The sequence below is a fragment of the Serpentinimonas sp. SSL01 genome (assembly GCF_056323735.1).
Genome location: NZ_CM150487.1, coordinates 893,647 through 947,161, shown reverse-complemented (window position 1 = coordinate 947,161; position 53,515 = coordinate 893,647). Strand labels below are relative to the sequence as shown.

Below are 53,515 nucleotides of genomic sequence, written 5' to 3'. Positions count from 1 at the left end.
CTTTCATCATCCACCGCCCAAAATCCACTGGTTCAGGTTGTATCCGCTCGCTGATGCTCGTCGGTTATGCCCGCGTGTCTACCCTCGACCAAGACACCGCCTTGCAGCTCGACGCCCTCAACCTAGCAGGCGTTAAGCGAATCTTTCAAGACAAGGGCAGCGGCGTCGGTGCCCGTCCACAGCTTCATGTCGCTCTGAAGTCCTTGCAGCCAGGTGACACCCTTGTAGTCTGGAAGCTCGACCGCATGGCCCGCAGCCTTCCCGATCTGCTTTCCATCATTCAAAAGCTCAAACAGTCCGGTGCCATGATCAAAAGCCTGACCGAGCCCATAGACACCTCCACCCCTATAGGCGAATTCACTCTACATGTCCTTGGCGCAGTGGCTCAGCTCGAGCGCTCCATGATCAGAGAACGAACCATTGCCGGACAGATTGCAGCCATTAAGCGCGGCGTCATCATCGGAGGCCGCCCCAAAAAAATGAGCGACCAACAGGCCGCCCATGCTCGAAAAATGCGGGAATCCGGTGCTACGTGGTACGCCATAGCCGACCATTTCTCTGTGTCTCACACCACAGCCCGCCGCGCAGTCGTGGGCGACAATCGGGAGCGTATGATCGTCCTTCGGCACTACCTTTAACCCCAATCCAAACCCAAGGCCAAGGTGGATATCGCCCAGTACGGCGATGGGCGGCTGGAACTGCTCTACCGCGGCCAGCCGTTGGCCTACCAAGGCTACTTGGTGCACGAGCACCTGCGCCACAAGAAGGTGGCCGACGACAAGGAGGTCAACCAGCGTGTGGATGCGTTGAGCGCAGAGGATCGCAGAGCGCTTAAGGTCAGGGCGCAAGTCGAGATGCAAGACGCCATGCGCCAGCAGGGCATCTTGCAGCCCGACACCCACATCAGCCCGCCCCCGCTGGGGCAGGCCCGCTACGGGCTACGCCCTGCGCCAGCCTGCCCCAGCGGCTGAGCCTTGAGCACGCTCGGCCCGCAGGAAGGGGACATTTCTACTTTGTGCAAATAGGGGACATTTCTATTTTGGTTTGACAAGATTCGTTTTCTGGGGCGCTTGCACGGGCGCGCTCTGATGCGCTATAGCAAACGCGCCGGCAGCACGCCGCGCAGCGCATTGCACACCACGATGGCCTCGGCGCGTTGCAGGTCGGCCCGCGTCAGGCGGGCCTCGCTGGCGGCCCAAGCGGGGTCGGCGAGCAGCAAGCTGCGCTGGATGCCGGGCAAGGCGCCGCCAGATACGGGCGGGGTGAACCAGCGGCCGCCCAAGCGCAAAAAAACGTTGCTGCGCCCGCCTTCGATCAGCTCGTCGGCGGTGTTGAAAAACAGGCTGTCGAAGGCGCCCTCGCGCTCGGCGGCGCGGATGCCGGCGTCGTAGTGGCTGCGGCGCGTGGTCTTGTGCGCGGCCAGCGGGTTGTGCAGCGGCAGCGGCTCGGGGTGCAGCCGCAGTGTCACGACACCGGGCGGCAATGTCGCCAAAGGAGCGTGCGCAAGGCTGAGCCGTCCGCTGTGCGACAGCGCCAGCCGCACCCGCGCCGGCCCATCGGTGGGCAACTCGGCCGTGCGCTGGCGCAAAAGCGCCTGGGCCGCTTCGGGGTCGAAGGCGAAACCCAGCGCCCGCGCGCTGGCCGCCAAGCGCGCCAGATGCAGCGCCAGATGCTGCAAGCCACGACCGGGAAGGTGCAGCAGGGTCTCGAACAAATCAAAGCCGGGGTCTAATCCGGTAAGGAAGCTGGCTTTGAGGCGGCATTCGGCCAGTTCGTCGGCGGCCACGCTGTCGTGCACGATGCCCGCCCCCACCCCTAGGCTGAGCGGCCGCAGGCCTTGGTGCGGCGGCCCGAGCGTGAGTGTGCGGATGGCCACCGAGAGGCAGAAGTCGCCCACGCGCTGGCCCGGTGGCGCGGCGTCGAGCCAGCCGATGGCGCCGCAGTAGGGGCCACGCGGCGTGCTCTCTAAGGCGCGGATGAGCTGCAGGGTGCGGTGCTTGGGCGCGCCGGTCACCGATCCGCAGGGGAAGGTGGCGCGCAGCAGTTCGGGCCAGCCGACCTCGGGCCGCAGCCGGGCCTGCACGGTGGAAGTCATCTGGTGCACGGTGGCGTAGGATTCGATCTCGAACAGGGCCGGCACCTGCACGCTGCCGGTGAGTGCGACGCGCCCGATGTCGTTGCGCAGCAAGTCCACGATCATCACGTTTTCGGCTTGGCTCTTGCGGTCGGTTTGCAACTGGCGAGCGCTGGCCTGGTCAGCCTCGCGGTCGCCTACGCCATCGCTTTCTGTGTCGCTGCCTAGTGCAAGGCGGCGCGCGGCCGTGCCCTTCATGGGCCGCGCGCTCAAGACCCCGTGCTGCTGGCGCAAAAACAGCTCGGGCGAACAGGAAAACAGCCAGCGGTCGTCGGGCAAGCGCAGCAGCGCACCAAAGGGCACCGGTTGGCGCGCGCGCAAGCCCGCATACAGCGCCACCGGTTCGCCCCAGGCCTGGCCCTGCAGGCGGTAGGTGTAATTCACTTGGTAGGTCTCGCCGGCGCGGATGGCGGCGTGGATGCGCTCGATGGCGGCAGCAAAACCCGCTTCATCGACGCTCTCTTGCAGCGCCAGCGTGCCGCCACCGGCGCCAGAGCCGGGCCAGCTCTGCAGCCAGGCCCCGACTTGCTCGCGCGCGAGCCGCTGCAGGTGGCTGAACATGAGCAAGCGCAGCGCCGCGCCCGGATAGTCCCCCGAGGGCTGGCCGAGCACCAAGGCCTCGCCCCATTCGTAATCGGCCAGCAGCAGCGCGTGCAAACCGGCGCGCTGGTCTTGCGCCACGGCAGCCCACAGGGCGTCCAGCGCGGCGCGGTCGGTCGCGTCGGTGCAGACGTGCTCGCGCACGAAGCCGGTGTAGAGCCGGCTGCTGGGTTGCGCGGCGCTGGCCTCGCAGTCGTCGAGCAAGGCAAAGACCGACTGCGGGCCGGCGCCGGGGGCTGGAAGCGCTTGCTGGGCTTCCGGGGCCGCCGGGGCTGCGCTCATGCGCCGACCACCTCGGCGATCGCCCGCCCCAAGTCGGCGGTGTGGGCGCGGCCGCCGAGGTCGGGGGTGCGTGGCGCGTCGCCGCCCGAAGCCAGCACGGTTTCGATGGCTTGCAGCAGCGCGTCGTGCGCCTTGCGGTGGCCCAGAAAATCGAGCATCATGGCCCCGCACCAGATCTGGCCGATCGGGTTGGCGATGCCGCGCCCGGCGATGTCGGGGGCCGAGCCGTGCACCGGCTCGAACAGCGAGGGGTGGCGGCGCTCGGGATTCAGGTTGGCGCTGGGCGCCACGCCGATGGTGCCGGTGCAGGCCGGCCCGAGGTCGCTCAGGATGTCGCCAAACAGGTTGCTCGCCACCACCACGTCGAAGCAGTCGGGGCGCTGCACAAAGTGGGCGCACAGGATGTCGATGTGGAACTGATCCACGTGCACGCCGGGGTACTGGCGCGCCATGGCCGCCACGCGCTCGTCCCAGTAGGGCATGGTGATGGCGATGCCGTTGCTCTTGGTGGCGCTGGTCAGGTGCTGCTTGGGGCGGCTCTGCGCCAGCTCGAAGGCAAAGCGCAACACCCGATCGACGCCGTGGCGGCTCATCACGGTTTCCTGCAGCACGATTTCGCGCTCGCTGCCCTCGTACATGCGCCCACCCACGCTCGAGTATTCGCCCTCGGTGTTTTCGCGCACGATCCACATATCGATCTCGCCCGGGGCGTAAGGGCTGCCGTCGCGGCGGCGCAGGGGCGCGCTGATGCCGGGCAGCAGGCGCGCCGGGCGCAGGTTCACGTACTGATCGAACTCGCGCCGAAACCGCAGCAGAGAGCCCCAGAGCGAGATGTGGTCGGGGATTTTCTCGGGCCAGCCGACGGCGCCGAAGTAGATCGCGTCGTGGCCGCCGATCTGCTCTTTCCAGTCGTCTGGCAGCATCTGGCCGTGGCGCTCGCAGTAGGGCCAGCAGGCGAAATCGAAATGGTCGAACTGCAAGCCGATGCCGAAGCGGCTGGCGGCCGCCTCGAGCGCGCGCAGCCCTTCGGGCATGACTTCCTTGCCGATGCCGTCGCCAGCGATGACGGCGATGCGGTGCGTTTTCATGGGTGTTCGGCTCCTAGGGTGGGTTGGGCAAGTATCAGGCTTTGGCGATCAGGCTTTTGCAGTTGCGGGGCTGCGCACCACCAGGCTGACGCCGAGCGCGGTCAGGGCCATGCCGGCCACGGTCAGGGCGGTGATGGGCTCGTCGAACAGCAGCCAGGCCAGCACGGCGGTGCACGGCGGCACCAGGTACATCAGGCTGGCCACCGAAGCCGCTGCGCCGCGCTGGATCAGCAGATAGAGCAGCGAGCTGGCCCCCAGCGTGAGCGCCAGCACCGACCACGCCAGGGCCCCGGCCAGCTCGGCGTTCCAGTTCATGCCGCCGGGCTCGAGCAGCGCCAGCGGCAGCGTGACGGCAAAGGCTGCCAGCAACTGCACCGTGCTGGCGCTGCGCACATCGCAGGGCTGCACATAGCGTTTTTGGTACAGGGTGCCGGCGGTGATGCTCAGCAGTGCGCATACGGCCAAGCCGACGTTGAACCAGGTGGCGCCGATCTGGCCCGTGGCCGCGCCCACGGCCGCCTGCGCCTCTGGGGGCACGAACTGGTGCCACAACACCAACACCAGCCCGGCCAAGCCCAGCAGCAGCCCGAGCCACTGGCGCCGCGTCACGGCCAAACCGGTCGAAGCGGCAAAGGCCGACAACCAGACGGCGGTGAGCACCGGCTGCAGCCCCACCAGCAGCGCCACCAGCCCCGCGCCCATGCCGGCCTTCACCGCCGCCCACACGCCGCCCAAGTAGCCAGCGTGCATCAGCAGCCCCAGCACCGCCAAGTGCCCCCACTGCGAACGGTTGCGCGGCCACGCCACCCGCGCCCACCAGACCCAGAGCAAAAACAGGGCGATCGACAAGGCATAGCGCCAAGCCAGAAAAGTCATCGGCGGGGCGTGCGGCATGCCGTAGCGCGCCACGATGAAGCCGGTGCTCCAGATCAGCACAAACACCCACGGCATGGCGCGCAACCAGGCGTCGTGGGGGGTTTGGGGCGTGCGGCTGAACATGGGTGAACGCTGCAGCGAGTAGGCAGAGCGTTGTTAGCGCGTGAGGGGTGTGTAGTGAGCGTGCTTTTTAGCGCGACTTGGCGCGGATTTCGGGCAGCGCTTTGATCAGGTAGTAAACCATCGACCAGACCGTGAGGATGGCCGAAATCCACAGCAACACCGTGCCCCAAAGCCGGGTGTCGATCAGGCCAAAGAGCGTGGCGTCGTAGAGCAAAAACGGGATCGCCACCATCTGCACCGCGGTTTTGAGCTTGCCCACCGCATGCACCGCCACGCTGCGGGTGGCGCCGATGATCGCCATCCACTCGCGCAGCGCTGAAATGGCGATCTCGCGGCCGATGATGATCAGCGCCGCAAACACGTCGGCGCGGTCGAGTTGCACCAGCACCAGCAGGCAGGCGCAGATCAGAATTTTGTCGGCCACTGGGTCCAGAAAGGCACCAAAAGCCGAGGTCTGATTGAGCCGGCGCGCCAGGAAGCCGTCGGCCCAGTCGGTGAGCGCAAACAGCACAAACAGCACCGTACCGACCAGATTTTGCGTGCTCTGCTCCAGTCCGGGCCAGTAAAACACCGCCACGATCACGGGGATGGAGACGATGCGCGCCCAAGTGAGCGAAGTAGGCAGGTTAAAAAACATGGGCCTGATTATGCGAGGGTTTGCCCGGATTCTGCCGCGCCGTTCAGCGCAAAGCCTTGTAGATTTGTTGCGCCAGCTCGGTCGAAATGCCCTCGACGCCGGCCAGATCGGCCACGCTGGCCGCAGCCACGCCACGCAAACCGCCAAAACGCTGCAGCAAGCGCGCGCGCCGCTTGGGGCCGACGCCGGGAATGTCCTCGAGCTGGCTGCCGCCGGTGCGGGTGCGGCTGCGTTGGGCGCGCATGCCGGTGATGGCAAAGCGGTGCGCTTCGTCGCGGATTTGCGCCACCAGCATGAGCGCAGCCGAATCAGCCCCGAGGGCGATTTTGTCGCGGCCGTCGGCAAACACCAGTTCCTCGAGCCCGACCTTGCGCCCGGCGCCCTTTTCCACGCCGACGATGCGGCCCACATCGGCCCCGAGCTGCTCGAACACCTGGCGCGCCACGGCCACCTGCCCGGCACCACCGTCGATCAGCACCACATCGGGCCAGCGTGGGCCAGCGCTGGTTTCGGGTTCTTGGGCTGCAGCCAGCTTGCCGTACCGGCGCAGCAGCACCTGGCGCATGGCGGCGTAGTCGTCGCCGGGCGTGATGCCCGCGATCGCATAGCGCCGGTACTGGGCGCTCTGCATCTTGTGGCCCTCGAACACCACGCACGCGGCCATGGTGGCCTCGCCGGCGCTGTGCGAGACGTCGAAGCACTCAATGCGCAAGCGCTCCAGCGCCTCGTCGGGCAGATCGAGCGCCTGCGCCAGCGCGCGCGTGCGCGCCTGCTGCGAGCCCTCCTCGGACAACAAACGCGCCAACTGCAGCGCCGCGTTTTGCTGCGCCATCTCGAGCCAGGCGCGGCGCTGCTCGCGCGGCTGCCACACCGCATGCACCTTGTGCGCGCTGGCTTGGCCGAGTAAATCGAGCAAGTGCGCGCTCACCGGCGCCCCCAGCACCAGCAGCGGCGGCGGCGGGTGGGCGCTGTAATGCTGGGCGATGAAGGCCTCGAGCACCCGGGTTTCTAGGCTGGGTGCCGACGCAGCGGCGGCATCGTGTGCATCCAGCGTGTGCCCAGCGGTCGGTGCATCGATCATCAGCCCTAGGCTAGATTCTTTGACAGTCTCTGCGTCCCCATCTGTGCCTCCATCTGCCACTTTATCTGCCGCTTTATCAGCCCATATCTGCTTGCCTTCATTTGCTTGCGCGCCTTCATCTGGGCCTTCATCTGCGCCCTCCTCCACGCTGGCCAGCAGCGCCCCGTCGGCCACCTGCGCCGGAAAAAAAGGCCGGTCGCCCAGATGGCGGCCACCGCGCACCATCGCTAGGTTGACGCAAGCGCGCCCACCCTGCACTTTCACGGCCAAAATATCGGCTTCTTGGTCGCGCACGTTCTCCATCGCCTGCTGCTGCAGCATTTGCGCGAGGCTGCCGATCTGGTCGCGCACCTGGGCCGCTTGTTCAAACGCCAGTTGTTCGGCGTGCGCTTGCATGCGTTGCTCCAGCGCCGTCAGCAAGGTGTCGGTTTGGCCGCGCAGAAAGGCGGCGGCGTCTTGCGCATCGCGCGCGTAGTCGGCGGCGCTCACCAGCCCCACGCACGGGCCGCTGCAGCGCCGGATCTGGTACAGCAGGCAGGGGCGGCTGCGGTGCACAAACACCGTGTCTTCGCAAGTGCGCAGCCTGAACACCTTTTGCAGCAGCTCGATGGTCTGCTTCACCGCCCAGCCGTTTGGGTAGGGGCCAAAGTACTGGCCGCGCCCGTCCACGGCGCCGCGGTAGTACGACAGGCGCGGGAAGGCCTGCGGCTGCGCCGCTTCGAGCGGTGGTTGCGCTGCGTTTGTTGCGGCTGTTGCGGCTGGCACTGCCGCCAGCGCGCCCACATTGCGCACCCTGCCTGCGTTGCCTGTCGAGCCCGCAGTGCTGGCCGCGCGCCCCGCCCCGCTGCCTAGGCGCAGGTAGGGGTAGCTTTTGTCGTCGCGGAACAAGATGTTGTAGCGCGGGTGACTGGCCTTGATCAGATTGTTTTCGAGCAGCAGCGCCTCGGCCTCGGAACGCACCACGGTGCTCTCAAGGCGCGCGATCTGGCCCACCATGTGGCCTATGCGCGTGCCATCGTGGCGGCGGCTGAAGTAGCTGGACACGCGCTTTTTCAGATGCCGCGCCTTGCCCACGTAGAGCAGCGCACCGGCGGCGTCAAAAAATCGATAAACCCCCGGCAAGCCCGGCAGGGCCGCCACGGCGTGCAGCAGCGCTTCGGGGAAAGGGGTTGGGGTGTGCGCGTCCTCGGTCATGGTGCTGCATTGTGGCACTGGGCCGCGCGCAAGGCCAGCGACAATCCTGTGCCATGAAAGCCGCCGCACCCGCACCTGCCCCTGCCGCCCCCCTGCTCTGGGACATTTTTTGTCACGTGATCGACAACTGGGGCGATCTGGGTGTCTGCTGGCGGCTGGCGCGGCAACTGGTGGCGCACCGCCAGCGCGTGCGGCTGTGGGTGGACGACGCTTCGGCGCTGTCCTGGATGGCGTCCCCCGGCGCGCTGCAAGGCCCAGGCCCCAGCCCTAGATCCAGCCCCAGCCAAGCCAGCACCAGCGCCCAGCCCCTGTACCAAGGACTAGGCGAATTGGCGGAGCTGAGCGTGCACCACTGGCCGCGCCTGCAGCCCGAGACCGCGCCGCCCACCCTCGAGCCCGGCGATGTCCTGATCGAAGCCTTTGGTTGCGACATCACGCCGCACTGGGTGCAGGCCTTGCAACCCGAAGGCCGCACCGGCCAAGTGTGGATCAACCTCGAGTACCTGAGCGCCGAGCCTTGGATCGAGCGTTGCCACGGCCTGCCTTCGCCGGTGCTCAGCGGGCCCCTGGCCGGGCGCGTCAAGTGGTTTTACTACCCCGGCTTCACGCCCGGCAGCGGCGGGTTGCTGGGGCCGGATCGGGCCGTTGCCGATCATCCGTCTGCTGCATGGCCTGCACCCGTCCAAGAAAACGCCACCTCCCCCGCCCAAACCCACGCAGACTCAGACGCCACCCCCTGGGCACCCCGCATCACCCTGTTTTGCTACGAACCCGAAGCGCTGGCCCAGCTGCTCGCCCAGCCGGCGCTGGCGCAAGCGCACTGGCGCGTCTGCGCCGGGCGCACCCTAGCGGCGTGGCAGCGCGCGCAAGCGGCACTGCCCGCCAGCGCCACGGCCCACATGCTGCCGCTGCTGGCGCAAACCGAGTTCGATGCCCTGCTGCGCAGCAGCAGCCTCAACCTCGTGCGCGGCGAAGACTCCTTGGTGAGCGCGCTCTGGGCCGGCCAGCCGCTGGTCTGGCAGCTCTACCCGCAAGACGACGGCGCGCACCACGCCAAGCTTGAAGCCTTTCTGGATTGGCTCGAGGCCCCGCCCTGCCTGCGCCAAATGCACCGGGCATGGAATGGGATAGAAGCGGCGACTTCTGAGCTTGCGCCCCTAACAGAACAACGCCTGCAACGTTGGCGCCACTGCACCCTGCAAGCGCGTCAGCGCCTGAGCCAGCAAGGCGATTTGCTGGGCCAGCTGCTGCGCTTTGTAGCCGGGAAAAGGTAGAATGCGACGTTTTACTTTTGCACCCCTGCATTTGCGCACCCATCATGAAATTCGCCCAAGAAATCCGCGCCGGCAACGTCATCATGCACGGCAAAGACCCGATGATCGTCCTTAAAACCGAATACGCCCGCGGTGGCCGTGGCGCCGCCACGGTGCGCATGAAGCTCAAGGCGCTGCTCAACAACATGGGCACCGAAGTCGTGTTCAAGGCCGACGACAAGATCGACAACGTCATCCTCGACAAAAAAGAGTGCACCTACTCCTACTTTGCCGACCCGATGTACGTCTGCATGGACGCCGACTACAACCAGTACGAAGTCGAGGCCGCCAACATGGGCGACGCCCTCAACTACTTGGCCGACGGCATGACGGTCGAAGTGGTGTTCTACGACGGCAAAGCGATTTCGGTCGAACTGCCCACCAGCGTCGAGCGCGAGATCACTTGGACCGAACCGGCCGTCAAGGGCGACACCTCGGGCAAGGTGCTCAAGCCGGCCAAGATCGCCACCGGTTTTGAGGTTTCGGTGCCGCTGTTCGTGGAACAAGGCGACCGCATCGAGATCGACACCCGCACCGGCGAATACCGCCGCCGCGTCTAAAAGGCGGATGGGCAACCCCCAAGACTTGCGCGTCAACCGGTTGGCGCACGCTTGGGCCGAACTGCAGGCCCAAGCCGCCGACGTCGTCGAGCTGCACCCCGACGCGCACCGGCTGGCTTTCGCCGACCCGGAGTTTCTGCTGCGCCGCGAGTCGCGCGGCATCCGCATGCAGCTCGAGCTGCTCAAGCCCGAGCTGGAAATGCAGGCGCTGGGCATCGAGCACACCGTGGTGGTGTTTGGCAGCGCGCGCTTTCGCTCCGCCGAAGCAGCGGCCGAGGCGCTTGAGCAGGCGCAGGCCAGCGGTGATGCCCAAGCCATTGCCGCCGCCCAAACCCTGCAGCGCAACGCCCGTTATTACGAGCAGGCGCGCCGCTTTGCCCGCTTGGTGGCCGAATACAGCCTGCACTGCCCAGCACAAGATCGGCTCTACATCGTCACCGGCGGCGGCCCCGGCATCATGGAGGCGGCCAACCGCGGCGCGCACGAGGCGGGGGCGCTGAATCTCGGGCTCAACATCACGCTGCCGCACGAGCAGCTGTCCAACCCCTACGTCAGCCCCGAGCTGAACTTCAAATTCCACTATTTTGCGCTGCGCAAAATGCATTTTTTGATGCGCGCCAAGGCACTGGTGGCGTTTCCGGGCGGGTTCGGCACCCTAGACGAGTTGTTTGAAGTGCTCACCTTGGTGCAGTGCCACAAGGCCAAACCGCTGCCGATCTTCCTCTTTGGCAGCGACTACTGGCAGCGCCTGCTGCGGCTCGAGGTGTTGGTCGAAGAAGGGGTGATCAGTCCCGCCGATCTGGAGCTGTTCCAAACCGTGGACACGCCCGAGGCCGCGTGGGAGGGGATTCGGCGCTTTTACAACCTGCCCGAGATCGGCTGCGCTGCGCCAGCAGGCTAAGAAGCTTGGCCTAGGGGGGGGTAAGGCAAGCTCTGCCGCCGCCCCCTCTGAGCCAAGGTGTCTACATCAAGTAACAGAGCCCGGCTTATTGCCTTGCGCCGGATCGGTGCCGATCATGGGCACTTTGCTCACGTCCGGGATCAGGTGGGACTCGCGCACCGCCGCCCGCGCCAGCATGTGCGAAGCCACCGGCAGCGTGGCGAACAAAAAGCCCAGCATCAGCAAGGCGCGCCAGCCCCAGTCCCAGGTGCCGGCAAACAGCAGCGCGCCCACCAGCACCATGGCCAGCGCAAAGGTGCCGGCTTTGGTGGCGGCGTGTTGGCGCGCCAGCGCGTCGGGCAGCGCCACCACGCCCCACGCCGCGATGATCAGCAGCACGCCACCAGCGACTAAAAACAGGGCAGCCAAGAGTTCCAGCGCCAGCGTCATGAGGCCGACCCCTTATCGAGCAAAAGGGCCCAGCCGACGGTGGCCACAAAACCCGCGATCGCCAAACCAATGCCCACGTCCAAATAAACCGTGCGCGCTGTCAAAATCGACGCCACCACGCACAGCGCGATTGCGGCAGCCAAAAAAATGTCGAGTGCCACGATGCGGTCGGCACCGGTGGGGCCTTGCACGATGCGCCAAATAGACAAAGCCATGGCGACCAAAACCAAAAGGATCAGGGCGGCGCTGGCCCATTCGATGATCATGCGCGCTGCTCCCCAAAAAGTTTAATCAAGCTGCGCTCAAAGTCGCTGCGTATGCCCTGCTCGATCGAGGCCATATCGGAGGCATCGAGCACGTGCATGAGGATTTCGTGCTTTTCCATATCGATGTCGAGCGTGGTGGTGCCCGGGGTGAGCGTGATCATGCACCCGAGCAACGAGGCGCCCATGGGGCTCATGGGGGCAAAGCGCAGGCGCAAAAAAGCCGCCGGCGGGGGCGTGCGGCTGCCCGTGCTGGCGCGCAGGATCACTTGCACCGTCTGCACGCCGGAAAGCACCACCGCCTTCAAAAAGCGCAGCAACAGCACCAAGGCGACGAAAATTTTGAGCATGATCAGCGCGCTCCCAAGGCTAGCGCAGCCGCTTGCGCAAACTCAATCAGGGGCTGCGGGTGGAGGGAAATGGCCAAAGTCAGGGCTGCCAGACCAACGGTGGCTACCCACGCGGGCCACAAATGCGTCTGAGTGGGCAGGCTCCAGTTTTTGTCGGGGTGCGGTTTCCAGAACGCCTCCATCCAGATTTTGACCATTGAATACAAGGTGAGCACGCTGACCAGCAGGGCGATAAAGGTCCAGACGTAGCGCCCTTGGGCCAGGGCTTCGTGCAACACCACGAACTTGGCCCAAAAACCCGACAGCGGCGGGATGCCCACCAGCGACAGCGCCACGAACAGAAACAGAACCCCAAGCCAAGGCCGGGCTTTGTATAAGCCACCGATTTTGCGCAGGTCGTAATTGCCGGTCAGGCGCCAAATCATGGCCGCGATCAAAAACAGGTTGGCCTTGACGATGAAGTGGTGCACGGTATAGACCAACGCGGCAGCGTTGCCGGCCTGGCTGGCCAGCGCGATGGCGAGCAGGATGTAGCCCACCTGGCTGACGGTGTGAAAAGCCAAGATGCGGCGCATGTCCCAGTGGTAGGCCGCACCCAACACGCCAAACAACATGCTCGCCGCCGCGATCCAGCCCAAGGCTTCAAACACCAGCGGCGGCGCGATGGCAAACACATCGCCCAGCAAGCGCAGCACGGCATAGACACCGAGCATGGTGAGCAAACCGGCAAACAAGCCCAACGCGGGAGCCGGCAGGGTGTGGTAGGCCGCAGGCAGCCAAGCATAAAGCGGGAATGCGCCTGCCTTAATGAGTAAGGCCAGCAGCAAAAGGCTCACCATCAGGCCCAGCATCCAAGGGCTGAGCTGGGTCGCGGCGTGCGCCAGCGCATCGTAGTTGAGGTGCCCGGTCATGCCATAGATCACCCCCACGGCGGCCAACAGCAGCAGGGTGCCGATGATGTTGAGCACGAAGTATTTGAAGGTCGCGTCGAGCTGGTCGGCACGGCCACCTATGGCCAGCAACCCCAGCGCGCAGATCAGCACCACCTCAAACCACACGTAGAGGTTGAACAAGTCGGCGGTGGCAAACGAACCACCCACGCCCAGCAGCAACCCATGCATCAGGGGCAGCAGCAGCGGATGGCGCGGCAAGGTGTCGGCGTCGCTGGCCAGAAAAACCAAGCTGGCCAGCCCCATGATGGCGGTGATCAGCAGCATGGCGGCGCTGAGCCGGTCTACGTAAAACTCGATGCCGTAGGGCGCACCCCAGTCGCCAAATACCGAACGCACCGCCGTGCCCTGATGCGCCTCTGCGGTGAGCGCCAAAGCGCACGCCAAAAAGATGATCAACCCTACGTAGCTGACCCAAGTTTGCGCTGCAGGGCGTTTTTGCACCAAAGCAGCAGCAACCAACGTGGCCATGGGAACCAGCACCGGGCTGGCAGCAAGCCAACTCATCGTCCAACCCCCTGGTTTGCGGCTGCTGCAGGGAGCTCGGGTTCGTGGGCGGGACCGTTGTAGGGCGGCTTGACGGGGTCGGTGGGCAAAGGTTCAGCCATACGCAGATCGAGCGCGTCGTCGGTTTGCGCGCTTTGAATGACACGCAATGCCAGCGTGAGCGAAAAACAGATCAGGGCAAAGCCGATCACGATCGCCGTCAACACCAGCGCCTGGGGCAACGGGTTGGAGGCGTCGCGCAGCACCGTTTCGCCCAATGGAATGACCGCTGGGTCCATGACGGAAACCCGGCCGGCCGCTAAAAACAGCAAATTGATCGCGCTGCCCAACACACCCAAACCGATCACGCAGCGAAACAAATCGCGCGACAAGGCCAAATAGACACCAGCAGCCACGGTGATGCCCACCGTGAGGGCAATGAGCCAAATCATTTGCTGGCACTCCCGTCTTGCGTCATGTTGCGGCCCTTAATCGATTCATCCACGCCCAACAAGGCCAGCGCATAGCCAGCTAGGGCGCCCCACACGGTCAAGTACACGCCTAGGTCGAAAATGATCACGGTCGATACCTTTAGCTCGGTAAAGCCCAGGGGAATGTAGCCCCAGATGTGTGTGAGGAAGGGATCGCCAACGATCAATGCCGGGATGCCCGACAGAATGCCAATGCCAAGGCCGATCACAGTCAGGCGCAGAGGCGAGCCATAGGGCAGGCGCAGTGCCGCGGCGTCACTGCCATGGGCCACGGCCCATAGGATCGAGGCGTTGACGGCCAGCAAGCCACCGATGAATCCGCCCCCGGGTTCGTTGTGCCCACGCAGCAGCACCCAAACCGAAGCCAGCAAAATAGCGACGTAGAGTGGCCTGGAGATCGACTCCAGAATAACAACGCGGCGGTTCATGCTTTGCTCCCCTCTTGGGTGGATTTTTTCTGGCGCAGCATGTGCGCGCGCACCGCATGCAACACCGGCAATGCCGCCAAGAACGAGAGCATCACCACCGCGATTTCGCCCAGGGTATCGAGGGCGCGAAAGTCAACCAGCACCACGTTGACCACGTTGCGGCCATGGGCCTCGGGCACGCTCACTTGGGCAAAAAAGTCGGTCAGTTGGGTGTTGAAGGCGGCGCTGAACGAGACCAGCATGATCACCGTGACCACGGCACCAAACGCCACAGCCAGAGGGAAAGCCCAGGGGCTGGTGTGGGGCTTGGGCATACCCTGACCGCGCCCAGCGAGCTTGAGCTTGAGCAGCACCGAAGCCAGCACGATCACAAACACCGATTCCACCACGAACTGCGTGTAGGCCACATCGGGAGCGCCGGTGTACATGAAGAACACCGCGCTGCCGTAGCCGACCAGCCCCGAACACAAGAGCAGCACCAGGCGGTCGCGTTGGAATACAGCCAGCAGCGCACCGGACACGATCAACAAGCAAGCCAAGACAAAACCCGTCGAGGGCGCGACCCATTGCGGCCACAACCAATGCCCCCAACCGGCGAGCAAAATGCCCGCCAACAGCGCCGTGACAAAGCCCACCATCAGCGTGCTGTAACCAGGCAGTTCACCGTGCTGCAACCAGCGCGTGCTGCGCGCCGCCCACACCGGGATGCCGTTGATGAAGCGCTCGTACTGCGCCGGTGTGCTAAGGGTATCAAAGCGCGCCAACAACCGGTCAAAGCGCCGGTGCAGCGGGTCCCAGTAGATAAACACCGCAGCGCCTATGCCCACGGTGAGCGCCAGCGACAGCAGGCTGCCGAGGCTGAACTCAAGCGCGAAGTGCACCGCCACCGCTTCGGCACGCGGCGTCATGGCCTCGGCGGCCACGCCCAACAGCCAATCGGCCATGAACGGCGCTACGCCCAAACTGATGCCGATGCAAGCCAACACCAGCGGCGGCGCCCAGAGCGCCACGCCGCCCTCGTGGGCATCGGGCGGGGTGATGTTGTGGCCTGGGTGGCGCCAGAAAACGCGCACCGCCGCCACCGCCGCCACCGCCACCGCCACGGCAGCAAAAATGGTGTTGGCAACCTTGACCAATTCGCTCAAGGCCCCGAGGGCATCGGCTTGCCCGACCACATCTTTGACCACATAGCCAAAAGAGAGCGGAATGCCGGCCATCGACAACCCAGCCAGCGCCGCCGCTGCGGCCGTGAGCGGCATGGCGTGGCGCAGGTTGCCCAAGCGGTCGATGATGCGCGTGCCGGTGCCATGGTCCACGTTGCCAGCGACGAAGAACAGCGGCGCCTTGTAGAGCGCGTGCGCGAGCAACAGCGCGCTGACCGCGACCGAAGCCCCGTGGCCATCCATGCCCACCAACATCACCAGCGTGCCCAGCGTGGCCACGGTGGACCAAGCCAAAATGCGCTTGAGGTCGCGCTCGCGCAGCGCCAGCAGCATCGCCCAAGCGGCGGTAAACGAGCCAAAAATCTGCAGCGTCCACTGCCACAGTTCCCAGCCGCCAAAGCCGGGATCGAGCCGCGCCAGCAGATAGACGCCGAGCTTGACCATGGTGGCCGAGTGCAGGTAGGCCGACACCGGCGTCGGCGCCGCCATGGCGCCCGGCAGCCAGAAGTGAAACGGAAACTGCGCGCTCTTGGTGAAGGCGCCCAAGATGATGAGCAGCAGCGCTGCCGTGAGCAACGGCGTGTGCTCGGTGTAGGGCAGCTGGGCGATGATCTCTTGGATGGAGAACGTGCCCATGTTCTGCCCGAGCAACAGAATGCCGGCCAGCAGCGCCAACCCACCGCTGCCCGTGACCACCAGCGCCTGCTGCGCCGACTTGCGGCTCTTGGGGTCTTCGTGGTTGAAGCCCACCAGCAGGAACGACAGCACGCTGGTCGCTTCCCAGAACAGGAACAGCACGATCAGGTTGTCGGCCATCACGGTGCCGATCATGGCGACCATGAAAAACGACAGCAAAATGTAGAGCCGCTTTTGCTGCGGATGCCCGGCCAGATAGCCGCCGGCATAGACGAACACCGCCACCCCGATGCCGGTGATAAGCAGCAGCATCAGCAGCGTCAGGCCATCGATGTGAAAGTCGAGGTGCACGCCCAGCGCCGGGATCCAAGGGACGTGGATGTCCAGCGGCAGCGGTTGCGTGGCCGCCGTCCAGAGCACGGCCATGAAGGCAAGCAGCGGCAGCAGCACGAAGGCCGTGCGCGCGCCCAAGCTCATGGCAGCGGCTGAGGGGTCAAGTGGGGGGTGTTGCGCCATGGGCCTCGAGTGTAATAATTTTTTGTCTCGAAAAACCTGAACTTGGCGCCCATTACGCCGAAAGATGCTGAAGCCTCAGCGGCTGCGTCTGAGCCTCTGAGCCCCGAGCAAACTTCAAAACTCGCCCTGTTGCCACATCTCGGGGGCAAAGCGCAGCACCCGGTTGCGGCCTTGGTCTTTGGCCTGGTACAGGGCTACGTCGGCGTATTTGATCGCCTGCCAGAAGCCGTCGGTGTCGCCGGGGAATTCACTGACCCCGACCGAGATGGTCTTGCGCAGCGTCTCGCCGTTGATGGTGACCTTCATCTGCTCGATGGCGAGGCGAATTTTTTCGGCCACGGCCATGGAGTCGCCCGGGCAGACGTCGATCAGCAGCACCAAAAACTCCTCGCCGCCAAAGCGGATCACGATGTCGGAGTCGCGCACGGCGCTGCGCAGGGTCTGCGAGGTTTGCTTGAGCAGCAAGTCGCCCACGTCGTGCCCATAGCTGTCGTTGACCTGTTTGAAGTAGTCGAGGTCGCACAGCAGCAGGCCGATTTGGGTCTTGCGCCGCAACACACCGCTGATGATCTGCTGCGTGTGCTCTTGCAAAAAACGCCGGTTGTAGAGCCCGGTGAGCGGGTCGATCATGGCCGACTCGCGCAGCGTCGCCATCAGGCGCTTGGCCTCGAGCACCGAGATCGACTGCTCGATGTAGGTGTTGGCGCTGAACAGTTTTTTGCTCATGCCCGCGTCTAGCGCGGCGCCGTTGGCATCGATGGCAAAGCGCATCTGCGCCACGCCGATGGTGTGCCCACCAGCCAGCATGGGGGTGCAGACGTGGCCGAAGCCGGGGTCGGGCTCGAAGCGCCGATACACGTCTTCGAGCGTGGTGTCGTCTTCGATCACTTTTTTGTACACCGTCATGCCATAGACGCGCTCGACCAGCTGATTGAACTTGTCGGACAGTTGGCCGATTTCGTCGTCGGTGCGGATGACGACCTTTTTGCTCAAATCCACATCGCCGGTGCTCAGCGCGTCGATCTGCCCGATCACTGTCGTGATGCCGTGAACGACAGCACGCAAAACCAGAACAGAGTGCCAACCCCGAGCAGCAAAAACTTGCGTTTAATGGGCAAATCGACGAACATGAGCTTGCGCAGCAGTTGGGTCGGCCACCCAAGTCGTTCAAGATAGTCATTGGACTCCACACCCGACCCACCGCTGGCGCGATTACGCTGCATCGGCTCACTCCTCAAAATCAGTATTATCAAACAGACTGGGGTCGGTCAGGGTCTAAAGCATTTCATACGGCGCTCAGCTCTCTGCCCAATTTTTAGTTGAAGGCCTGAATAATAGGGCAACGCCTTAGCTGTGCGTACACTGGCGGCTCAAGGGTGACGCTGAAAAATGGTGGGCCTCCCGTGAGTCGAACACGGCACCAACGGATTATGCGTACCAGCTATGGCTTTCGCCACCCCTTTCGGGTTTGTGGTCTGGACTGTCTCTTGTCGTTACGACCTGCCCGTACAGTCTCTACACGTCCTCCCCCCTAGGGGGAGTTTCGCTCGGGATCGCCACGCCTGCGCGGCAGAGGTTTCCCCGAATTTGAGCAGTTCTACCGGCAGGCAGAGTGAACTTACCCGCCGGCAACCCACATTCGCGCCGCCCGTATTCTTGCGAACCGCAGGGCGGCGCAGCTTAAGTCCGCTGCTCTAACCAAGCATGAGCTAGAGGCCCAGAGCTTGGGAGTTTACTGCATCCGAAAGCGACCAGACAAGCGGCCAAGCAAGCGCCGATACCCGCAACGGCACAGGCGTGCATAGGGTCACACCAAGGGGCTGGCCTCTCAGGGCGGGCTACGAAACCCCTAGCGCGGATGGCTCAGGGCGTTGCCCAGCAGCTTGGCGGTGATATCCACGATCTGGATCATGCGCTCGTAGGGCATGCGCTGCGGACCGATCACGCCCAGGGTGCCGACCACGGCGCCATCGACGGTGTAGGGCGCGCTGACCACCGACAAATCTTCGAACGGCACGCCTTGGCTGTCGCCGCCGATGAAGATCCGCACCCCGTCGGCCTGGTGCGACACGTCGAGCAACCGCATAAGCTGGGTTTTTTGCTCGAAAATGTCAAAGAGCCGCCGCAACTGCCCTAGGTCGTGCGAAAAATCGCTCACCGACAACAGGTTGCGCTCGCCGGCCACCAGCACCGCGTCTTGCTGCGCCTCGCTTTCGGTGCCCAGCTCCACCGCTTGCAGCATCAGGGCGGCGATCTCGCCGCGCAGGCGCTCGACTTCGGTGCGCAGGCGGTCGCGCACTTCGCTCAGCGTCAGGCCGGCGTAGTGGGCGTTGAGAAAATTGGCCGCTTCTTGCAGCTGGCTTTGCTCAAACTCGGGCTGGGTGTGGATGACATGGTTTTGCACCTCGCCATCGGGCGAGACCAGAATCACCAGCACGCGCCGTTGCGACAGGCTCAAAAACTCGATGTGCCTAAAGACGCTGGCGCGCTTGGGCACCCGCACCACGCCCACGAAGTGCGACAGGCTGGAGAGCAGCTGCGCCGCTTGGTTGAGCACTTGGCGCGGCTGCTCGCCTTGCAAGGTTGCGGTTGGCATGGACTCCGCGGCGGGTAGCTCGTCGCGCCGGGCGGTGAGCATGGTATCGACAAACAGCCGGTAGCCGCGCGCGGTGGGCACCCGGCCCGCCGAGGTGTGCGGGCTGGCAATCAGGCCGAGATCCTCGAGGTCGCTCATGACGTTGCGGATGGTCGCGGGCGAGAGCTCCAGCCCGGCCGCGCGCGACAGGGTGCGCGAGCCCACCGGTTGGCCGTCGGCGATGTAGCGCTCGACTAGGGTTTTGAGCAGGTGCTTGGAGCGGTCATCGAGCATGAGGAAGATTTTAATGGGCTTGTGCTTTAATTTGCACATGAATCAGCACGCCTCAACCCCTGCTGCACCGCCGCCAGCTGCAGAGCTGCGCTTTCGCCACGTGGCGGTGATCGGCAAGTACAACGCACTGGGTTCGCGCGACATCATTGACACCTTGGTGCATTTTTTGCTCGATCAGGGCTGCGCCGTGAGCCTGGAGCGCGAAACTGCCCTCAACACCGGGCTGGAACCCTACCCGGTGCTCGATGTAAACGAGATCGGCCGGCACTGCGATTTGGCGCTGGTGCTCGGGGGCGACGGCACCATGCTGGGCATCGGGCGCCAGCTGGCGCGCCAGCAAGTGCCCCTGGTGGGGATCAACCAAGGCCGCCTGGGCTTTATCACCGACATCCCGTGGCAGGGCTACGCCCCGGTTTTGCAGGCCATTCTGCATGGCCAGTACGAGCAAGACCGGCGCGCGCTGATGCACGCCAGCGTCTGGCGCGACGGCTCGTGCGTGTTCGAAACCATCGCCATGAACGATGTGGTGGTCAACCGCGGCAGCGCCCCCAGCATGGTGGAGCTGCGGGTCGAGGTCGATGGCCATTTCGTGGCCAAGCAGCGCGCCGACGGCTTGGTGATCGCCACCCCCACGGGCTGCACCGCTTACGCCTTGTCGGCCGGCGGGCCGCTGCTGCACCCGGCCATCGACGGCTGGATCATGGCCCCGATCGCGCCGCACACGCTCACCAACCGCCCGATCGTGCTGCCAGCCAGCGGCGAAATCGCGGTCGAGGTGGTCTCGGGGCGCGACGCCAGCGCACACTTTGATATGCAGAGCTTCACCAGCCTGCTGCACGGCGACCGCATTGTGGTGCGGCGCGCGGCGCACCAACTGTGCCTGTTGCACCCGCTGGGCTGGAGTTATTTTGACACCCTGCGGCGCAAGCTGCACTGGAATGAAGGGGGCGTGGGTTGAGCTGGCAACGCATGGCGCTGCGCGATTTCGTGATCGTGCGCGAACTGGAACTGGATTTGAACCAAGGCTTTACCGTACTCACCGGCGAGACCGGGGCCGGCAAGTCGATCCTCATCGACGCCCTGCAGCTGGCGCTGGGCGCGCGCGCCGACGCCGCCGTGGTGCGCGAGGGCGCGGCGCGCACCGAGGTGGTGGCCGAATTCGAGCCCACGGCGGCGGCCCGCGAGTGGCTGGCCGAGCAGGGCTTCGAGGGCGAGCCGGGCGAACCCTTGCGGCTCAAGCGCCAGCTCGACACCCAAGGCCGCAGCCGCGCCTGGATCAACGGCAGCACCGCCAGCGCGACCCAGTTGCGCGAGCTGGGTGAGCTGCTGCTCGACATCCACGGCCAGCACGCTTGGCAGCGCCTGACGCGGCCCGAAGCCGTGCGCCAGCTGCTCGACGACTACGCCCGCATCGACGCACGCGCCTTGCGCCGGCTCTGGAGCGACTGGCGCGCCGCGCAACGCAGCCTCGAGCAGGCGCGCACGCAGCAAAGCCAGCTGCAACAAGAGCGCGAACGCCTGCAATGGCAACTCACCGAGCTCGAGCGCCTGGCCCCGTTGCCCGGCGAATGGGAAGACCTCAACTTGCAGCACGGGCGGCTGGCGCACGCGCAAGCACTGCTCGAGGCGGCGCAAACGGCGCTGCACTGCCTGAGCGAAGACGAAGCCAGTGCCCGCACCCTGCTCTACCGCGCCGCGCAGGCGTTGCAAGCGCAGCAACACGTGGAGCCGCGCTACCAGGGGCTGGCCGAGCTGCTGAGCAGCGCGCTGGCGCAGGTCGATGACGCCTGCCACGACCTGCAGCAGCACGCCCAGCGCAGCGAGCTCGACCCGGCGGCGCTGCAGGCGCTGGACCAGCGCTTGGGCCTGTGGCTGGCGCTGGCGCGGCGCCTGCGCTGCGAGCCGCAGGCGCTGGCCGAGCGGCTGCAAGGCTGCCGCCAGGCGCTGGCCGAGCTCGAGCGCAACGCCGATCTGGCGGCGCTGGAGCAGGCCGAACACCAAGCGCAAGCGCGCTTTCGCGCCGAGGCCGAGCGCCTGAGCAGCCTGCGCCTAGAGGCCGGGGCGCGGCTTGGGCACGCCATTACGCAAGCCATGCAGGGCTTGGGGATGGCCGGCGGGCGCTTCGAGGTGCGGCTGCAGGCCCTGCCCGAGCCGCAGGCGCACGGCCTCGACCAAGTCGAGTTTTTGGTGGCTGCGCACCCCGGCAGCACCCCGCGCCCGGTGGGCAAGGTGGCCTCTGGGGGCGAGCTGTCGCGCATCGCGCTGGCGATCTCGGTCTGCACCAGCGAGGTCGGCAGCGCCCCGACGCTGATCTTTGACGAAGTGGACAGCGGCATCGGCGGCGCGGTGGCGCACACCGTGGGCCAGCTCATGCGCCGCTTGGGGAGCGACCGGCAGGTGCTGGCCGTGACCCATCTGGCGCAAGTGGCGGCCTGCGCGCACCAGCACCTGCGCGTGAGCAAAGGGCAAGACGCGCACGGCAGCAGCAGCCAGATCGAGCCCCTGGACGGTGCGCAGCGGGTGGCCGAAGTGGCGCGCATGCTCGGCGGTCAGCAGCTCACCGACACCACCTTGGCGCACGCTCAGGAGCTGTTGTGCAACTCGTCCTGATCACCGGCATGTCGGGCTCGGGCAAATCGGTGGCCCTGCACGCGCTCGAAGACGCCGGCTTTTACTGCGTGGACAACCTGCCGCCCGATCTGCTGGAGCCGCTGGTCGCCTTGCAGCAGGCCGAAGCCACCGAGCGCGTGGCGGTGGCCATCGACGTGCGTAGCGCCCGCGCGCTGCCCACCCTGCCCTTGCGGCTGCGCCAGCTGCGCGCCCGTGGCCTGCCGCTCACCGTGCTGTTTCTTGACACCAGCACCGAAACGCTGGTGCGCCGCTTCTCCGAAACCCGGCGCCTGCACCCGCTCTCGCTCAAAGACAGCAGCGACCAGCGCCGCGCCTTGGCCGATGCCATCGAGCTCGAGCGCGAGCTGCTCAGCGACCTGCGCGAGCAGGCCCAAGTGCTCGACACCAGCCAACTCAAGGCCGCGCACCTGCGCAGCACGGTCAAGGCGCTGCTGCAACTGCCCCCGGCCCGCTTGACGTTGGTGTTCGAGTCCTTCGCCTTCAAGCGCGGCGTGCCGATGGATGCCGATTTTGTGTTCGACGTGCGCATGCTGCCCAATCCGCACTACGAACCCGAACTGCGTCTGCTGACCGGGCGCGACCCGGCGGTGGCGCAGTTTTTGCAGGTCGAAGCCGAAGTGACGGCGATGCAAGAGCAGATCGAAGCGTTTTTGCGGCGCTGGCTGCCGCGCCTAGAAGCCGACCACCGCAGCTACGTGACGGTGGCCATCGGCTGCACCGGCGGGCAGCACCGCTCGGTCTATCTGGTGGAACGCTTGGCGCAGGGCTTTGCCGAACTGGCCAGCGTGCAGGTGCGGCACCGCGAACTCGACGCCTTGCAGCACCACCCTTAAACTTGCAAGCCCGTGCCTGCACCGGCAGCAGGCGGTAGGTGTTCGAGCAACCAGGTGCGGATCGGGGCTGGCAGCGCCACCAGCGGCTGCCCCAGCGACTGCAGCCAGCGCCCCGGCCCCAATGCGGGCTCTTGCAAGTCTGTACCCCACTGCCACTGCACCAGGTGCAGGCGCAGTTCGCGGTGCGTCAGGCTGTGCGAGATGACCGGATGCAGGGTGGGCGCTTGCCCCGCGCGCACACCGGGTGGCGCTTGCAGCGCGGCCTGCTGCGTGGCCAACACCGGCGGCGCGTACAAGCCGGCCCAGATGCCCCGCGGCGGGCGCTGCTGCAGCCAAATGGCCCCGTCGGCGCGGCGCAGCAGCAGCAGCCACCAGTCCTCGAGCCGGCGCGGGCTGCGGCGCGACTTGTGCGGCAGCTCGGCCACGCGTTGCTGCGCCAGCCCTAGGCACAGCGCAGCCACCGGGCATTCGGTGCAGCGCGGCTTGCTGCGGGTGCAGATTTGGGCCCCCAAGTCCATCAGGCCTTGGGTGTAGGCGGCCATGTCGGTGGCGCTGGCATTTTCAGGCAGCAGCCCTTGGGCCTGCTGCCACAGCGTGCGCTGGGTGGGCGCGTGCGCCAGATCGCCCCCAAAGGCCAACAGCCGCGCCAGCAGGCGCTTCGCGTTGCCGTCCAGAATGGAAACCCGCTCGCCGAAGCAAAAGGCCGCTATCGCCGCCGCCGTGCTGGCCCCGATGCCGGGCAGGCGCTGCAGCTCGGCCGCGCTGCCCGGCCAGCGCCCACCTTCTTGCACCACCAGTCGTGCACAGGCATGCAAGTGCCGCGCCCGGCTGTAGTAGCCCAGCCCGCTCCAATGCGCCAGCACCTCGTCCGGTTCGGCCTGCGCCAGCGCCCACACATCGGGGAAGCGCTGTACAAAGCGCTCGTAGTAGGGGCGCACAGTCGCCACTTGGGTTTGCTGCAGCATGATCTCCGACAGCCAGACCCGGTACGGATCACGCGTGCCTTGCCACGGCAGGTGGTGGCGGCCCAAGCGCCGCTGCCACGCCACCAGCGCGTCAAAAAACAGCGCTTGCGCCATCCGCGCAGCTTTAGTTTGTTGCTGTAGACAACGCTTTATCGGCCAGTGGCACCAAAGGGGTATCCGGCGCGGCAATGTCAGACGCTAAAGAGGCCCCGTCTGCGTCAGGTTGAACCGCTTCAGCGCACAACTGCAGCCAGCGCGCAAGCTCGGCCTCGACCTCGGCTTGGCGGGCCAGCAGTTCGTTGATGCGCTCATCCAAGCTTCCTGCAGCCTCTTGGATGCGGTGCACGGCTTCGATGCGGCGCGCAAAATTGCGCTTGCGCTCGCGCAACTGACCATCGAGCTGCGAGGCTGCGGTTTTGCTCCAGATTTCGGCTTCGCTCGAGGCTTCCTCATAGAGCTTGCGCAAGCTCGACAGCACCGCTTTGGCCAGCCGCTCGCAAAATCCAACCTGGGTGAGCCGCAGCAGATTGGTCAATCCCAAATACTGCAAGTGTGCACTCTCGATGCCATCGATCTCCCGCACAAAGCGGGTCAGATCCAGCCGCTGCGGTGTCTGCAGAGTAAAACCATATTCGGCGTTGAGGCTGCGAAACATGCCTGAGAGCATGTCCTGCACCTCGTTGGCCCAGTGCTGCGATTGGGACATGCCGCCGCGCAAACGCGCGAAGGTGTCTTTGTAGATCGTTTTCACGCCCAATTTGACTCCAGGCTGCTTGAGCGCCTGAGCAAACTCGGCCACTTCGGCCTTGATCTGGTTGCTGCCAAGCTGGGCAAACAGCAGCCGCAGCGTCTTGAGGTGCACCGAACGCACAGTTTGTATGCGCAGTGCGCTCTGGTCAAATTCGGCTTGCTCGAGCTCGATGCGGGCGCGCATCTGCCGGATCACCGTCGCGTTTTTGCCACGCAAGGCTTGCAGTTCTTGCACTTGCTCTTCGATTTCGTGGCTGCGCACCAGCAGCTGGCGCTCGACTTCGATACGCAACTGCTGCACTGCCTGCTGCAAAGTTGATTGCAACAGGCGCCGCCGTTGTCCCAGCACGTCATCAGCCAAGGCCCGCTCGAGTTCGGGCAAGCGGCTTTGCTGCAGCAGTTGGGCATCTTGGCGCACCTTGGCCAGCAGGCCTTTGTGGGCCGATACCGCAAACACCTGACGCCCTTGCAGACCGAGCACCTCGGCGCTGTGCAGGCGCTGGCGCTCGATCTGCGCCTCGACGGCTTGCGGGCTGCTCAACTCGTCCCAGAGCACATCGATTTTGTTGAGCACCACCAGCCGCGACTCGCCGCGCTCGGCTGTGGGTGCTAGGTGTTCGCGCCAGATCGCCAGATCGGACTTGCTCACCCCCGCGTCGGCCGCCAAAATAAACACCACGGCATGCGCCTGGGGCAGCATACCGACCGTGAGCTCGGGCTCGGTACCGATCGCGTTCAGGCCCGGCGTATCGACGATCACCAAACCCTGCTTGAGCAAGGGGTGCGCCATGTTGATGAGGGCGTGGCGCCAGCGCGGCACCTCCACCAGCCCATCGGGGCCGGGCGCCGGGTTGTCCTGGGGGTTGTCCTCGTGCCAAAAACCGAGCGCTCGCGCCTGTTCGACCGATACCCGCAGCGTCTGCGCCACCTGTTCGATGGCTTGCGCGAGTTGCTCGGGCTGATTGACATCGAGGTCGATGCGCTGCCATTGATCGGGGGCGCTGCGCCACTCGAGCAGCGATTGCGCCTGCATGCGGGTCTCGATCGGCAGCAGGCGCAAGCAGGGCGGCAACCCGGCTTCGTAGCCCAGTTCGGTTGGACACATGGTGGTGCGTCCGGCACTGGCGGGCATGATGCGCCGCCCGTACCCAGCAAAGAAAATAGCGTTGATCAGCTCCGACTTGCCGCGTGAAAACTCGGCCACGAAAGCCACCATCACCCGGTCGCTGGCAAATTGGGACTGCAGGTGGGCCAAGCGCGCGCGCGCGCCGTCGTCGAGCAGCTCGTGGCCGGCGAGCCACTGCCCAAGCCGGGCCAAATCTTGTGCCCGCTGCTGGCGCCACCGGCTGTGGAGATCGAATTGTTGGATAAATTCCATGGGGGGCAATATAGCACTGGCGGCACTGCAGCGGCTGATCTGCGTTGGAAGGCTCAGGCTTTTTGACACTGCGCGCAGTAATAGCTCGAGCGCTGGGCCTGGCGCAGCAGCCGGATCGGGCGGCCACAGACCCGGCACGGTTCCCCGGCGCGGTCATACACTTGGGTTTGCAGTTGAAAGTGGCCACTCTGCCCGTCGGCGTTGGAGTAGTTGCGCAAGCTGCTGCCACCGGCTTGCAGCGCCTGTTGCAGCACCTGCACGATCGCGGCATGCAGCCGCTGCACCCGCGCGCGGCTCAGGCGCGCCGCCACCGCCGTGGGTCGGATGCCCGCCACAAACAGCGCCTCGCAAGCGTAGATGTTGCCGACCCCCACCACCACCGCGCCCGCCAGCAGCACCTGTTTGATGCTGGCGCGGCGCTGGCGCAAGGCGGCATAAAAGGCCTCGGGCTCAAAGGCCCCCGAGAGCGGCTCCACCCCGAGCTTGCCCAAGAGCTTGCGCGCCACCGGGTCGGATTCGCCCTCGGCGTAGACCACCGCCCCGAAGCGGCGCGGGTCGTGCAGGCGCAGCACGCCCAGGCTGGTGTGCAAATCGAAATGGTCGTGCGGACCTCGGGGCGGCATAGCCGCGGCCAGACGCAGGCTGCCCGACATCCCTAAGTGCACGAGCAGCAAACCGTGGTCCAGATCGAGCAACAGGTACTTGCCGCGCCGCCGCACACCGCGCACGCACCGTTGCAGCAGCGCCTCGGGCGCCACCCCAAGCGGCCATCGCAGCGCCTTGCCCACCTCGATGCGCTCGATGCGGGCGCCCTGCAGCCGCTCGGCAATGCTCAGGCGCGTGGTTTCGACTTCAGGCAGTTCGGGCATGGTGCAAGTTCGGGCAAGTTAGAGATGGCATCCATCCAACACAAATGACAGCTGTTGCGGCCGGGCTGCAGAATTGCCACCCAGCGACGCTGGGCGCCAGCGCATCAATTATCATGGGATCATGCGCTTGGCCTTTACCCCTGCTTCTGCTACTGCCGCCGCCTTTGTGGGCAAGGCCATCCGACGGCGATTTGGCTGGATCGCCGTTTTGGCGGCCCTGCTGCTCGGCCTAGGGTACGGCCCGGCGGCTGCGCAACCGGCCACGCAACCGGCCAGCCAGCCGAGCGCGCCCGCGCTCGAGCTGCAGTTTCCCGGCCCGCCCACCGCGCTCGATGCCGACACCTTCTACCAGCTGCTGCTGGCCGAATTCAAATTCCAGCGCGGCGACCCGGGCGGCGCGCACTCCCTCATGCTCGACGCCGCCGTGCGCCTACAGCGCCCGGAGCTGTTCAGGCGTGCGGTTGACATGGCGCTGCAAAGCCGGGCCGGCAATTCCGCCTTCAACGCCGCCCGCGATTGGTCGCGCGCCTTTCCAGGCAGCGATGAGCCGCTGCGCTTTCAGCTGCAGATCTTGCTGGCTCTCAACCGCCCGGGCGAAATCGGCCCGGTGTTGCAGCGCCTGATCCAGATGGCCCCGATCGAGCGGCGCCACGACATCATCAGCGCCATCCCGGCCACGCTGGGCCGTTTGAGCGACCGGGTCGCCGCCCGGCGTGTGGTGCACGAAGCGCTGCAAGCGGCGCTGGCCGACCCCGCCACTGCAGCCACCGCGCACGCCGCCTTGGGGCGGATGGATCTGCTGCAGGGCGACCACCGGGCGGCGCTGCAAGCCGCGCAACAGGCGCTGCGGCTGCAGGCCGATTCGGTGCACGGCGCCACCTTGGCACTGGATCTGTTGCCACACCAAAGCGTACTGGCCGAGGCGCTGCTGCGCGCCTACCTCGAGCGCACCGACGCCGCCGGGGCAGACCAGCGCCACGACCTCCACCTCGCCTACGTGCAGCGCTTGCTCGAGCTGCGGCGCGTATCCGACGCCCAGCGCGAACTGCGCCTGCTGACCGAGCGCGCCCCCGACCTGGCTTCGGCTTGGCTGCTGCAAGGCATCTTGCAGACCAATTCGCGCCGGCCCGGCCCGGCCCGCACGGCCCTGCTGCGCTACCTCGAACTGGCCCCCGGCCAGCCAGCCGAACAGGCGGCTCGTGGCCGCACCCAAGCCTACCTGCACCTGGCCCAACTGGCCGAATGGCAGCGCGATTGGGCTGCTGCCCAAGCTTGGCTCGAGCGCATTCCCAACCCCGAGGAAGCCGGTTTTGCGCTGCAACTGCGGCGCGCGCACCTGCTGGCGCGCCAAGGCCAAGTCGAGGCGGCGCGGCAACTGCTGCGCGAGCAACCCGAACTAGACGACGCCCAAGCGCGGCGCAAGCTGGTGGCCGAAGCCCAGCTGCTGCGCGACATCGGCCAGTACGAACAGGCGCTGCAAATTTATGGCCTTGCGATGCAGCAATTCCCCGACGACCCCGACCTGCTCTACGAAAAAGCCCTCACCGCCAAGCGCGCCGGCCAGTACGAGGCCATGGAGCAGATGCTGCGCCTGCTGATGCAGCGCCATCCCGACTACCACCACGCCTACAACGCCTTGGGCTACTCACTGGCCGACCGCAACCTGCGCCTACAAGAGGCGCGCTCGCTGATCGAAAAAGCGCTGGCGGTTGACCCCAACGACGCCTACATCCTCGACAGCATGGGCTGGGTCGAGTTCCGCCTAGGCAACCACGCCGAAGCGCTGCGCTTCCTGAAAAAGGCTTTCGAGCGCCTGCCCGACGCCGAGATCGCCGCCCACTTGGGCGAGGTGCACTGGGTGCTGGGGCAGCGCGAGCAGGCGCTGGCCGTTTGGCGCTTGGGGCTGGAGATCAACCCCGACAATAACACCCTGCTGCAAACCCTGCGCCGGCTGCAGGCCCAGCCATGAACCGATCCCGCCGGTGCGTGCTTGCGCTGGGTTTGGGTGCGCTGACCGCACTCGCGGGCTGCGCCAGCCCGATGCCCCTGCGCCCAGCCAATCAAGAGCCGCCCAGCAAAGAGCTGCCCACGCAGGAACCCCTAAGCACCATGCAGGCCAAACCCGGTGCCGAGGTCGTGCCCAAGCCCGAACCCGAGCGCAGCCACTGGAGCGGACGCTTGGCGCTGACCATCGAAACCGACCCCGTGCAGCACTTCAGCGCCAACTTTGAGCTCTGGGGCAACGCCGACAGCGGCAGCCTCAGCCTATCCAGCCCCCTAGGGCAAAGGCTGGCGCACGCCCAATGGGATGCCCAGCAGGCGCTGCTGCTGCACAACGGGCGCAGCAGCGTCTATGCCCACATGGACGAGCTCAGCGCCGCCCTGACCGGTGTCGCGCTGCCGCTGCCGGCCCTGTTTGCTTGGCTGCGCGGGCAGCAGGCCCAGATCGAAGGCTGGCAGGCCGATCTGTCGCGCCACGCCCAAGGCCGCCTGCAGGCGCGGCGCTGGCTGCCCACGCCGGCGGTCGAGCTGCGCTTGATCCTGCATTGAGACTCAGCCTCTGACTCACCATCTGCCTCCCCATGACTCTGCGCCAGCTGCTCGACGTGCCCGCCCCGGCCAAGCTCAACCTGTTTTTGCACATCGTGGGCCGGCGCGCCGACGGCTACCACCTGCTGCAGTCGGTGTTCATGCTCATCGACTGGTGCGACACCCTGCACTTCGAGCGCCTCAGCAGCGGCCAGATCAGCCGCTTGGACCTCAACCCAGACCTCAACCCAGACCTCAAGCCCGGGCAAGCCCTGCCAGCCAACGACCTGGTGCTGCGCGCCGCGCGGGCGCTGCAAAGCGCCACCGGCTGCACGTGGGGCGCACAGATCGCGCTCGACAAACAGATACCGCAGCAAGCCGGCTTGGGTGGCGGCTCGTCCGACGCCGCCAGCACCTTGCTCGCGCTCAACCGCCTCTGGGGCTTGGGGCTGAATGGGGCCGACCTGCAGCGCATCGGCCTCACACTCGGGGCCGACGTGCCGTTTTTTCTGGGCGGGCGCAACGCCTGGGTCGAAGGCATCGGTGAAACGCTGCAGCCCATCGATCTGCAGCCGGCGCGCTACCTGGTGCTCAAACCCCCCAGCGGGGCCTCAACCCCAGATATTTTTTCGCACCCGTCCCTGAAAAGGGATACACCCCGCGCTAGAATCGAAGACTTTGCTGCAAGCTGTAGGGCTGGGCTGCAAGGCAACGATTTGCAGCCTGTGGCCATCAAGCTGTGCCCCGACATCGCTCTGGGCCTGCGCTGGATGGCCAAGCACGGGCTCGATGCGCGCATGAGCGGCTCGGGCAGCGCGGTGTTTGCGCCCTTGGCGCCAGGCTGCAATGCGCAATACAGCGTTGCCGACCTGCCCGGGCACTGGGTCGCTAGGTGTAGCAGCAATTTGCAGGAACATCCGTTGTTTGGATGGTGCAAGCGCTCATAGCGGTTTTTACGGCTATAATCGCAAGCTCTGTTCAGCAAGAAGCTGGTTAAAGTTCAGCACGAAGCTACAGTTCCAGCACTGCATTCGGTGGCAAGCCTTCGGTTTGTTACCCGTGTAGGGGAGTCGCCAAGTTGGTTAAGGCACCGGATTTTGATTCCGGCATTCGAGGGTTCGAATCCTTCCTCCCCTGCCAAATACATCTATCTGCGCCGGTTTTTCCATGCAAATTCAAACCCCCGTGCACGCACCGGATTTCATGATCTTTACCGGCAACTCCAACCCGGTATTGGCGGCCGAAATCGCGCAGCACCTCCAGTCGCCGCTCGGTGCGGCCAGCATCGGGCGCTTCTCCGACGGCGAAGTCACGGTCGAGATCACACAAAACGTGCGCGCCCGCCACGTGTTCGTCATCCAGTCCACCTGCGCGCCCACCAACGAAAACCTGATGGAGCTGCTGATCATGGTCGATGCGCTCAAGCGCGCTTCGGCCGTCAGCATCTCCGCCGTCATCCCCTATTTCGGCTACGCGCGCCAAGACCGGCGTCCGCGCTCGCGCCGGGTGCCGATCAGCGCCAAAGTGGTGGCCAACATGCTGCAAGTGGTGGGCGTCAGCCGCGTCCTGACCATGGACTTGCACGCCGACCAGATTCAGGGCTTCTTCGACATCCCGGTGGACAACATCTACGCCTCGCCGGTGCTGCTGAGCGATCTGCGCGCCAAGAATTACGAAAACCTGCTCGTGGTCTCGCCCGACGTGGGCGGCGTGGTGCGTGCGCGAGCGCTGGCCAAGCAGCTCGACTGCGACATGGCCATCATCGACAAGCGCCGGCCCAAGCCCAATGTGTCCGAAGTGATGCACGTGATCGGCGACATCGAAGGCCGCAACTGCGTCATCATGGACGACATGATCGACACCGCCGGCACCCTGACCAAGGCCGCCGAGGTGCTCAAAGAGCGCGGCGCCAAGAGCGTCTATGCCTACTGCACCCACGCCATTTTTTCGGGCCCGGCGATCGAGCGCATCGCCAAGGGCAACGCGCTCGACGAGGTGGTGGTCACCAACACCATCCCCTTGAGCCAGGCCGCGCAGGCCTGCCCCAAAATCCGCCAACTCTCCGTGGCACCGCTGATGGCCGAAACCATCGTGCGCATCGCCAGCGGCGAGTCGGTCATGAGTTTGTTTGCCGACTCCGACAGCGACTAATCCCCGCCAGCGGCAACGGCAAGCACCGTCAGCGCCAGCGCCCGATTTTTGGGCGCGAGGCGTTTTTTACAATCAGGGTTCAGCGCTGGTCGCGGCCGGGCCCTAGCAGGAGTTAGAGCATGAAATTTGTCGCTTTTGAGCGCAACACGCAGGGTACGGGTGCGAGCCGCCGTCTGCGCAATTCGGGCCGCACGCCGGCCATCGTCTTTGGTGGTGAGCAACAACCCATCGCCATCGAGCTCGACCACAACGCCCTCTGGCACGCGGTGCACAAAGAGAGCTTCCACGCCAGCGTGCTGGACATGGAGCTGGGCGGCGCGGTGCATAAAGTGCTGCTGCGCGACGTGCAGTACCACCCCTTCAAGCCGCTGGTGCTGCACGTGGATTTTCAGCGCGTCGATGACAAAACGCGCCTGCACAAAAAGGTGCCGCTGCACTTCATCAACGCCGACACCTCGCCGGCCGTGAAGATCGACCGCTGCACCGTCAACCACGTGCTCACCGAAGTCGAGATCGAGTGCCTGGCAATCCAGTTGCCCGAGTTCATCGAAGTCGATTTGGGCCAAGCCGTCAAGGGCCAAGCCATCCACGCCAACGACCTCAAGCTGCCCGTGGGCGTCAAGTTGGTCACGCACGGCAAACCGAACCCGACGCTGGCCACCTTGGTCGAGCCGGTGGAAGAGGTCATCATCGCCCCGGTGGCCTCTGCGGCTGGCGACAAAAAAGCCAAGAAGAAGAAGTAAGCCGCAGCCGGCTGCGCAGCTGCGCTCATGGTCAAGCTGTTGGTGGGCCTGGGCAACCCCGGGCCCGAATACCACGACACGCGCCACAACGCGGGTGCTTGGTGGCTGGAGGCGGCTGCGAGCGCCCTCAAGGCCGAGCTGCGCCCCGAGCGCAGCTTTTTTGGCCGTGCCGCTCGCACCCAGGTGGGCGAGCACACGCTTTGGCTGCTCGAACCCAGCACCTACATGAACCGCAGCGGCCAAGCGGTGGCGGCGTTGGCGCGTTTTTACAAGATCGAGCCGCAGCAGATTCTGGTCGCCCACGACGAACTCGACCTGCCCCCGGGCGAGGTCAAGCTCAAGCGCGGCGGCGGTCACGCCGGTCACAACGGCCTGCGCGACATCCACGCCCAACTGGGCAGCGCCGATTATTGGCGGCTGCGCATCGGCATCGGGCACCCCGGCCACAAAGCCGAGGTCGTGCACTGGGTGCTCAAAAAACCGGCCCCCGAGCACCGCAGCGCCATCGACACAGCGATCGAGCGCTCGCTGGCCTCCCTGCCTGATCTGCTGGCCGGCCAGGTGGAGCGCGCCACTGCGGCCATACACACCTCCAAACCGGTGCGCCCCAAGCCACCGCGCTTGCCGCCACCGGTGGCGCATTAGCGGCATGTTAATGCCCGTTAAAACCCGTAAACCCCGTTAAACCCCATTGGGGCCTTTTTAGGGTGCGTCAAGCGCCGCAGGGGCTGCTGGCCGCCGTCAAGCGCCGGTATTTGCGCTCTAGGCTGGCGCGGTCTTCGATGTGCTGCGGGTGCACCGGAATGCACTGCACCGGGCAGAGCTCGACGCACTGGGGCTGATCGTAGTGGCCCACGCATTCGGTGCAGCGCGCCGGGTCGATCTGGTAGAAGTCTGGGCCCATCGAAATCGCCTGATTCGGGCACACGGGTTCGCAGACGTCGCAGTTGATGCACTCGGCGGTGATGGTTAGGGCCATGCGCGCCGCCCCCTCAATGCAGCGCGGCGCTGTGGGCGCTGCGCAACTGCGCCGCCACCGCCGGGTTGACCAGCGCCGAGACATCGCCGCCCAAGCGCGCGATCTCGCGCACCAAGGTGCTGGAGATGCACTGCAACTCGGGCTGCGGCAGCACGAACACGGTTTCGACCGTGGGCAGCAGCTTGCGGTTCATGGCAGCCATCTGGGCCTCGTAGTCGAAGTCGCTGGCGTTGCGGATGCCGCGCACCACCGCCGTGGCGCCGTGCTGGCGGCAAAAGTCCATGATCAGTCCATCGAAGGGCAGCACGCGCACTTGGGGCCATTCGGCCAGGCTCTGGCGCGCCGAGCTCAGGCGCTGCTCGAGCGTGAACTGGGTTTTTTTGTGGTGCGCCGCAGCCACGGCCACGATGAGCTGATCGAACAGGCGCGCGGCGCGCGCGATCACGTCCTCGTGCCCCAGGGTAAGCGGGTCGAAGGTGCCGCTATAGACCGCCAGCCGCGCCTCAGAGGTGGGCTTGGCAGCGGCTTTGGCGGCGGCTTTGGTGGATGCAGAGCGGCTCATGGGGCATGATTATGCGCTGCAGCCAGCAAATGGTAGTGCACCTGCCCGGCCCGGCCTTGGCGCTGCACGCGCAGACCCAAGGGCTCGAGCATGGCGTCGCTCCAAGGCAGCGGGGCTTCGAGGTACACGAGGCCGTTTGGCGCCAGCAGCGGCCGCGCAAGGGCTAGAGCGCGCGCGAATACGCTCCCGCCCACCGCTGCGTCTGCTTGATCCGTGCCGGCTGCGCCACCCCTTGAGCCTTGCGGGCTGGCCTTATCGCCCCCGGCCGCTGCGGCAAAAGGCGGATCCAGAAACACCACATCCCACGCGCCCGGCGTGGCTGCCGCCATCCAAGCCAGCGCATCGGCTTGCTGCACTTGCACCTGCGCGGCCCCAAGGCGCTGCACAGTGGAGCGCAGCGCCTGCACCAGCGCCGGGTCGCGCTCCAGCAGGCAAACCGCGCTCGCGCGGCGCGAGGCTGCTTCCAGGCCCAGCGCCCCGGTGCCGGCAAAGGCGTCGAGGCAGCGCAGCCCCTGCAGGTCTTGCCCCAGCCAGTTAAAGAGCGTTTCACGCACCCGATCCGGCGTTGGGCGCAAACCCGGATGGTTGGCTACCGTCAGCTTGCTGCGCTTGTACAGGCCACCGATCAGGCGCACCGTGCCGGCGGGCTGGGAAGGTGAACGGGCGGCAAGGGGGGCGGCTTGCCGGGCGGGCTGGCCCACAGGCTGCGCTCGCCTCATGGTGCCGGCCCCCCAAAAACCACCGTCACCATGCGCTCGGGCTGCAGCACGCGCTGCAGGGCGCGGTGCACCTGCGCGCGCTCCAGCGCCGCCACCCGCGCGCCCCAGGTTTGCAGATCGTCCAGTGGCAGGTCGTGCCAGGCCAGCGCCGCCACCTCTTGCAGCAGCTCGCGGTTGCTGTCTAGGCGCAGCCCAAAGCCGTTGATCAACGCCGCTTGGGCGTGCTCCATCTCGGCTTGCGTCGGCCCGTCGGCCACAAAGCGGCGAATTTCCTCTTGCACCAACGCCAGCGCCTGCGCGGCGCGCTGCGGCTGGGTGGTGGTGGCCACCACAAAGGCGCCGGCGTGGCGGCCGGGCACGAAGCGGCTGTGGATGTCGTAGGTGAGGCCGCGGCGCTCGCGCACCTCTTGCATCAGGCGCGAACTAAAGCCGCTGCCGCCCAAAATCTGGTTGGCCACCATGAAGGCCAAAAAGTCGGGATCGCGCCGCGCCAAGCCGGGCTGGCCGATCAGGATTTGGGTTTGTGCGACTGCAAAGGGCTGCTCAATCAGGCGTCCTTGCGCCAGCGCCTGCACCTCGGGCACGGGCGGCAGCGCGGTGCAACCGTGGCCCTGCCAGCCGGCCAGCAGCTCGCGCACCAGCGCATCGGCGCGCTCGCGGCTGATGGCGCCCACCAGCGTGACGCGAGCGCTGCAGGCTTGGGCGTGGCGCTGCCAAAAGGCGCGCGCATGTTCGGCTTCGATGGCGGCCCAAGTCTCGGGCCGGGCTTGCTGGCCGTAGGGGTGCGCGCCATAGACGGCGGCGTGCAGCAGCTGCTCGGCCAGCACCTCGGGCTCGGTTTGGCCCTGCTGCCAGCGCGCCACCCAGCGCTGGCGCTCGCGCTGCCACACCGGCGCGGCAAAGGCCGGAGCGGCCAGCTGCTGCGCGAGCAAATCTTGAGTCGCTTGCAGCAAGTCGGGTTGCGTCAGGGTGCGCAAGCGCAGGCTCAGGCGGTCGCGCGTGGCGCTGGCGCTGAACTGGGCCCCAAGGTCGGCCCAAGCTTCGGCCAAGGCGTTTTCGTCCAGCGCCGCGCGCTCGCCGTGCGCCTGCACGCCCGCGCGCAACAACGCCGCCGTGGTCTGCGCCAGCCCGGCCTGGGGTGCTGGGTCACGGCGGCTGCCGGCGTCGAGGTCGATCTGCACATCGAGCATGGGCAAAGCCGCAGTTTGCACCAGATGCACCCGCGCCCCGCTGGGCTGCACCCAGTGCTCGATGGCCGGGGCGGCTTGGGCGGCACCCGGCACGGCCAAGGCGAGCCACATGGCCCCCAGAATGACGGCCCATGGCCCGCATCGCAACCCAAGGGTTTTCATGGTGCTTGCTCCGGCAACAACAGCCCGACGGTGAGCCGCTGGGGCGAAAAATGGCGCGCCGCCACGGCCTGCACCTGCTGCGGCGTGACCGCGCTCAGGCGCTGCATGATGCGCTCCGAACTGTCCACCGGCCAGCCTTGGGCCCAGTAGCTGCCCAGCAGCCGCGCTTGGGCAAAGAGCGAGTCGCGCTGAAACACCTCGGCCGCCAGCCACTGGTTGCGCACCCGGCGCAGCTCGGCCTCGCTCACGCCCTCAAGCGCCACGCGCGCGATTTCGGCCACCAGCGCCGCTTCGAGTTCGGCCGGGCTTACCCCGGGCGCCGGGGTGCCAGAGAGCAAAAACAGCTGCGGCCCGCGCCCCAGGTAGCCAAAAGACGCGCTCACCTCCAGCGCCACCCGGCGCCCAACCGCACCTTGCACCAGCTGGCGTTCCAGCCGCGACGCGCTGTGGCCGTCGAGCACGCCGGCGAGCAGCAGCAGCGCCAGCGCGTCGGTGCTGGCGGTGTCGGTGGCATCCGGGTGCGCCAGCTGTGGCACCTGGTAGCCCATGACGAGCAAGGGCCGGTCGGTGCGGCCTAGGTATTCGATGCGGCGCGTACCGCGTTGCTCGGGCTCGGTCTGCGGCTTGCGCTCGGGCACGGCGCGTGCTGGCAGGGCACCAAAGTAGCGCTCGGCCCAGGCGCGCACCTGCGCCACCTCCACGTCACCGACCACCACCAGCGCCGCGTTGCCCGGCACGTACCAGCGCTGGTAGAAAGCGCGCGCATCAGCGGGCTGGAGCGAGAGCAGATCGCTCATCCAACCCACGATCGGGCGCCGGTACGGGTGCGCCAGCCAAGCGCTGGCCATAAAGACCTCGAACATGCGCGCCTGCGCCGACTCCTCCACCATCTGGCGCCGCTCTTCTTTGATGACCTGCATCTCGCGCCAAAAGGCTTCATCGGGCCAGGTGTTGTGGGCAAAGCGGTCGGCCTCTAGGCGCATCACGTCGGGCAAGCGCGCCGCCGGAATCTGCTGGTGAAAGGAGGTGACGTCGCGGCTCACGAAAGCGTTGTCGCGCCCGCCCATGGCCGCCACCAGGCGCGAGATCTCGCCCTCGGGCACCGTGGGCGTGCCCTTGAACAGCATGTGCTCGACCACGTGCGCCAGGCCCGACTGGCCATCGACCTCGTCCATCGAGCCGGCGCGCACCCACAGCATCTGCAGCGCCGTGGGCGCGCGCCGATCGGGCAGCACGATCAGCGTCAGGCCGTTGGCGAGTGTGAACTGCTGCGCTGCGCTTGAGGCCGAGGCCGAACTGGGCGCTGTTGCTACCTGTTCAGGCGCTGGCGCTGGCTGCGCTTGGGCTAGGGACGGCAGCGGCGCCAGCAGCAGCGCGGCCAACGCTGCGAACGACGCCATCCAATGCCCGCAACGCGCAAAAAAACGCTTGGGCCAAACAGGTTTCATAGAATGCATGGTTGGGATTGTCCATCAGAGACGGCCCCGCAGAGCCGGCGCGTGTCTTTACACCCGCTTTGGCGTTGACACCTAAGCGAGCCCCATGTTCAGTTACCTGAAGAAAAAATTTTTCTCTGGCGCGCCAGAGCCCGCCGCGCCGGCCGATGCGCCTCCGCCGCCGGCTGCAGCGCCCCATGCAGCCGCGCTCGAGGCGCAACAAGCGCCCACCGCAGCCCCAAGCAGCGCCGACCCAGCCCCCCCACCCAGCCCCTCCGCGCCCGCCGCTGACCTCAGCCGCCCCTCGTGGTTTGAGCGCCTCAAGTCGGGCTTGCGCAAGACCGGCAGCAGCATCGGCAGCGTGTTCATCGGCACCCAGATCGACGAGGCGCTGTACGAAGAGCTCGAAGCCGCGCTGCTGCAAGCCGATACCGGCGTGCAGGCCACCCAGTATCTGCTCGACGACTTGCGCCTGCGCGTCAAGGCCAGCAAGGCCACCGACCCGGCCGCCGTCAAGGCGCTGCTGGCCGCGGCGCTGGCCGACTTGCTGCGTCCCTTGCAGCAGTCGCTGCCCATCGGCGCCCAGCCCGACGGCCCCACGGTGCTGATGATCGCTGGCGTCAACGGCGCCGGCAAAACCACCACCATCGGCAAGCTCACCTGGCACCTGTCCAACGCCGGCGCCAGCGTGCTCTTGGCCGCCGCCGACACCTTTAGAGCCGCCGCGCGCGAGCAGCTCGGGGTCTGGGCGGCGCGCAATACGGTCGAGGTCATCAGTCAGCAAGGCGGCGACCCGGCGGCGGTGAGCTTCGACGCCGTCACGGCCGGCCGGGCGCGCGGGCGCGACGTGGTGATCATCGACACCGCCGGGCGCCTACCGACCCAGCTGCACCTGATGGAGGAGCTCAAAAAAATCAAGCGCGTGATCCAGAAAGCCGACCCGAGCGCGCCGCACGAGGTGCTGCTGGTGATCGACGGCAACACCGGGCAGAACGCGCTGGCGCAGGTCAAGGCCTTCGATGCCGCGTTGGGTCTGACCGGGCTGGTGGTGACCAAGCTCGACGGCACCGCCAAGGGTGGCGTGCTGGCCGCCATCGCCACCTGGGGGCGCGAGCGCGGCGCCGTGGTGCCGGTGTACTTCATCGGCGTGGGCGAACAACTGGCCGACTTGCAAACCTTTGATGCGCGGGAGTTCGCTCAGGCTTTGCTGCATTGATGCACCCTAGGGCTCGAACCTTGGTGCTCGAGTCTTAAGCCTTGCGCGCCGCCCCACCTGTCTTTATGCGCCAGTCGCATAACATCAGAGCGTATTATTCGAACTTCGGGCGCACCGTTGCCCGTCACGGGCTCGCATAATGCATCGGTGGCCCTCGCTCGCGATGCCAGCCCCCGAATTTTTTCAGAAGCCAGAGACGCCTGCACCGCCTATCGGTGGCGCTCGATCACCTTGCTTTGCCGTTTACACCCCAAGGAGTCTGCCCCCATGAAACCCTTTGCTCTGCTGCTCACCTCGGGCCTGCTCGGCGCTGCGGCGCTTATCGCCCAAGCTCAAGCACCCGCTGCGCCCCCGGCAGCCGCCAACGCAACCACCACTGTCGCCGCGCCCGCCCAGCCCCCCAGCGCGTTGCAGATCCGCGTTTGGGCCACCACCTGCATGGCTTGCCACGGCACCGCAGGCCGTGCCCAGCCCGGCATGCCCTCGCTGGCCGGGATGCCCCGCGACGACATGATCCGCAAGATGCAAGGCTTCAAGACTGGACGCGTTCCGGCCACCATCATGCACCACCACGCCCGCGGCTACAGCGACGAGCAGATCGCCGCCATCGCTGGTTATTTTGCCGCCCTGCCGCGCTAAAAAGGAGCCTTCACCATGCAACGCCGTCAATTCGTCCAAAACCTCAGCGCCGCTGGCGCTTTGGGTTCTGTCAGTCTCCTGAGCGCTTGCGCCACGCCCCCCGCGAGCGCCCGCGCGCCCCATGTGGTGGTGGTAGGCGGCGGCTTTGGCGGGGCCACCGCCGCCAAATACCTTCGCTTGTTTTCCGAGGGCAAGGTGCGTGTGACGCTGATCGAGCCCAACGCCAACTTCATCTCCTGCCCGATGTCCAACTTGGTCATCGGCGGCCAGCGCGACATGGGCTTCATCACCCACAGCTACGCCAACTTGCAGCAGCACCACGGCGTGCAGGTGGTGCGCGACCGCGTCAACCGCATCGACCCCGCGCGGCACACGGTGCAGCTCGCCGGCGGCAGCGAAATCGGCTACGACCGCCTGATCGTCTCGCCCGGTATCGACTTCATGTGGGATGCCCTGCCCGGCATGGCCTCGGCCGAAGCCAAGGCGCGCGTGCTGCACGCCTGGAAAGCCGGCGAGCAAACCCAGGCTCTGCGGCGCCAGCTCGAAGCCATGCCAGACGGCGGCGTCTATGCGCTCGCCATCCCGGCGGTGCCCTACCGCTGCCCACCCGGCCCCTTCGAGCGCGCCTGCCTAGTGGCCAACTACTTTCAGCAATCCAAGCCGCGCAGCAAGGTCATCATCTTTGATGCCAACCCCGAAATCCAATCCAAGCGCGGCCTGTTCACGCGCGTGTTCCAGCAAAACTTCCCCAATCACATCGAATACCGGCCTGGCCACACCCTGCTCGACGTCGATGCCAGCACCAACACCTTGAAATTCGAGGTGCAAGAGGACTTTCGCGCCACCGTGGCCAACGTCTTGCCGCCCATGCGCGCTGCCGACCTGGCAGTAAACACCGGCCTTGCGACCGTGAACCGGCGCTGGTGCGAAGTCAACTTCTTAAGCTACGAATCGATCGCCGTGCCGCACGTGCACGTGCTCGGCGACGCGATTCAAACCTCGGCCGGCATGCCCAAATCGGGCCACATGGCCAACCAACACGGCAAGGTGTGTGCCGCCGCAGTGATGTCGCTGCTGCTCGGTCAGCCGGTGCCTTCCATGCCCATCGTGGCCAACACCTGCTACAGCTTCATCAACGACACCGACGCCATGCACGTGGCCAGCGTGCACCGCTGGGACGCGCAACAGCGCACCATGCTGGTGGTGCCGGGCTCGGGTGGCGTGTCTCCGGCGCCCAGCGCGTTGGAAGGCGTCTATGCCATTGGCTGGGCGAAAAACATCTGGGCCGATATGCTGGGCTAGGGCGCACCTGCGAAGCCAAAGCGCGTGGCCCACGCTGCGCGCTTTACTCGGCCGCGTGCAGCTTTTGGTGGATGCGCCGCACAGTGCGCCAAACGCCGTAGAGCACCACCGGAATCAGCGCACCCACCGCGATATTGGGCTGTATGGGCACGCCCGCCGACTCGATTGCCTTGGCCCCGTACAACAGCAGGCTGATGATGTAATACGAAATGGCCGCGATCGACAAACCCTCGACGGTGGACTGCAAGCGCAGTTGCATGGCTTGGCCGCGGGTGAGTTTCTCCAGCAGCTGCTGGTTTTGGCCTTCGGTGGCGATATCGACCCGCGTGCGCAGCAAGGCGCTGGCGCGCGACACCCGCTCCGAGAGCGTGTTCAGGCGCAGCTCGGTCGCCGCCACCGTGGCCATGGCGGGCGCCAGCCGGCGGCGCATGAACTCGCCCAAGGTCTGGGTGCCGGGGATGGGCGCCTCGCGCAACTCGGCGATGCGCTGCTCCACCAGGTTGTGGTAGGCGCGCGAGGCCGAAAAGCGAAACGAATACTGCGCGATGGCTTTTTCGACCCCGGCCGCCAGCGTCACCAGGGCGTCGAGCAGGGCTTGGTCGGAGCGCTCGCTGTGCTCGAGGTCAGCGGTGATCTGCGCCAACTGGGCTTCGGCCAGCGCCAGTTCGGGTCCCAGCGTCTTGGCCACCGGCAGGCCGCGCAGGGCCATCAGGCGGTAGGTCTCGACTTCGAGCAGGCGCTGGGCGATGCGGCCGACGCGGGTCTCGGACGTGTGCGCGGCGGCATAGACCAACACGCGCTAAAAACCGTTGTCGCGCAGTTTACAGTCGGTCACCAGCAGCGAATGCGACTGGTTGCCCATGACCGAGGCCGCCAGCGTGTGCTCGCCGAGCGCGTCGCGTGCCTGAGCCAACAGCAGCTGTGCCCGATCCGGGTCGCCCTGCAGCAAGGCCAGCTCGATGGCGCAGAAGGTGCGCCCCGACAGCTGCGCCAGCCAGCCTGGCGGCAGAACGTGGTGCGCGCCCCAGTGGTCGGAGGCAAACCAGTCGGCTGCGGCATCGGCCTGCGATTGCACCACCGAATAGCGCGTAAATTCGGCGTGGCGCTCCCACTTGAGGGTGTAACCGGGCAGCATCAGGCGCAGAAAATTGTCCCGCAAGTCGTCTAGGCACAGGTCGCCTTGCCCCGGCAAAAGACGCAAGGCATCGAGTTCGGCCTGACGGCTCACGCCGTCGGTGAACAGCGACACATACAGCACTGCCGCCGGCAAGGCGATCCGCGCCGGCGGGCGCGCATGCACCTCGTCGTGCAGCTGGCGGCGCAGCGCATCGTCGGGTGGCAGCAGCGGTTGCTGGATGGGCCCCATGATGCGCTTGGTTTGCAGGCTCGCGCCCTATTTTTGAGCGGGACGCGCGTTGTGCAGCGGCGCTTAAGCGCCGAGCTTTTCTTTGATGCGCGCCGACTTGCCGCTGCGCTGGCGCAGGTAGTAGAGCTTGGCGCGGCGCACGGCACCGCGGCGCTTGACTTCGATGCGCTCGATGCGTGGGCTATACAGCGGGAAGGTGCGTTCCACGCCTTCGCCGTTGGAGATTTTGCGCACGATGAAGCCCGAATTCAGGCCACGGTTGCGGCGCGCGATCACCACACCCTCGTAGGCCTGCACGCGCTTGCGCGTGCCTTCAACCACGTTGACGTGCACGATCACCGTGTCGCCGGGGGAAAAGTCGGGGATTTGCTTGTTGAGACGAGCGATTTCCTCTTGCTCGAGGATCTGGATCAGGTTCATGGCTTCCTAAAACACCGATCGTGGTCGCGCTGCACTAAAGGCCCCAAGCCCAAACACGGCATCTGCCAAGCTGGGCTGGCCCGAGCGCACTGCGCTGCATGGACCATGGGGCGGCCGACCAGAGGATCGAAAGCCTCTGATTATAGCATCCTGATCAAGCTCGACCGGCTCCAATCGGCGCGCTCGCCGGCGCAGTCGGGCACAGATCGGGCCGCAGGCGTGCGGTGGCCGCAAGGCGCTGCTGCGCCCGCCAAGCCTCGATGCGCGCGTGGTGGCCCGAGAGCAGCACCTCGGGCACCTCGGCCTCGCCCAGCGGGCCACTCCAGCGCTCGGGCCGGGTGTAATGCGGGCAGTCGAGCAAGCCGTCGATGGCCGGGTTGAAGCTGTCTTGCTGGTGGCTTTGGGCGTCGTTGAGCACGCCGGGCAACAGCCGCGCCACGGCGTCGAGCAGGGCCAGCGCCGCCAACTCCCCCCCCGAGAGCACAAAATCGCCCAAGCTGATCTGGCCATCCACGCACTGGTCGATGAAGCGCTGGTCGATCCCCTCGTAGCGCCCGCACACCAAAATGGCGCCGCTGCCCTGCGCCTGCTCGGCCACCAAAGCATGATCGAGCCGCCGGCCCTGCGGCGCAAACAGCAGCGTGGGCCCCAGCGGCAGGCCCAACTGCGCGCGCTCGCTGCGGATCGCCTCCCAGCAGCGGCGCAAAGGCTCGGCCAGCATCACCATGCCGGGGCCGCCGCCAAAGGGACGGTCGTCCACACGCCGGTAAGCGCCGTCGGCGAAGTCGCGCAAGGGCCACAGACGCAACTGCAAGGCCCCCGATTCGTAGGCCCGGCTGGTGATGCCGTGGCGCATGAAGGGCTCAAAGAGCTCTGGGAACAGGGAGATGAGGTCAAAGCGCATGGCCATGGCGCGCTGCACGGCGGCAGCGGCGCTCAATAATCGAGCTGCCAATCAACCGTGATGCGCCGCGCGGGCAGATCGACCGCATCGACGTAGGCGGCGACAAAGGGAATCAGGCGCTCGGCCATTTTGCCCTCGGCCAAGTACTCTAGGCACAGCACGCTGTGCGGGCCGGTGCTGAGCAGATCGCGCACCACCCCGAGCGCCTCGCCTTGGCGGTTGACCACCTCGAGCCCGATCAGATCGACCCAGTAGTACTCGTCGTCGGACGCAGCGGCCGGGAAATCGGCGCGCGCGACCAAGATGCGCGCACCCTTGAGCGCCTCGGCGGCGTTGCGGTCGGGCACTTCGGCCAGTTGCGCCACCAAACCGTCGGCGTGGCGCTTGATGCCGTGCACCTGCACCACCACACTGCCTTCAAAAGCGTCAAAGCCCCTAGCGAAAGGGGCTTCGGGCGGCAATAGGTACCAGCGCCAAGCGTGCAGCAGGGCCTCGGGCTTGGCGCTGTGGCTGTGCAGCCGCACCCAACCCTTGATGCCCCACGCCTCCTGTATGCGGCCCAACTCCACCGCATCTGCGGGCAGCGGCGCGGGCTTTAGTCCGGCGAGTGCGGCCATGGGTTAAAGGGCAACGCCAGCGGCCGAAGCGCCAGCGCTTTAGGCTGCCGGTGCAGCGGCTTTGGCTGCCTGCTTGAACAGGCGCACTGCGGTGTCAGAGGGCTGCGCGCCCACACCCAGCCAGTAGTTGAGGCGGTCTTGCGCCACGCGCAGCGGCTCTTCGCCACCGGTGGCCACCGGGTTGTAAAAACCGATGCGCTCGATGAAGCTGCCATCGCGGCGGCTGCGTTTGTCGGCCACGACGATGCTGTAAAACGGGCGGGCCTTGGCGCCGCCGCGAGAAAGTCGAATGACGACCATGGTTGAATCCTTCGGGTGGGGAACAAGCCCCACTAAAAAAGCCTCGCAACGCCTGAGACACGCGACTGTCCACCTGGACAGCGAAGCGTTGGGAACCCGTGATTCTAACACCACACGCTTCTTTGCACCCGTGAGCCTGCAAGCCCGACAAGCCCTCCCCAGTCACCCCAGCAGTGCCCCAGCCCCTAAAATCGGCCCATGAGTTCTCACCCTGCCGCCCCCCCTGCCCCACCCACCCGGCCCGCTAGCCCTCCCGCCAGCCAGACTGCCAGCGCGCCCCAAGCACCCGAAGCCAAGCCCAGCAACTTCCTGCGCCAGATCATTGAGCACGACCTGCAAGCCGGCACCTACGCCAGCCGGCGCTGGGGCGGCAGCCCTGGCGATGCGGCGCACCACGCCGCCGGTGTGCCCGACCCGGCGCGCATCCGCACCCGTTTCCCGCCCGAGCCCAACGGCTACCTGCACATTGGGCACGCCAAAAGCATCTGCCTCAACTTCGGGCTGGCGCGCGACTACGGCGGTGTCTGCCACCTGCGCTTCGACGACACCAACCCCGAAAAAGAGGAGCAGGAATACGTCGATGCCATCGACGCGGCGGTGCGCTGGCTCGGCTTTGACTGGCAATCCCACTGCGCCGGTCGCATCGAAGAACACCGCTACTTTGCCAGCGACTACTTCGACTTCATGTACCGCGCCGCCGAATACCTGGTGCAGGCTGGGCACGCCTACGTGGACGAGCAAAGCGCAGAGGCCATGCGCGCCCACCGCGGCGACTTCAACCGCCCCGGCACCAACAGCCCCTACCGCAGCCGCAGCCCGGCCGACAACCTCGAGCGCCTGCGCCAGATGCGCGCCGGCCTGCACCCCGACGGCTCCATGGTCTTGCGCGCCAAGATCGACATGGCCAGCCCCAACCTGAATCTGCGCGACCCGGCGCTGTACCGCATCCGCCGCGCCACCCACCACCGCAGCGGCGACGCCTGGTGCATCTACCCGATGTACACCTACGCGCACCCGATCGAAGACGCGCTCGAGCAAATCACGCACAGCATCTGCACGCTCGAATTTGAAGACCAGCGCCCCTTTTACGACTGGCTGCTCGAGCGCTTGGCCGAAGGCGGCTTGCTGCAACACCCGCTGCCGCGCCAGTACGAGTTCGCGCGTCTCAACCTCACCTACGTGCTCACCAGCAAGCGCAAACTGGCGCAACTGGTCAATGAGGGCCGCGTGCGCGGCTGGGACGACCCGCGCCTGCCCACCTTGGCCGGGCTGCGCCGGCGCGGCTACACCCCGAGCGCGATTCGCCTCTTTGCCGAGCGCATCGGCGCGAGCAAGAGTGACTCTTGGATCGACTACGCCAGCCTCGAGGGCTGCCTGCGCGATGACCTGGAGCACAGCGCGCCCCGGGCCATGGCGGTGCTGGATCCGCTCAAGCTGGTACTGAGCAACTGGGCCGAGCTGCACGGCAACCCCGAGCACACCGAAAGCTGCACCCTGCCCGCGCTGCCGCACACCCCCGAGGGCCAGAGCGCGCTGGCGCCGCGCCAGTTTTTGCTGGGGCGCGAGCTGTGGATCGAGCGCGACGACTTTGCCCCCATGCCCCCCAAAGGCTACAAGCGCCTGCACCCGCCGCAGCCCGACCCCAAAGATCCCACCCAGTGCAGCCCCGGCAGCCGGGTGCGCCTCAAGGGCGCCTACGTGATCGAGTGCACCGGCTTCGAGACCGACGCCAGCGGCCACGTGACCGCAGTTCACGCCGTGCTGCTGCCCGGCACCAAGAGCGGCAGCCCGGGCGCCGACAGCGTCAAGGCCAAGGCCGCCATCACCTGGGTGGCCGCGGCCGACGCCGTGGCCGCCGAGGTGCGCCTGTACGAGCGCCTGTTCAACAGCGCCCAGCCCGAAGCCGGTGGGGCCGATTTTCTGCAGGCCCTCAACCCCGACAGCCTGCAGGTGCGCCAGGCTTGGCTCGAGCCCACGCTGGCGCAGGCGCAGCCCGAGCAGCGCTTTCAGTTCGAGCGCCACGGCTACTTTGTCGCCGACCGGCACGACCACCGCCCCGGCCAACTGGTGTTCAACCGCATCGCCGCGCTCAAGGATTCGTGGGGCAAGTGAGGCCGGGCATGTAAGGCCGGGCCCGCGAAGCCCTGCCACAAAGCCGGCGCAGCACGGGTGGCGCAGCACCGGCGCTGGGTATGAGCGACAATCGCTGCGATGCGCATGCCCCTCGCCGCCGAATTCCTGCTCTTGGCTGCCCTCTGGGGCTCTTCGTTTTTGTTCATGATGCTGGGCGCGGCCGAGTTTGGGCCTTGGGCCACGGCCGGCCTGCGCGTGAGCGTGGCGGCGGCGGCGCTGTTGCCGCTGCTGCTGCTGGCTGGGCACTGGCGCCTGCTGCGCACCCACGCCGGGGCGATTTTTGTTTCGGGGCTGCTGAGCTCGGCCTTGCCCTTTGCGCTCTTTGCTTGGGCGCTGCTGTCGATCTCGACCGGCTTGTCGGCCATCTTGAACGCCACCACACCGCTTTTTGGCGCGCTGGTGGCTTGGCTGTGGCTGCGCGAGCGCCTACCGGCCGGGCGCGCGCTGGGGCTGGCGGTGGGCTTTGCCGGCGTGCTGCTGCTCTCGTGGCCCAAGGCCGATTTTGCCGGCGGCGGCACCGGCTGGGCGGTGCTGGCGTGCCTAGGGGCCACGCTGTGCTACGGGCTGGCCGCCAGCCACCACCGGCGGTATTTGAGCGACGTGCCGCCGCTGGTGATCGCCGGCGGCAGCCAAGCCGGGGCGGCGCTGGCGCTGGCGCTGCCCATGGCCTGGTTCTGGCCGGCACAGACCCCCAGCCTAGGTGCTTGGGGCGCGGTGGTGGCGGTCGGGCTGCTGTGTTCGGCGCTGGCTTACCTGCTGTTTTTTCGCCTGATCGCCCGCGCCGGGGCCAGCAAGGCGCTCACCGTGACCTTTCTGATCCCGGTTTTTGCGCTCATCTACGGCGCGCTGCTGCTCGGTGAGGCGATCACGCTGAGCATGGTGGCCGGCGGCGGCGTGATCCTGCTCGGCGTGCTGCTGGCCACCGGCGCCCTGCGCTGGCCCGCTCCCCAACGCAGCGAAAACCAAGCACAATCCGAGCCATGAAAAAAATCCTGCTCCTCAACGGCCCCAACCTGAACCTGCTGGGCACGCGCGAGCCCGAGCTCTACGGCCACACCACGCTGGCCGACGTGCAGGCGGCATTCGAGCGCACCGCCGCCCAGTTGGGCTACGCTGCCGAATGCCTGCAAAGCAACTGGGAAGGTGCGCTGATCGACAAGCTGCACGAGTACGGTCGCCTGCAACGTGAGGGTTTGGCGCTGGGCTGCGTGTTCAACCCCGGCGCCTACACCCACACCTCGGTGGCGCTGCACGACGCGGTCAAGGGCGTGCCCCAGCTGCCGGTGATCGAATGCCACATCTCGAACGTGCACGCGCGCGAACCCTTCCGGCAACATTCGTACCTCTCGCCTGCCGCGGCCGGGATCGTGATCGGCTTCGGGGTCGAGGGCTACCAGATCGCGCTCGAGGCGCTGGTGCGCAAATACGGGGCTGGCGGGGCCTGAGCCACAGGCGCAAAAGCGCTCAACCCGGCGCCGGTGCCGCCGCCGCAATCGGCCCCTGCTCCAGCCGCACATCGCCGCACTGGGCACGGTGGCGCAGCGCGTGGTCCATCAGCACCAGCGCCAGCAAGGCCTCGGCAATCGGCACCGCACGCAGGCCCACGCAGGGGTCGTGGCGGCCCTTGGTGAGCACTTCGGTCGGCTGGCCTTGCATGTCGATCGAAGGCCGCGGCAGCAAAATCGAGCTGGTGGGCTTGATCGCCAGCGCGACCTCGATGTCTTGGCCGCTGCTGATGCCGCCCAGCACGCCCCCGGCCTTGTTGCCAACGAAGCCGGCCGCCGTGAGCGCGTCGCCGTGCGTGCTGCCCAGATCGGCCACACAGCCAAAACCGGCCCCGATCTCCACCCCTTTGACGGCGTTGAGGCCCATCATGGCGTAAGCGATGTCGGCGTCGAGCTTGTCGTAAATCGGCTGGCCCAGCCCGGCTGGCACCCCTTGCGCGCTCACGCGCAGCCGCGCCCCGCAAGAGTCACCGCGCTTGCGCAAGTCGTGCAGGTACTGCTCCAGCGCCGACACATCCGAGACCGGGGCAAAAAACGGGTTGTGCCCCACGTGCTCCCAGCCCTCGAAGGGGATTTCGAGCGCGCCCAGCGCCGTCAGGCAGCCGCGAAAAGCAATGCCGTGCTGCTGCTGCAGCCACTTTTTGGCCACGGCCCCGGCGGCCACCGTGGGCGCGGTCAGGCGCGCCGACGAGCGGCCACCACCGCGCGGGTCGCGCAGACCGTATTTGCGCCAGTAGCTGTAGTCGGCGTGGCCGGGACGGAAGGTCTGGACGATCTCGCCGTAGTCTTTGCTGCGCGCGTCGGCATTGGGGATCAACAGCGCGATCGGGGTGCCGGTGGTCTGGCCTTGATAGACGCCGCTGAGGATCTGCACCTGGTCGGGCTCTTTGCGCTGCGTCACAAAGGCGCTGGTGCCGGGGCGGCGCCGATCCAGCTCGGGCTGAATGTCGGCCTCGCTCAAGGGCATGCCCGGCGGGCAGCCGTCGATCACGCAGCCGATGGCCGGGCCGTGGGATTCACCAAAGTTGGTGACGCAAAACAGGGTGCCGAAGGTGTTGCCGCTCATGCGGGCAGATTATCCCGGATTGCGGGTGCAGAGCCAATGGCTCCCGCTTCCCAGCCTCTTAGGCCTTATCGGCCGGCTGCGCTTCTTCCTCGGGCCAGTCGCGGATGTAGGCCTTGAGCATTTTGTTTTCGAAGTTTTGCGCTTCCACCACCGCCTTGGCCACGTCGTAGAAGCTGATCACGCCCATGAGCATGCGCTCGTCCATCACCGGCATGTAGCGGGAGTGCTTTTGCAGCATCAGCGGCCGCACCTGCTCGAGGTCGGTCTGGCTGGTGCAGCTCATGGGGTGGTCGTCCATCACCGCGCGCACGCTGCCGGTGCCGCAGTTGCCGCCGTTGCGCGCCACCGTGTGCAGCACCTCGCGAAAGGTGAGCATGCCCACCAGCTCGCCGTATTCCATCACGGCCAGCGAACCGATGTCGAGCTCGGCCATGGTCTGCACCGCTTGGCTTAGGGGTGCGTCGGGGGAAATGGTGTAGAGCGTACCGCCCTTGACGCGCAAAATGTCGCTGACCTTCATCGCTAAACTCCTGTATGGGCCGACCCCGGCTCGGGCTCAAATATAGCCCACAATGGGGCGCAGATCACCCCCCGCAAACCCGACCCGAGGACAAACCCCCATGAGTGGCCCCGCCGACCCCGGTTTCGACACCCTGACCCTGCACGCCGGCGCCGCCCCCGACCCCGGCACCGGTGCCCGCGCGCTGCCGATCCACCTGAGCACCTCGTTCGTGTTCGAGTCTTGCGACCACGCGGCGGCGCTGTTCAACCTCGAGCGCGCCGGCCACGTCTATAGCCGCATCAGCAACCCGACCAACGCCGTGCTCGAGCAGCGCGTGGCCGCGCTCGAAGGCGGCATCGGGGCCATTGCCACCGCCAGCGGGCAGGCGGCGCTGCATCTGGCGGTGGCCACCCTGACGGGCGCTGGGGGGCATCTGGTGGCCTCGAGCGCGCTCTACGGCGGCAGCCACAACCTGCTGCAACACACGCTGCGCCGCTTTGGCATCGAAACCACCTTCGTGGCACCGGCCGACCTCGATGGCTGGCGCGCCGCCGTGCGCCCCAATACCCGGCTGTTGTTTGGCGAGACGCTGGGCAACCCGGGGCTGGACGTGCTCGACGTGCCCGCCGTGGCGCAGATCGCGCACGACGCCGGCCTGCCGCTGCTGCTCGACAGCACGCTCACCACCCCGTGGCTGATGCAGCCGCTGGCGCTGGGCGCCGACCTGGTGCTGCACTCGGCCACCAAGTTTCTGAGCGGCCACGGCACCGTGATCGGCGGCGTGCTGGTCGATGGCGGCAGCTTCGACTGGGAGCGCGCCGGGCGCCACCCCGAGCTGTGCGCGCCCTACGCCGGCTTTCACGACATGGTCTTCAGCGAAGAATCCACGGTCGGCGCTTTTTTGTTGCGCGCCCGCCGCGAGGGGCTGCGCGACTTCGGCGCCTGCCTGAGCCCGCACAGCGCCTGGCTGATCTTGCAAGGCATCGAAACCCTGCCGCTGCGCATGGCGCGCCACATCAGCAACACCGCCGAGGTGGTGCAGTTTTTGGCGCGCCACCCCTTCGTGGGCCGGGTTGGGCACCCGCTGCTCGAGTCGCACCCCAGCCACGCGCTGGCCCAGCGGCTGCTGCCGCGCGGCGCCGGCAGCGTGTTCAGCTTCGACCTCAAGGGCAGCCGCGCCCAAGGCCGCGCCTTCATCGAGGCGCTGCAGCTATTCAGCCACCTGGCCAATGTGGGCGACTGCCGCAGCCTCGTCATCCACCCGGCCAGCACCACCCACTTTCGCCTCAACGACGCCGAACTGGCGGCGGCCAGCATCGGCGCCGGCACCATCCGGCTGTCGATCGGGCTCGAAGACCCAGCCGACCTGATCGACGACCTCAAGCGCGCCCTCAAGGTGGCAGAAAAGGCAGGAGGCTAAAACCATGTTGATCGACCTGCCCAGCGGCCCCCTGTACGCCTACACCGGCGGCCGCCCCTTGGCGCCGCAGCGCCCGACCGTGGTCTTCATCCACGGCGTGCTCAACGACCACAGCGTCTGGATTTTGCAAAGCCGCTACCTCGCGCACCACGGCTTCAACGTGCTGGCCATCGACCTGCCTGGCCACGGCCGCAGCGGCGGCGCGGCGCCGGCGAGCGTGGAGGAAGCCGCCGCCAGCGTGCTGGCGCTGCTGGATGCGCTGCAGATCGAGCAAGCGGCGCTGGTCGGGCACAGCTGGGGCTCGCTGATCGCGCTGCACGCCAGCGCCACGGCGCCGCAGCGGATCAGCCACTTGGCGCTGGTGGGCAGCGCCTACCCCATGCGCGTCGCGCCCGCCCTGCTGCAGCAAGCGCAAGAGCAGCCGCTGCAAGCCATCGAGCGCATCAACCAGTACAGCCACAGCAGCTTGGCCAGCGGGCCGTCGGTGCTCGGCCCCGGCACGTGGCTGCGCGGCTGCGCGCGCGCCCTGATGCGCCGCGTGCTGGCCAGCAACCCCCAAACCAACCTGCTGCAACGGGGCTTTGCGGCCTGCGACCGCTACGACCAAGGCCTGCAAGCGCTGCAGCGCCTGAGCCGCCCGGTGTTGTTCATTTTGGGCCAGCACGACCAGATGACGCCACCCAAAGCGGCGCAAAGTTTGATCGACGCCGCCCCAACGGGCAGCCGCGTGCTGCGTCTGCCCGCAGGCCACGCCCTGATGAGCGAAGCCCCCGAGGCGGTGCTGCAAGGCCTGCGCGGCTACCTGCCGCCACCCTGAACAGGTGCCGTGATCAGGCGCCCTGATCAGACACCGTGCTGCGGCAGCAGATCGGCCAGCCGCGCCTCGCTCCAGCGGCTGCGCTGCCACAGCGCCAGCGTGCTGGGCGCGACCGGCAGCAGCAGGCTTTGCAGCAGCGGCGAGGCAGCGGTCTGCACCGGATCGACCAACAATACGAAGCGCTCACCGCCTTCGTCGAGCCGCCCGACCCAGTCGAGCGCCTGCAGCGCCTCCAGCGGGGCTTCGAGCTGCAGCGTATCGACGCGCAGCCTTCCTGCCAGCGCGTCCAGCGGCAGGCCGCGCCCCCCGGCTTGGCGCTCGAGCTGCAGCTGCGCCAGCGCCTCCAGCGCCAGTTGCATGTGCCAGCCCGGTGCGTCGCCGCGCCGCGCCACCCCGGCCAGCAGGCTGGGCAGATAAGCCGCCACCACCGCGCCCAGCAGCACGATCACCCACACCAGATAGACCCAGAACAGCAAAATGGGCAGCGTGGCCAGCGTGCCATAGAGCAGCGAGAGCGTGGGCATGGCCACCAGATACCAAGCCAGCAGGCCCTTGACCAGCTCGACCCCAAGGGCCGCAAACAGGCCGCCGGCGAGCGCATGGCTCCAGCGCACGCTGGCGTTGGGCACGTAGCGAAACATGGCCCCGATGGCCAGCACGATCACCGCAAACTCCAGCCCCTCCAGCAGCGTAAACAGCAGCCCGTGCACGCCCTGCACCCAGCCCTGCGAGACCGAGAGCGCATACGAGCTCAGGCTCAGGCTCAGGCCGATGAGCAACGGGCCCAGCGTCAGCAGGCTCCAATAGATCAGCAGCCGCTGCATGAACGAGCGCATGCGGCGCACGCGCCAGATTTCATTGAGCTTGAGGTCGATCGACCAGACCATCACCAGCACCGTGAGCAGCAGCCCCACCGCCCCGACCACGCCCATCTGTGTGGCGTGGGCCGAAAACTGCGACAGGTACTGCGCCATGGGCTCGGCGATGTGCGGCGGAATCAGGCCGCTGAGCAGCCACTGGCGCACCTGCAGCTCGACGCGGGCAAAGGCCGGAAACAGGCTGAACACGGCCAGCGCCACGGTGATGAAAGGCACCAAGGCAAAGGCGGTGGTGAACGACAGACTGGCGGCAGCGTTGCTCAGGTCGTCGGCGCGAAAGCGCGCGCGCAGCGTCTGTACCGTGGTGCGCCACGGGAAGTGCAGCAGCCCGTCCCACAGGGTCTGGGCCGGTCGGCGCAAGATTTGGGCCGCGCCCATGGCCCCAGATGACAGTTTGGATGCCCGCATGGCGCTATCATGCCACCGTCTTTGCCCCACTCCATGAACCCAAGCCCCTCCCCCGATTTCGACGGCACTGCCGCGCACCTCGCGCTCGTATCCACCCCACCCTCGGCTGCTGCGCGGCGCACGCGGTTCATCGCCGTGGCCAGCGTGCTGGCGCTGATCGTGCTCGGCCTGGCCTGGGAGCTGTGGCTGGCACCGCTGCGCGAGGGTGGCTCGTGGTGGGCGCTCAAGGTGCTGCCGCTGCTGCTGCCGCTGCCGGGCCTGCTGCGCCTGCGCATGTACACCTACCGCTGGGTGAGCCTGCTGGTGTGGCTCTACTTCCTCGAGGGCGTGGTGCGCGCCACCACCGAAGCCGGCTGGTCGCAAGCGCTGGCCACGATTCAGGTGCTGCTGTGCGTGGCGCTGTTCACAGCCTGCGCCATGCACATCAAGCTGCGGCTGCAAGCAGCCAAGGCCATGCGCGATGCGACGGCGGCTCAGGAAACAGCTCAGGCGGCAAGTGCATCTGGAGCTGGCGTAGCCGAGGCCGGCGCGGACGATCCCGGCCAGCGCAAGGGCGGTCCGGCGGGTTCATGATCAGGCCCATGATCCGGCCCATAACCCACCCGGCGACCCGCCCCTGCACCCCATGAGCGGCCCAACCCCCGACCCCTTGCTCGAGGCCCTGCGCGCCTGCGTCGGCGCCGCCCACGTGCTGGCCCCCGACGCGCCAGCAGCCGAACTCGAGCCCTTCGAGCGCGACTGGCGCGGCCGCCAGC

General features: G+C 66.7%; 55 protein-coding genes, 1 tRNA gene and 1 pseudogene (2 of these 57 running past the window's edge). 26 read left to right on the top strand and 31 right to left on the bottom strand.

Features of this window, described 5'->3' with window-relative positions; all coding sequences use genetic code 11:
* The 3 genes in view from ACVMK0_RS04590 to ACVMK0_RS04580 are tightly spaced (at most 47 nt apart) and all read left to right on the top strand, a layout consistent with a single transcriptional unit that may run on beyond the window.
* On the top strand, positions 1-54 hold the 3' end of the coding sequence (locus ACVMK0_RS04590; RefSeq protein WP_476464459.1) for a hypothetical protein. The gene continues 210 nt to the left of window position 1, outside the view; 54 of the gene's 264 nt are visible here — the last part of the coding sequence; its start codon lies beyond the left edge, outside the window; its stop codon occupies positions 52-54.
* 47 nt (positions 55-101) lie between these two features.
* Complete coding sequence (locus ACVMK0_RS04585; protein WP_476464458.1) at positions 102-638, top strand: recombinase family protein; 537 nt, start codon at positions 102-104, stop codon at positions 636-638.
* A 24-nt stretch (positions 639-662) separates the two neighbouring features.
* Positions 663-971, top strand: a complete 309-nt coding sequence (locus ACVMK0_RS04580; protein WP_476464457.1) for a hypothetical protein — start codon at positions 663-665, stop codon at positions 969-971.
* A gap of 122 nt (positions 972-1,093) precedes the next feature.
* Here ACVMK0_RS04580 and ACVMK0_RS04575 read toward each other — a convergent pair whose 3' ends face one another.
* From ACVMK0_RS04575 to ACVMK0_RS04555, 5 genes are all read right to left on the bottom strand, one after another.
* Complete coding sequence (locus ACVMK0_RS04575) at positions 1,094-3,016, bottom strand: chorismate-binding protein (RefSeq protein WP_476464456.1); 1,923 nt, start codon at positions 3,014-3,016, stop codon at positions 1,094-1,096.
* Positions 3,013-4,104: a tartrate dehydrogenase gene (locus tag ACVMK0_RS04570; RefSeq protein WP_476464455.1), complete on the bottom strand. Its 1,092-nt coding sequence runs from the start codon at positions 4,102-4,104 to the stop codon at positions 3,013-3,015. Before ACVMK0_RS04570 ends, ACVMK0_RS04575 begins: the two co-directional genes overlap by 4 nt.
* A gap of 48 nt (positions 4,105-4,152) precedes the next feature.
* Positions 4,153-5,103, bottom strand: a complete 951-nt coding sequence (locus ACVMK0_RS04565; RefSeq protein WP_476464454.1) for a DMT family transporter — start codon at positions 5,101-5,103, stop codon at positions 4,153-4,155.
* 67 nt (positions 5,104-5,170) lie between these two features.
* Positions 5,171-5,740, bottom strand: a complete 570-nt coding sequence (gene pgsA, locus ACVMK0_RS04560) for a CDP-diacylglycerol--glycerol-3-phosphate 3-phosphatidyltransferase (RefSeq protein ID WP_476464453.1) — start codon at positions 5,738-5,740, stop codon at positions 5,171-5,173.
* 43 nt (positions 5,741-5,783) lie between these two features.
* Positions 5,784-8,015 carry an excinuclease ABC subunit UvrC gene (locus ACVMK0_RS04555; RefSeq protein WP_476464452.1) on the bottom strand — a complete coding sequence of 744 codons (2,232 nt, stop codon included), beginning with the start codon at positions 8,013-8,015 and terminating at the stop codon, positions 5,784-5,786.
* 53 nt (positions 8,016-8,068) lie between these two features.
* Here ACVMK0_RS04555 and earP point away from each other — a divergent pair, with 53 nt between their 5' ends.
* Genes earP through ACVMK0_RS04540 form a run of 3 tightly spaced genes read left to right on the top strand, consistent with a single transcriptional unit; the run spans position 8,069 to position 10,789 of the window.
* Positions 8,069-9,289 (top strand): elongation factor P maturation arginine rhamnosyltransferase EarP, encoded by a 1,221-nt coding sequence (earP, locus tag ACVMK0_RS04550; RefSeq protein WP_476464451.1) that lies wholly within the window; start codon positions 8,069-8,071, stop codon positions 9,287-9,289.
* Between the two features lie 44 nt (positions 9,290-9,333).
* Complete coding sequence (gene efp, locus ACVMK0_RS04545; protein ID WP_045535370.1) at positions 9,334-9,888, top strand: elongation factor P; 555 nt, start codon at positions 9,334-9,336, stop codon at positions 9,886-9,888.
* A gap of 7 nt (positions 9,889-9,895) precedes the next feature.
* On the top strand, positions 9,896-10,789 hold the full coding sequence (locus ACVMK0_RS04540) for an LOG family protein (protein WP_476464450.1): 894 nt from the start codon (positions 9,896-9,898) through the stop codon (positions 10,787-10,789).
* A gap of 66 nt (positions 10,790-10,855) precedes the next feature.
* Here ACVMK0_RS04540 and ACVMK0_RS04535 read toward each other — a convergent pair whose 3' ends face one another.
* From ACVMK0_RS04535 to hrcA, 10 genes are all read right to left on the bottom strand, one after another.
* Entirely contained in the window at positions 10,856-11,218 is a 363-nt protein-coding gene (locus ACVMK0_RS04535) for a cation:proton antiporter (protein ID WP_476464449.1), read from the bottom strand.
* A complete protein-coding gene (locus ACVMK0_RS04530) occupies positions 11,215-11,484 on the bottom strand; it encodes an MrpF/PhaF family protein (protein WP_476464448.1) in 270 nt (89 codons plus the stop codon). Before ACVMK0_RS04530 ends, ACVMK0_RS04535 begins: the two co-directional genes overlap by 4 nt.
* Positions 11,481-11,831 (bottom strand): Na+/H+ antiporter subunit E, encoded by a 351-nt coding sequence (locus tag ACVMK0_RS04525; protein WP_476464447.1) that lies wholly within the window; start codon positions 11,829-11,831, stop codon positions 11,481-11,483. Before ACVMK0_RS04525 ends, ACVMK0_RS04530 begins: the two co-directional genes overlap by 4 nt.
* Before the next feature lie 2 nt (positions 11,832-11,833).
* Positions 11,834-13,288, bottom strand: a complete 1,455-nt coding sequence (locus ACVMK0_RS04520; protein WP_476464446.1) for a complex I subunit 5 family protein — start codon at positions 13,286-13,288, stop codon at positions 11,834-11,836.
* Positions 13,285-13,719 carry a sodium:proton antiporter gene (locus tag ACVMK0_RS04515; RefSeq protein WP_476464445.1) on the bottom strand — a complete coding sequence of 145 codons (435 nt, stop codon included), beginning with the start codon at positions 13,717-13,719 and terminating at the stop codon, positions 13,285-13,287. Before ACVMK0_RS04515 ends, ACVMK0_RS04520 begins: the two co-directional genes overlap by 4 nt.
* Positions 13,716-14,186 carry an MnhB domain-containing protein gene (locus ACVMK0_RS04510; RefSeq protein WP_476464444.1) on the bottom strand — a complete coding sequence of 157 codons (471 nt, stop codon included), beginning with the start codon at positions 14,184-14,186 and terminating at the stop codon, positions 13,716-13,718. Before ACVMK0_RS04510 ends, ACVMK0_RS04515 begins: the two co-directional genes overlap by 4 nt.
* Positions 14,183-16,501: a hydrogen gas-evolving membrane-bound hydrogenase subunit E gene (mbhE, locus tag ACVMK0_RS04505; protein ID WP_476464443.1), complete on the bottom strand. Its 2,319-nt coding sequence runs from the start codon at positions 16,499-16,501 to the stop codon at positions 14,183-14,185. Before mbhE ends, ACVMK0_RS04510 begins: the two co-directional genes overlap by 4 nt.
* A 114-nt stretch (positions 16,502-16,615) precedes the next feature.
* Positions 16,616-17,566 carry a sensor domain-containing diguanylate cyclase gene (locus ACVMK0_RS04500; protein ID WP_476464442.1) on the bottom strand — a complete coding sequence of 317 codons (951 nt, stop codon included), beginning with the start codon at positions 17,564-17,566 and terminating at the stop codon, positions 16,616-16,618.
* The gene (locus ACVMK0_RS04495) at positions 17,533-17,724 is read right to left on the bottom strand and encodes a hypothetical protein (RefSeq protein ID WP_476464441.1); all 192 of its coding nucleotides are present in this window, start codon (positions 17,722-17,724) and stop codon (positions 17,533-17,535) included. The genes ACVMK0_RS04500 and ACVMK0_RS04495 overlap by 34 nt, the downstream gene beginning before the upstream one ends.
* Before the next feature lie 626 nt (positions 17,725-18,350).
* Entirely contained in the window at positions 18,351-19,370 is a 1,020-nt protein-coding gene (gene hrcA, locus ACVMK0_RS04490) for a heat-inducible transcriptional repressor HrcA (protein WP_476464440.1), read from the bottom strand.
* A 37-nt stretch (positions 19,371-19,407) separates the two neighbouring features.
* On the opposite strand from hrcA, the gene ACVMK0_RS04485 reads away from it, so the two are divergent.
* From ACVMK0_RS04485 to rapZ, 3 genes are read left to right on the top strand one after another with little or no spacing between them, the layout of a single operon-like run.
* The gene (locus ACVMK0_RS04485; RefSeq protein ID WP_476464439.1) at positions 19,408-20,328 is read left to right on the top strand and encodes an NAD kinase; all 921 of its coding nucleotides are present in this window, start codon (positions 19,408-19,410) and stop codon (positions 20,326-20,328) included.
* Positions 20,325-21,980 (top strand): DNA repair protein RecN, encoded by a 1,656-nt coding sequence (gene recN / locus ACVMK0_RS04480; protein ID WP_476464438.1) that lies wholly within the window; start codon positions 20,325-20,327, stop codon positions 21,978-21,980. The genes ACVMK0_RS04485 and recN overlap by 4 nt, the downstream gene beginning before the upstream one ends.
* Positions 21,965-22,834, top strand: coding sequence for an RNase adapter RapZ (rapZ, locus tag ACVMK0_RS04475; RefSeq protein ID WP_432715198.1), 870 nt, complete (start codon positions 21,965-21,967; stop codon positions 22,832-22,834). The genes recN and rapZ overlap by 16 nt, the downstream gene beginning before the upstream one ends.
* Here rapZ and mutY read toward each other — a convergent pair.
* From mutY to mutM, 3 genes are read right to left on the bottom strand one after another with little or no spacing between them, the layout of a single operon-like run.
* Entirely contained in the window at positions 22,831-23,913 is a 1,083-nt protein-coding gene (gene mutY / locus ACVMK0_RS04470) for an A/G-specific adenine glycosylase (protein WP_476464437.1), read from the bottom strand. The two genes, rapZ and mutY, sit on opposite strands and share 4 nt — an antisense overlap.
* Before the next feature lie 10 nt (positions 23,914-23,923).
* Complete coding sequence (locus ACVMK0_RS04465) at positions 23,924-25,927, bottom strand: dynamin family protein (RefSeq protein ID WP_045535349.1); 2,004 nt, start codon at positions 25,925-25,927, stop codon at positions 23,924-23,926.
* 53 nt (positions 25,928-25,980) lie between these two features.
* Positions 25,981-26,796 (bottom strand): bifunctional DNA-formamidopyrimidine glycosylase/DNA-(apurinic or apyrimidinic site) lyase, encoded by an 816-nt coding sequence (mutM, locus tag ACVMK0_RS04460; RefSeq protein WP_476464436.1) that lies wholly within the window; start codon positions 26,794-26,796, stop codon positions 25,981-25,983.
* Positions 26,797-26,917: 121 nt separating this feature from the next.
* Here mutM and ACVMK0_RS04455 point away from each other — a divergent pair, with 121 nt between their 5' ends.
* From ACVMK0_RS04455 to pth, 7 genes are all read left to right on the top strand, one after another.
* Positions 26,918-28,765 (top strand): tetratricopeptide repeat protein, encoded by a 1,848-nt coding sequence (locus tag ACVMK0_RS04455; RefSeq protein WP_476464435.1) that lies wholly within the window; start codon positions 26,918-26,920, stop codon positions 28,763-28,765.
* Positions 28,762-29,346 carry a lipoprotein insertase outer membrane protein LolB gene (locus ACVMK0_RS04450; RefSeq protein WP_082027226.1) on the top strand — a complete coding sequence of 195 codons (585 nt, stop codon included), beginning with the start codon at positions 28,762-28,764 and terminating at the stop codon, positions 29,344-29,346. Before ACVMK0_RS04455 ends, ACVMK0_RS04450 begins: the two co-directional genes overlap by 4 nt.
* 38 nt (positions 29,347-29,384) lie before the next feature.
* Entirely contained in the window at positions 29,385-30,272 is an 888-nt protein-coding gene (gene ispE, locus ACVMK0_RS04445; RefSeq protein WP_034113036.1) for a 4-(cytidine 5'-diphospho)-2-C-methyl-D-erythritol kinase, read from the top strand.
* Between the two features lie 116 nt (positions 30,273-30,388).
* A tRNA-Gln gene (locus ACVMK0_RS04440) sits at positions 30,389-30,465 on the top strand.
* A 27-nt stretch (positions 30,466-30,492) separates the two neighbouring features.
* The gene (locus ACVMK0_RS04435) at positions 30,493-31,476 is read left to right on the top strand and encodes a ribose-phosphate pyrophosphokinase (RefSeq protein WP_476464434.1); all 984 of its coding nucleotides are present in this window, start codon (positions 30,493-30,495) and stop codon (positions 31,474-31,476) included.
* 119 nt (positions 31,477-31,595) lie between these two features.
* Positions 31,596-32,219, top strand: coding sequence for a 50S ribosomal protein L25/general stress protein Ctc (locus tag ACVMK0_RS04430; protein ID WP_476464433.1), 624 nt, complete (start codon positions 31,596-31,598; stop codon positions 32,217-32,219).
* 27 nt (positions 32,220-32,246) lie between these two features.
* Positions 32,247-32,864, top strand: coding sequence for an aminoacyl-tRNA hydrolase (gene pth, locus ACVMK0_RS04425; RefSeq protein WP_045535342.1), 618 nt, complete (start codon positions 32,247-32,249; stop codon positions 32,862-32,864).
* Between the two features lie 67 nt (positions 32,865-32,931).
* On the opposite strand, the gene ACVMK0_RS04420 is transcribed toward pth, so the two are convergent.
* Genes ACVMK0_RS04420 through ACVMK0_RS04400 form a run of 5 tightly spaced genes read right to left on the bottom strand, consistent with a single transcriptional unit; the run spans position 32,932 to position 37,231 of the window.
* Complete coding sequence (locus ACVMK0_RS04420; protein ID WP_045535340.1) at positions 32,932-33,198, bottom strand: YfhL family 4Fe-4S dicluster ferredoxin; 267 nt, start codon at positions 33,196-33,198, stop codon at positions 32,932-32,934.
* 13 nt (positions 33,199-33,211) lie between these two features.
* Positions 33,212-33,760 carry a pantetheine-phosphate adenylyltransferase gene (gene coaD / locus ACVMK0_RS04415; protein WP_476464432.1) on the bottom strand — a complete coding sequence of 183 codons (549 nt, stop codon included), beginning with the start codon at positions 33,758-33,760 and terminating at the stop codon, positions 33,212-33,214.
* Positions 33,757-34,479, bottom strand: coding sequence for a 16S rRNA (guanine(966)-N(2))-methyltransferase RsmD (rsmD, locus tag ACVMK0_RS04410; RefSeq protein ID WP_476464431.1), 723 nt, complete (start codon positions 34,477-34,479; stop codon positions 33,757-33,759). Before rsmD ends, coaD begins: the two co-directional genes overlap by 4 nt.
* Positions 34,476-35,780 carry a M16 family metallopeptidase gene (locus tag ACVMK0_RS04405; RefSeq protein WP_045535336.1) on the bottom strand — a complete coding sequence of 435 codons (1,305 nt, stop codon included), beginning with the start codon at positions 35,778-35,780 and terminating at the stop codon, positions 34,476-34,478. Before ACVMK0_RS04405 ends, rsmD begins: the two co-directional genes overlap by 4 nt.
* Before the next feature lie 47 nt (positions 35,781-35,827).
* A complete protein-coding gene (locus ACVMK0_RS04400; protein ID WP_476464430.1) occupies positions 35,828-37,231 on the bottom strand; it encodes a M16 family metallopeptidase in 1,404 nt (467 codons plus the stop codon).
* 142 nt (positions 37,232-37,373) lie between these two features.
* On the opposite strand from ACVMK0_RS04400, the gene ftsY reads away from it, so the two are divergent.
* From ftsY to ACVMK0_RS04385, 3 genes are all read left to right on the top strand, one after another.
* The gene (ftsY, locus tag ACVMK0_RS04395; RefSeq protein WP_476464429.1) at positions 37,374-38,483 is read left to right on the top strand and encodes a signal recognition particle-docking protein FtsY; all 1,110 of its coding nucleotides are present in this window, start codon (positions 37,374-37,376) and stop codon (positions 38,481-38,483) included.
* A gap of 267 nt (positions 38,484-38,750) precedes the next feature.
* On the top strand, positions 38,751-39,122 hold the full coding sequence (locus ACVMK0_RS04390) for a c-type cytochrome (protein WP_476464428.1): 372 nt from the start codon (positions 38,751-38,753) through the stop codon (positions 39,120-39,122).
* A 15-nt stretch (positions 39,123-39,137) separates the two neighbouring features.
* Positions 39,138-40,424: an FCSD flavin-binding domain-containing protein gene (locus ACVMK0_RS04385; protein WP_476464427.1), complete on the top strand. Its 1,287-nt coding sequence runs from the start codon at positions 39,138-39,140 to the stop codon at positions 40,422-40,424.
* A gap of 43 nt (positions 40,425-40,467) precedes the next feature.
* Here ACVMK0_RS04385 and ACVMK0_RS04380 read toward each other — a convergent pair.
* From ACVMK0_RS04380 to rpsP, 5 genes and pseudogenes are all read right to left on the bottom strand, one after another.
* Positions 40,468-41,790 (bottom strand): annotated as a pseudogene (locus tag ACVMK0_RS04380) (DUF3422 family protein).
* Between the two features lie 63 nt (positions 41,791-41,853).
* Complete coding sequence (gene rplS / locus ACVMK0_RS04375) at positions 41,854-42,210, bottom strand: 50S ribosomal protein L19 (protein ID WP_029461492.1); 357 nt, start codon at positions 42,208-42,210, stop codon at positions 41,854-41,856.
* A 154-nt stretch (positions 42,211-42,364) separates the two neighbouring features.
* Positions 42,365-43,114: a tRNA (guanosine(37)-N1)-methyltransferase TrmD gene (gene trmD, locus ACVMK0_RS04370; RefSeq protein ID WP_045537606.1), complete on the bottom strand. Its 750-nt coding sequence runs from the start codon at positions 43,112-43,114 to the stop codon at positions 42,365-42,367.
* A gap of 32 nt (positions 43,115-43,146) precedes the next feature.
* Positions 43,147-43,731, bottom strand: a complete 585-nt coding sequence (gene rimM, locus ACVMK0_RS04365; RefSeq protein WP_476464426.1) for a ribosome maturation factor RimM — start codon at positions 43,729-43,731, stop codon at positions 43,147-43,149.
* A gap of 39 nt (positions 43,732-43,770) precedes the next feature.
* Positions 43,771-44,031: a 30S ribosomal protein S16 gene (gene rpsP / locus ACVMK0_RS04360; protein ID WP_476464425.1), complete on the bottom strand. Its 261-nt coding sequence runs from the start codon at positions 44,029-44,031 to the stop codon at positions 43,771-43,773.
* A gap of 198 nt (positions 44,032-44,229) precedes the next feature.
* On the opposite strand from rpsP, the gene ACVMK0_RS04355 reads away from it, so the two are divergent.
* From ACVMK0_RS04355 to aroQ, 3 genes are all read left to right on the top strand, one after another.
* Complete coding sequence (locus tag ACVMK0_RS04355; protein ID WP_476464424.1) at positions 44,230-46,143, top strand: glutamine--tRNA ligase/YqeY domain fusion protein; 1,914 nt, start codon at positions 44,230-44,232, stop codon at positions 46,141-46,143.
* 99 nt (positions 46,144-46,242) lie between these two features.
* On the top strand, positions 46,243-47,148 hold the full coding sequence (locus tag ACVMK0_RS04350; protein WP_045535320.1) for a DMT family transporter: 906 nt from the start codon (positions 46,243-46,245) through the stop codon (positions 47,146-47,148).
* The gene (aroQ, locus tag ACVMK0_RS04345) at positions 47,145-47,609 is read left to right on the top strand and encodes a type II 3-dehydroquinate dehydratase (RefSeq protein ID WP_045535319.1); all 465 of its coding nucleotides are present in this window, start codon (positions 47,145-47,147) and stop codon (positions 47,607-47,609) included. The genes ACVMK0_RS04350 and aroQ overlap by 4 nt, the downstream gene beginning before the upstream one ends.
* Before the next feature lie 19 nt (positions 47,610-47,628).
* On the opposite strand, the gene aroC is transcribed toward aroQ, so the two are convergent.
* Together aroC and ACVMK0_RS04335 are read right to left on the bottom strand one after the other, a co-directional pair.
* Complete coding sequence (gene aroC / locus ACVMK0_RS04340; RefSeq protein WP_476464423.1) at positions 47,629-48,735, bottom strand: chorismate synthase; 1,107 nt, start codon at positions 48,733-48,735, stop codon at positions 47,629-47,631.
* A gap of 58 nt (positions 48,736-48,793) precedes the next feature.
* Positions 48,794-49,255: a CBS domain-containing protein gene (locus ACVMK0_RS04335; RefSeq protein ID WP_045535317.1), complete on the bottom strand. Its 462-nt coding sequence runs from the start codon at positions 49,253-49,255 to the stop codon at positions 48,794-48,796.
* Between the two features lie 100 nt (positions 49,256-49,355).
* Here ACVMK0_RS04335 and ACVMK0_RS04330 point away from each other — a divergent pair, with 100 nt between their 5' ends.
* The gene (locus ACVMK0_RS04330; protein WP_045535315.1) at positions 49,356-50,657 is read left to right on the top strand and encodes an O-acetylhomoserine aminocarboxypropyltransferase; all 1,302 of its coding nucleotides are present in this window, start codon (positions 49,356-49,358) and stop codon (positions 50,655-50,657) included.
* A gap of 4 nt (positions 50,658-50,661) precedes the next feature.
* On the top strand, positions 50,662-51,474 hold the full coding sequence (locus ACVMK0_RS04325) for an alpha/beta fold hydrolase (protein WP_476464422.1): 813 nt from the start codon (positions 50,662-50,664) through the stop codon (positions 51,472-51,474).
* Positions 51,475-51,500: 26 nt separating this feature from the next.
* On the opposite strand, the gene ACVMK0_RS04320 is transcribed toward ACVMK0_RS04325, so the two are convergent.
* Positions 51,501-52,730, bottom strand: coding sequence for a YihY family inner membrane protein (locus tag ACVMK0_RS04320; protein WP_476464421.1), 1,230 nt, complete (start codon positions 52,728-52,730; stop codon positions 51,501-51,503).
* Positions 52,731-52,793: 63 nt separating this feature from the next.
* On the opposite strand from ACVMK0_RS04320, the gene ACVMK0_RS04315 reads away from it, so the two are divergent.
* Both ACVMK0_RS04315 and ACVMK0_RS04310 read left to right on the top strand, forming a co-directional pair.
* Positions 52,794-53,333, top strand: coding sequence for a DUF2069 domain-containing protein (locus ACVMK0_RS04315; protein WP_250960004.1), 540 nt, complete (start codon positions 52,794-52,796; stop codon positions 53,331-53,333).
* Positions 53,334-53,385: 52 nt separating this feature from the next.
* Positions 53,386-53,515, top strand: the beginning of a protein-coding gene (locus ACVMK0_RS04310) for an FAD-binding oxidoreductase (protein ID WP_476464420.1). The gene runs 1,337 nt beyond the window's last position; only the first 130 of its 1,467 coding nucleotides appear in the window; it begins with the start codon at positions 53,386-53,388; its stop codon lies beyond the right edge, outside the window.

What these genes read in the sequence shown, in the direction of transcription:
- ACVMK0_RS04575 (WP_476464456.1), bottom strand. Translation starts at nt 3,016, where the DNA reads ATGAGCGCAGCCCCGGCGGCCCCGGAAGCCCAGCAAGCGCTTCCAGCC.
- ACVMK0_RS04570 (WP_476464455.1), bottom strand. Translation starts at nt 4,104, where the DNA reads ATGAAAACGCACCGCATCGCCGTCATCGCTGGCGACGGCATCGGCAAG.
- ACVMK0_RS04565 (WP_476464454.1), bottom strand. Translation starts at nt 5,103, where the DNA reads ATGTTCAGCCGCACGCCCCAAACCCCCCACGACGCCTGGTTGCGCGCC.
- pgsA (WP_476464453.1), bottom strand. Translation starts at nt 5,740, where the DNA reads ATGTTTTTTAACCTGCCTACTTCGCTCACTTGGGCGCGCATCGTCTCC.
- ACVMK0_RS04555 (WP_476464452.1), bottom strand. Translation starts at nt 8,015, where the DNA reads ATGACCGAGGACGCGCACACCCCAACCCCTTTCCCCGAAGCGCTGCTG.
- earP (WP_476464451.1), top strand. Translation starts at nt 8,069, where the DNA reads ATGAAAGCCGCCGCACCCGCACCTGCCCCTGCCGCCCCCCTGCTCTGG.
- efp (WP_045535370.1), top strand. Translation starts at nt 9,334, where the DNA reads ATGAAATTCGCCCAAGAAATCCGCGCCGGCAACGTCATCATGCACGGC.
- ACVMK0_RS04540 (WP_476464450.1), top strand. Translation starts at nt 9,896, where the DNA reads ATGGGCAACCCCCAAGACTTGCGCGTCAACCGGTTGGCGCACGCTTGG.
- ACVMK0_RS04535 (WP_476464449.1), bottom strand. Translation starts at nt 11,218, where the DNA reads ATGACGCTGGCGCTGGAACTCTTGGCTGCCCTGTTTTTAGTCGCTGGT.
- ACVMK0_RS04530 (WP_476464448.1), bottom strand. Translation starts at nt 11,484, where the DNA reads ATGATCATCGAATGGGCCAGCGCCGCCCTGATCCTTTTGGTTTTGGTC.
- ACVMK0_RS04525 (WP_476464447.1), bottom strand. Translation starts at nt 11,831, where the DNA reads ATGCTCAAAATTTTCGTCGCCTTGGTGCTGTTGCTGCGCTTTTTGAAG.
- ACVMK0_RS04520 (WP_476464446.1), bottom strand. Translation starts at nt 13,288, where the DNA reads ATGAGTTGGCTTGCTGCCAGCCCGGTGCTGGTTCCCATGGCCACGTTG.
- ACVMK0_RS04515 (WP_476464445.1), bottom strand. Translation starts at nt 13,719, where the DNA reads ATGATTTGGCTCATTGCCCTCACGGTGGGCATCACCGTGGCTGCTGGT.
- ACVMK0_RS04510 (WP_476464444.1), bottom strand. Translation starts at nt 14,186, where the DNA reads ATGAACCGCCGCGTTGTTATTCTGGAGTCGATCTCCAGGCCACTCTAC.
- mbhE (WP_476464443.1), bottom strand. Translation starts at nt 16,501, where the DNA reads ATGGCGCAACACCCCCCACTTGACCCCTCAGCCGCTGCCATGAGCTTG.
- ACVMK0_RS04495 (WP_476464441.1), bottom strand. Translation starts at nt 17,724, where the DNA reads ATGCAGCGTAATCGCGCCAGCGGTGGGTCGGGTGTGGAGTCCAATGAC.
- hrcA (WP_476464440.1), bottom strand. Translation starts at nt 19,370, where the DNA reads ATGCTCGATGACCGCTCCAAGCACCTGCTCAAAACCCTAGTCGAGCGC.
- ACVMK0_RS04485 (WP_476464439.1), top strand. Translation starts at nt 19,408, where the DNA reads ATGAATCAGCACGCCTCAACCCCTGCTGCACCGCCGCCAGCTGCAGAG.
- mutY (WP_476464437.1), bottom strand. Translation starts at nt 23,913, where the DNA reads ATGGCGCAAGCGCTGTTTTTTGACGCGCTGGTGGCGTGGCAGCGGCGC.
- ACVMK0_RS04465 (WP_045535349.1), bottom strand. Translation starts at nt 25,927, where the DNA reads ATGGAATTTATCCAACAATTCGATCTCCACAGCCGGTGGCGCCAGCAG.
- mutM (WP_476464436.1), bottom strand. Translation starts at nt 26,796, where the DNA reads ATGCCCGAACTGCCTGAAGTCGAAACCACGCGCCTGAGCATTGCCGAG.
- ACVMK0_RS04455 (WP_476464435.1), top strand. Translation starts at nt 26,918, where the DNA reads ATGCGCTTGGCCTTTACCCCTGCTTCTGCTACTGCCGCCGCCTTTGTG.
- ACVMK0_RS04450 (WP_082027226.1), top strand. Translation starts at nt 28,762, where the DNA reads ATGAACCGATCCCGCCGGTGCGTGCTTGCGCTGGGTTTGGGTGCGCTG.
- ACVMK0_RS04435 (WP_476464434.1), top strand. Translation starts at nt 30,493, where the DNA reads ATGCAAATTCAAACCCCCGTGCACGCACCGGATTTCATGATCTTTACC.
- ACVMK0_RS04430 (WP_476464433.1), top strand. Translation starts at nt 31,596, where the DNA reads ATGAAATTTGTCGCTTTTGAGCGCAACACGCAGGGTACGGGTGCGAGC.
- pth (WP_045535342.1), top strand. Translation starts at nt 32,247, where the DNA reads ATGGTCAAGCTGTTGGTGGGCCTGGGCAACCCCGGGCCCGAATACCAC.
- ACVMK0_RS04420 (WP_045535340.1), bottom strand. Translation starts at nt 33,198, where the DNA reads ATGGCCCTAACCATCACCGCCGAGTGCATCAACTGCGACGTCTGCGAA.
- coaD (WP_476464432.1), bottom strand. Translation starts at nt 33,760, where the DNA reads ATGAGCCGCTCTGCATCCACCAAAGCCGCCGCCAAAGCCGCTGCCAAG.
- rsmD (WP_476464431.1), bottom strand. Translation starts at nt 34,479, where the DNA reads ATGAGGCGAGCGCAGCCTGTGGGCCAGCCCGCCCGGCAAGCCGCCCCC.
- ACVMK0_RS04405 (WP_045535336.1), bottom strand. Translation starts at nt 35,780, where the DNA reads ATGTGGCTCGCCTTGGCCGTGCCGGGTGCCGCCCAAGCCGCCCCGGCC.
- ACVMK0_RS04400 (WP_476464430.1), bottom strand. Translation starts at nt 37,231, where the DNA reads ATGGCGTCGTTCGCAGCGTTGGCCGCGCTGCTGCTGGCGCCGCTGCCG.
- ftsY (WP_476464429.1), top strand. Translation starts at nt 37,374, where the DNA reads ATGTTCAGTTACCTGAAGAAAAAATTTTTCTCTGGCGCGCCAGAGCCC.
- ACVMK0_RS04390 (WP_476464428.1), top strand. Translation starts at nt 38,751, where the DNA reads ATGAAACCCTTTGCTCTGCTGCTCACCTCGGGCCTGCTCGGCGCTGCG.
- ACVMK0_RS04385 (WP_476464427.1), top strand. Translation starts at nt 39,138, where the DNA reads ATGCAACGCCGTCAATTCGTCCAAAACCTCAGCGCCGCTGGCGCTTTG.
- rplS (WP_029461492.1), bottom strand. Translation starts at nt 42,210, where the DNA reads ATGAACCTGATCCAGATCCTCGAGCAAGAGGAAATCGCTCGTCTCAAC.
- trmD (WP_045537606.1), bottom strand. Translation starts at nt 43,114, where the DNA reads ATGCGCTTTGACCTCATCTCCCTGTTCCCAGAGCTCTTTGAGCCCTTC.
- rimM (WP_476464426.1), bottom strand. Translation starts at nt 43,731, where the DNA reads ATGGCCGCACTCGCCGGACTAAAGCCCGCGCCGCTGCCCGCAGATGCG.
- rpsP (WP_476464425.1), bottom strand. Translation starts at nt 44,031, where the DNA reads ATGGTCGTCATTCGACTTTCTCGCGGCGGCGCCAAGGCCCGCCCGTTT.
- ACVMK0_RS04355 (WP_476464424.1), top strand. Translation starts at nt 44,230, where the DNA reads ATGAGTTCTCACCCTGCCGCCCCCCCTGCCCCACCCACCCGGCCCGCT.
- ACVMK0_RS04350 (WP_045535320.1), top strand. Translation starts at nt 46,243, where the DNA reads ATGCGCATGCCCCTCGCCGCCGAATTCCTGCTCTTGGCTGCCCTCTGG.
- aroQ (WP_045535319.1), top strand. Translation starts at nt 47,145, where the DNA reads ATGAAAAAAATCCTGCTCCTCAACGGCCCCAACCTGAACCTGCTGGGC.
- aroC (WP_476464423.1), bottom strand. Translation starts at nt 48,735, where the DNA reads ATGAGCGGCAACACCTTCGGCACCCTGTTTTGCGTCACCAACTTTGGT.
- ACVMK0_RS04335 (WP_045535317.1), bottom strand. Translation starts at nt 49,255, where the DNA reads ATGAAGGTCAGCGACATTTTGCGCGTCAAGGGCGGTACGCTCTACACC.
- ACVMK0_RS04330 (WP_045535315.1), top strand. Translation starts at nt 49,356, where the DNA reads ATGAGTGGCCCCGCCGACCCCGGTTTCGACACCCTGACCCTGCACGCC.
- ACVMK0_RS04325 (WP_476464422.1), top strand. Translation starts at nt 50,662, where the DNA reads ATGTTGATCGACCTGCCCAGCGGCCCCCTGTACGCCTACACCGGCGGC.
- ACVMK0_RS04320 (WP_476464421.1), bottom strand. Translation starts at nt 52,730, where the DNA reads ATGGGCGCGGCCCAAATCTTGCGCCGACCGGCCCAGACCCTGTGGGAC.
- ACVMK0_RS04315 (WP_250960004.1), top strand. Translation starts at nt 52,794, where the DNA reads ATGAACCCAAGCCCCTCCCCCGATTTCGACGGCACTGCCGCGCACCTC.